General features: G+C 67.7%; 37 protein-coding genes and 1 pseudogene. 17 read left to right on the top strand and 21 right to left on the bottom strand.

The window, feature by feature from the left end; all coding sequences use genetic code 11:
• A partial coding sequence (locus J9611_RS10520; RefSeq protein ID WP_211879971.1) for a peroxidase family protein occupies window positions 1-5,879 on the bottom strand: 5,879 nt, incomplete at its 3' end.
• 332 nt (window positions 5,880-6,211) lie between these two features.
• Between J9611_RS10520 and J9611_RS10515 the strand changes: the two genes are divergently transcribed.
• Window positions 6,212-8,563, top strand: coding sequence for an FdhF/YdeP family oxidoreductase (locus tag J9611_RS10515; RefSeq protein ID WP_211879969.1), 2,352 nt, complete (start codon window positions 6,212-6,214; stop codon window positions 8,561-8,563).
• 156 nt (window positions 8,564-8,719) lie between these two features.
• On the opposite strand, the gene J9611_RS10510 is transcribed toward J9611_RS10515, so the two are convergent.
• Window positions 8,720-9,037, bottom strand: coding sequence for a DUF6457 domain-containing protein (locus J9611_RS10510; RefSeq protein WP_211879968.1), 318 nt, complete (start codon window positions 9,035-9,037; stop codon window positions 8,720-8,722).
• Entirely contained in the window at window positions 9,034-10,023 is a 990-nt protein-coding gene (locus J9611_RS10505; protein WP_211879966.1) for an AraC-like ligand-binding domain-containing protein, read from the bottom strand. Before J9611_RS10505 ends, J9611_RS10510 begins: the two co-directional genes overlap by 4 nt.
• Before the next feature lie 195 nt (window positions 10,024-10,218).
• Between J9611_RS10505 and J9611_RS10500 the strand changes: the two genes are divergently transcribed.
• The 8 genes from J9611_RS10500 (at window position 10,219) to J9611_RS10465 (ending at window position 17,936) form a co-directional block, all read left to right on the top strand.
• A complete protein-coding gene (locus tag J9611_RS10500; RefSeq protein WP_211879964.1) occupies window positions 10,219-11,463 on the top strand; it encodes an acyl-CoA dehydrogenase family protein in 1,245 nt (414 codons plus the stop codon).
• Window positions 11,460-12,029: a flavin reductase family protein gene (locus tag J9611_RS10495; protein ID WP_211879962.1), complete on the top strand. Its 570-nt coding sequence runs from the start codon at window positions 11,460-11,462 to the stop codon at window positions 12,027-12,029. Before J9611_RS10500 ends, J9611_RS10495 begins: the two co-directional genes overlap by 4 nt.
• Window positions 12,030-12,101: 72 nt before the next feature.
• Window positions 12,102-13,061 (top strand): alpha/beta hydrolase, encoded by a 960-nt coding sequence (locus J9611_RS10490; RefSeq protein ID WP_246527640.1) that lies wholly within the window; start codon window positions 12,102-12,104, stop codon window positions 13,059-13,061.
• 2 nt (window positions 13,062-13,063) lie between these two features.
• Window positions 13,064-13,315 (top strand): hypothetical protein, encoded by a 252-nt coding sequence (locus J9611_RS10485; RefSeq protein WP_211879961.1) that lies wholly within the window; start codon window positions 13,064-13,066, stop codon window positions 13,313-13,315.
• A gap of 58 nt (window positions 13,316-13,373) precedes the next feature.
• The gene (locus tag J9611_RS10480) at window positions 13,374-15,170 is read left to right on the top strand and encodes an FAD-dependent oxidoreductase (RefSeq protein ID WP_211879959.1); all 1,797 of its coding nucleotides are present in this window, start codon (window positions 13,374-13,376) and stop codon (window positions 15,168-15,170) included.
• 2 nt (window positions 15,171-15,172) lie between these two features.
• Window positions 15,173-16,249, top strand: coding sequence for a maleylacetate reductase (locus J9611_RS10475; protein ID WP_211879957.1), 1,077 nt, complete (start codon window positions 15,173-15,175; stop codon window positions 16,247-16,249).
• A gap of 47 nt (window positions 16,250-16,296) precedes the next feature.
• Window positions 16,297-17,226: a hydroxyquinol 1,2-dioxygenase gene (locus tag J9611_RS10470; protein WP_211879955.1), complete on the top strand. Its 930-nt coding sequence runs from the start codon at window positions 16,297-16,299 to the stop codon at window positions 17,224-17,226.
• Between the two features lie 11 nt (window positions 17,227-17,237).
• Complete coding sequence (locus J9611_RS10465; RefSeq protein ID WP_211879953.1) at window positions 17,238-17,936, top strand: molybdate ABC transporter substrate-binding protein; 699 nt, start codon at window positions 17,238-17,240, stop codon at window positions 17,934-17,936.
• Between the two features lie 32 nt (window positions 17,937-17,968).
• Here J9611_RS10465 and J9611_RS10460 read toward each other — a convergent pair whose 3' ends face one another.
• Window positions 17,969-18,676 (bottom strand): glycine betaine ABC transporter substrate-binding protein, encoded by a 708-nt coding sequence (locus J9611_RS10460; RefSeq protein WP_307857073.1) that lies wholly within the window; start codon window positions 18,674-18,676, stop codon window positions 17,969-17,971.
• A gap of 393 nt (window positions 18,677-19,069) precedes the next feature.
• On the opposite strand from J9611_RS10460, the gene J9611_RS10455 reads away from it, so the two are divergent.
• Window positions 19,070-22,105 carry an AfsR/SARP family transcriptional regulator gene (locus J9611_RS10455; protein ID WP_211879950.1) on the top strand — a complete coding sequence of 1,012 codons (3,036 nt, stop codon included), beginning with the start codon at window positions 19,070-19,072 and terminating at the stop codon, window positions 22,103-22,105.
• On the opposite strand, the gene J9611_RS10450 is transcribed toward J9611_RS10455, so the two are convergent.
• The 8 genes from J9611_RS10450 to J9611_RS10415 form a co-directional block, all read right to left on the bottom strand.
• Window positions 22,029-22,952, bottom strand: coding sequence for an NADase-type glycan-binding domain-containing protein (locus J9611_RS10450; protein WP_211879948.1), 924 nt, complete (start codon window positions 22,950-22,952; stop codon window positions 22,029-22,031). The two genes, J9611_RS10455 and J9611_RS10450, sit on opposite strands and share 77 nt — an antisense overlap.
• Before the next feature lie 283 nt (window positions 22,953-23,235).
• Entirely contained in the window at window positions 23,236-23,805 is a 570-nt protein-coding gene (locus J9611_RS10445; protein WP_211879946.1) for a phage tail protein, read from the bottom strand.
• A 1-nt stretch (window position 23,806) separates the two neighbouring features.
• Entirely contained in the window at window positions 23,807-25,756 is a 1,950-nt protein-coding gene (locus tag J9611_RS10440; RefSeq protein ID WP_211879944.1) for a putative baseplate assembly protein, read from the bottom strand.
• Window positions 25,756-26,169, bottom strand: a complete 414-nt coding sequence (locus tag J9611_RS10435) for a GPW/gp25 family protein (RefSeq protein WP_211879942.1) — start codon at window positions 26,167-26,169, stop codon at window positions 25,756-25,758. Before J9611_RS10435 ends, J9611_RS10440 begins: the two co-directional genes overlap by 1 nt.
• Window positions 26,170-26,214: 45 nt before the next feature.
• Window positions 26,215-28,038, bottom strand: coding sequence for a VgrG-related protein (locus tag J9611_RS10430; RefSeq protein ID WP_211879940.1), 1,824 nt, complete (start codon window positions 28,036-28,038; stop codon window positions 26,215-26,217).
• Window positions 28,025-28,879: a CIS tube protein gene (locus tag J9611_RS10425; protein ID WP_211879938.1), complete on the bottom strand. Its 855-nt coding sequence runs from the start codon at window positions 28,877-28,879 to the stop codon at window positions 28,025-28,027. Before J9611_RS10425 ends, J9611_RS10430 begins: the two co-directional genes overlap by 14 nt.
• 9 nt (window positions 28,880-28,888) lie before the next feature.
• Window positions 28,889-29,326, bottom strand: a complete 438-nt coding sequence (locus J9611_RS10420) for a phage tail protein (RefSeq protein ID WP_211879936.1) — start codon at window positions 29,324-29,326, stop codon at window positions 28,889-28,891.
• 8 nt (window positions 29,327-29,334) lie between these two features.
• Complete coding sequence (locus tag J9611_RS10415; RefSeq protein ID WP_211879934.1) at window positions 29,335-29,766, bottom strand: hypothetical protein; 432 nt, start codon at window positions 29,764-29,766, stop codon at window positions 29,335-29,337.
• A gap of 1,041 nt (window positions 29,767-30,807) precedes the next feature.
• On the opposite strand from J9611_RS10415, the gene J9611_RS10410 reads away from it, so the two are divergent.
• Window positions 30,808-30,951 carry a hypothetical protein gene (locus tag J9611_RS10410; RefSeq protein WP_211879932.1) on the top strand — a complete coding sequence of 48 codons (144 nt, stop codon included), beginning with the start codon at window positions 30,808-30,810 and terminating at the stop codon, window positions 30,949-30,951.
• Window positions 30,952-31,630: 679 nt separating this feature from the next.
• Complete coding sequence (locus tag J9611_RS10405; RefSeq protein WP_211879930.1) at window positions 31,631-31,981, top strand: hypothetical protein; 351 nt, start codon at window positions 31,631-31,633, stop codon at window positions 31,979-31,981.
• Window positions 31,982-32,280: 299 nt separating this feature from the next.
• Here the strand turns inward: J9611_RS10405 and J9611_RS10400 are convergent, their stop codons facing one another.
• From J9611_RS10400 to J9611_RS10360, 9 genes are all read right to left on the bottom strand, one after another.
• Window positions 32,281-32,439, bottom strand: coding sequence for a DUF6760 family protein (locus tag J9611_RS10400; RefSeq protein WP_211879928.1), 159 nt, complete (start codon window positions 32,437-32,439; stop codon window positions 32,281-32,283).
• Window positions 32,436-32,900 carry a hypothetical protein gene (locus tag J9611_RS10395; protein WP_211879926.1) on the bottom strand — a complete coding sequence of 155 codons (465 nt, stop codon included), beginning with the start codon at window positions 32,898-32,900 and terminating at the stop codon, window positions 32,436-32,438. The genes J9611_RS10400 and J9611_RS10395 overlap by 4 nt, the downstream gene beginning before the upstream one ends.
• Entirely contained in the window at window positions 32,900-33,343 is a 444-nt protein-coding gene (locus J9611_RS10390) for a phage tail protein (protein ID WP_211879924.1), read from the bottom strand. The genes J9611_RS10395 and J9611_RS10390 overlap by 1 nt, the downstream gene beginning before the upstream one ends.
• Before the next feature lie 24 nt (window positions 33,344-33,367).
• Window positions 33,368-34,855 carry a phage tail sheath family protein gene (locus tag J9611_RS10385; RefSeq protein WP_307857072.1) on the bottom strand — a complete coding sequence of 496 codons (1,488 nt, stop codon included), beginning with the start codon at window positions 34,853-34,855 and terminating at the stop codon, window positions 33,368-33,370.
• 182 nt (window positions 34,856-35,037) lie between these two features.
• Window positions 35,038-38,091, bottom strand: coding sequence for a phage tail protein (locus tag J9611_RS10380; RefSeq protein WP_211879920.1), 3,054 nt, complete (start codon window positions 38,089-38,091; stop codon window positions 35,038-35,040).
• A gap of 300 nt (window positions 38,092-38,391) precedes the next feature.
• The gene (locus J9611_RS10375) at window positions 38,392-39,168 is read right to left on the bottom strand and encodes an eCIS core domain-containing protein (protein WP_211879918.1); all 777 of its coding nucleotides are present in this window, start codon (window positions 39,166-39,168) and stop codon (window positions 38,392-38,394) included.
• A 116-nt stretch (window positions 39,169-39,284) separates the two neighbouring features.
• Window positions 39,285-41,372: an ATP-binding protein gene (locus tag J9611_RS10370; RefSeq protein WP_211879916.1), complete on the bottom strand. Its 2,088-nt coding sequence runs from the start codon at window positions 41,370-41,372 to the stop codon at window positions 39,285-39,287.
• Window positions 41,373-41,399: 27 nt separating this feature from the next.
• Window positions 41,400-42,056, bottom strand: coding sequence for a Pvc16 family protein (locus tag J9611_RS10365; RefSeq protein WP_211879914.1), 657 nt, complete (start codon window positions 42,054-42,056; stop codon window positions 41,400-41,402).
• A 179-nt stretch (window positions 42,057-42,235) separates the two neighbouring features.
• Window positions 42,236-42,859 carry a response regulator transcription factor gene (locus J9611_RS10360; RefSeq protein ID WP_211879912.1) on the bottom strand — a complete coding sequence of 208 codons (624 nt, stop codon included), beginning with the start codon at window positions 42,857-42,859 and terminating at the stop codon, window positions 42,236-42,238.
• A gap of 247 nt (window positions 42,860-43,106) precedes the next feature.
• Here J9611_RS10360 and J9611_RS10355 point away from each other — a divergent pair, with 247 nt between their 5' ends.
• The 5 genes and pseudogenes from J9611_RS10355 to J9611_RS10335 all read left to right on the top strand — a co-directional run bounded on the left by J9611_RS10355 (window position 43,107) and on the right by J9611_RS10335 (window position 46,358).
• Window positions 43,107-43,922, top strand: a complete 816-nt coding sequence (locus J9611_RS10355) for a COG1470 family protein (RefSeq protein ID WP_211879910.1) — start codon at window positions 43,107-43,109, stop codon at window positions 43,920-43,922.
• A gap of 9 nt (window positions 43,923-43,931) precedes the next feature.
• Entirely contained in the window at window positions 43,932-44,249 is a 318-nt protein-coding gene (locus J9611_RS10350) for a PAAR domain-containing protein (RefSeq protein WP_211879908.1), read from the top strand.
• Window positions 44,250-44,441: 192 nt separating this feature from the next.
• Entirely contained in the window at window positions 44,442-44,780 is a 339-nt protein-coding gene (locus J9611_RS10345) for a hypothetical protein (RefSeq protein ID WP_211879907.1), read from the top strand.
• A 458-nt stretch (window positions 44,781-45,238) separates the two neighbouring features.
• Window positions 45,239-45,598, top strand: a pseudogene (locus J9611_RS22735) (hypothetical protein); the annotation flags it as partial.
• A gap of 139 nt (window positions 45,599-45,737) precedes the next feature.
• Window positions 45,738-46,358 (top strand): L-threonylcarbamoyladenylate synthase, encoded by a 621-nt coding sequence (locus J9611_RS10335; protein WP_211879905.1) that lies wholly within the window; start codon window positions 45,738-45,740, stop codon window positions 46,356-46,358.
• Window positions 46,359-46,502 lie beyond the last annotated feature (144 nt).

Genomic DNA, 46,502 nt, shown 5'->3' with positions numbered 1-46,502 from the left:
AGCCGGAGCTGGAAGTTGGTTCCCGTGACTCCCCTCACCGCTTCGCTGAGCGTTGCCGTCAGGTTGGCGGTCTGGCTTACGGAGAAGGCACCCGCTGCCGGGGTCGTCGGCAGCTTTACCGTGGGAGCCACGGTGTCTCTCGTGGGAGTCACCGGGTTGGAGGCCGCGGACAGCGGGCCGGGACCGTTCGCGTTCACGGCGCGCACCTGGAGGGTGAACGTCGTCCCGATGGTCAGGCCGGTAACGGTGCCGCTGGTTGCGGTCGCCGGGATTCCGGTCACCGTGGTGGCAGCGCCCGTGGCCGGGGTCGCGACGATCTCGAAGCTCGCGATCGCCGGGCTCACATTGGCAGGGGCCGTGAAGTTCACGGTCGCCGAACCTGTCGTGGCAGTCGCCGAACCTGTCGTGGCAGTCGCTGCGCCGATCGCCGGGGCTCCGGGGAGTACCACTGCCGGAGTCACCGGGTTGGAGGCCGCGGACAGCGGGCCGGGACCGTTCGCGTTCACGGCGCGCACCTGGAGGGTGAACGTCGTCCCGTTGGTCAGGCCGGTAACGGTGCCGCTGGTTGCGGTCGCCGGGATTCCGGTCACCGTGATGGCAGCGCCCGTGGCCGGGGTCGCGACGATCTCGAAGCTCGCGATCGCCGGGCTCACATTGGCAGGGGCCGTGAAGTTCACGGTCGCCGAACCTGTCGTGGCAGTCGCCGAACCTGTCGTGGCAGTCGCTGCGCCGATCGCCGGGGCTCCGGGGAGTACCACTGCCGGAGTCACCGGGTTGGAGGCCGCGGACAGCGGGCCGGGACCGTTCGCGTTCACGGCGCGCACCTGGAGGGTGAACGTCGTCCCGTTGGTCAGGCCGGTAACGGTGCCGCTGGTTGCGGTCGCCGGGATTCCGGTCGCCGTGATGGGAGTGCCCGTGGCCGGAGTCGCGACGATCTCGAAGCTCGTGATCGCCGGGCTCACATTGGCAGGGGCCGTGAAGCTCACGGTCGCCGAACCTGCCGCGGCAGTCGCTGCGCCGATCGCCGGGGCTCCGGGGAGTACCACTGCCGGAGTCACCGGGTTGGAGGCCGCGGACAGCGGGCCGGGACCGTTCGCGTTCACGGCGCGCACCTGGAGGGTGAACGTCGTCCCGTTGGTCAGGCCGGTAACGGTGCCGCTGGTTGCGGTCGCCGGGATTCCGGTCGCCGTGATGGGAGTGCCCGTGGCCGGAGTCGCGACGATCTCGAAGCTCGTGATCGCCGGGCTCACATTGGCAGGGGCCGTGAAGCTCACGGTCGCCGAACCTGCCGCGGCAGTCGCTGCGCCGATCGCCGGGGCTCCGGGGAGTACCACTGCCGGAGTCACCGGGTTGGAGGCCGCGGACAGCGGGCCGGGACCGTTCGCGTTCACGGCGCGCACCTGGAGGGTGAACGTCGTCCCGTTTGTCAGGCCGGTAACGGTACCGCTGGTTGCGGTCGCCGGGATTCCGGTCACCGTGATGGCAGCGCCCGTGGCCGGAGTCGCGACGATCTCGAAGCTCGTGATCGCCGGGCTCACATTGGCAGGGGCCGTGAAGCTCACGGTCGCCGAACCTGCCGCGGCAGTCGCTGCGCCGATCGCCGGTGCCGCCGGTACCGGTGCCACCGCGGACGCGACGGACACTGTCTGGTCCGAGAACTGGAGCATCTCGATGTTGCGCAGGGTATCGATTCCGTCACTGACCTTCTGGGCCGCTACATTGGCGCCGGTCTGGGTGACCTTCACCGAGGCCAGCGTGGTGCCCGTGGCGGGGACGGACTCGATCGTGTAGTTCGACAGCGGGCCGGAGAAGACCGCGGTGTCGACTGACGCCGTGTCCGTCCCGGCAGGCGGGCTCAGAATCTCACGGACGGACACCAGGTTGCCGGGGTCGACAAGTCCTGCGAAGACCGCCTGCTGCAGGGTCATGCCTGCTGTTCCCGGCCCGAAGTCGCCGCTGGTGGCCTTGTTCTCCATCAGGTCGGTGGTGCCGGTCTCGGTTGCCGGGTCGGCCGGGTTGGTGCGGACACTGATCCGCACCTGAAGGTACCTGTCGCCGTCGATGATGTCGTCAGCGCCACGACCTTCGATCGTGTCGCTGCCGGGGCCGCCGAGGAGGATGTTGCCATCGCCCCAGATCGGACCGTTCGTCGGGCAGGCCTTCATCGCCGAGGCCGCGATTACCGGAGCCGGATCGCCGGTCAGCGGCGGAAGCAGCGCAGCCAGTCCGCTGATGCGGTCCAGGCCTGCCTGGTCGAGCACGTCGCAGCCGCTGAACCCGGCGCCACCTACGGCACTGGGGACGGTGTTGGTGCCGCGAATGACGTCATTGAACCCGGAACCGGAGTCAGCTTCGGTCTCCTGCCAGCGGTCGCGGTTGACGACCACCTGCAGCGGCACGCCGTTCAGTTGCTGGTTGATGTTCATGTCATCGTCGGCTGGGACAGTGTTGTACTGGTGGATGGCCCAGTCGAACCCGGCGGCGCCGGCGAACCGGTCGATCGCCGCGTTGGCGGACATGATGTCGTCGCCGCCCTCGGCGTCGTAATCGTTTTCTCCCACCTGGCCGATCATGATGTCGTTGCCCGGCTTGGTCTGGGCAGGATCATCGAAGAACGGCGCGCCGTGGTCACCTTGGAGCAGGTCCTGGCCGGAGCCTCCCTCGATCCAGTCGTCGCCTCCGTCGCCGAATACGACATCCGCGCCGTCACCGGCCCGGATAAAGTCGTTGCCCGGACCGCCGAAGGTGGTGTTGTCGTTGCCTCCGCCGCTGGTGAAGTCCTGGCCATCGCCACCCATGATGGCGTCATTGCCGATCCCTCCGTCGAGCGCATCGTTGCCGGGGCCGCCTTTCAAGGTATCGTTGCCGGCCAGGTCGGTGATGATGTCGTTGCCGTCGCCGCCGAGCATGACGTCGTCGCCGCCGTTGCCGTCGATGACGTCATTGCCTGCGCCGCCCCAGAAGGTGTCGTTGTCGTTGCCGCCGAAGATCCGGTCGACACCGGGTGTGCCGTTGTAGACGGACTGCCCGTTGATGCCCACAGGGTTGACGCTGTTGACTTGGCGGTACTGGATGGTCCCGTCAGGCTTGCGCAGGAGCAGCGCTGTCTCGTCGCACGCGGTCGTCGGATCGTTGGCGACTGTTGACCCGAAGGCGGTGAAGCCGGCGGGCGTTCCATTGAGGTTGGAGAGCTGGAACTTGCAGTCGGCCGTGGCGAACGCGTCGGCCTTCAGCGTGTTCGTGCCGTCCGTGTTGCGCTGGATCAGCTCTGCGAACGAGTTGCTCTCGAGCTGGCTGCGCAGGTTCATGCCGGGGGTGCGGGCCAGGTAGTACAGCCGGTCCCCGTTCTGCAGATCGGTCAGCTGGTTCTCGAAGACGTAGTTGAAGGTGCTGCCCAGCAGGCCGCCGAACAGGTTCGTGATCTCCGCGAGCCCGCCGACCCAGAGGTCGACGTCGTCGAGGCCCGTGACGGTCACACCGTCGGCCGTGTTCGCATACGCTCCGGTGCCGAACATGAAGTCGGCGGCATCTGCCGGCGGGACGTCGGTGGGTGCCGGGTTTACGATGGCCCTGGCCGCATCCCGCTTGCCGGCCAGGGTCGTCTGGCTGGTGATGGACGGGTGCTTGCCGTACGCCGCGACGAAGTTGATCAGCGACTCAGGGTGCTTGAGGTGCTGACCGAAGTCCGACCAGCTTGTGTAGGGTGCGAGCTGGCCATCGTTGGTTGCCGCATGGATCTGCCTGCGGACGTTGTTCAACGGCGGGACGCCCGCGTCACGGGCACGCGTCATGTTGAGCGTGGGCAGGTCCAGGGGCAGCCCCAGGAGGTTGTTGCGCAGCGTCTCGGTGACGAACTCGTCGAGCTCGTTACCCACCTGGTCCGAGGAGCCCATGACGACGCTGCCGGCGGCCTGCGCCGGAGTGAGCGGTATGGCGGAACCGCTGTTGAAGTACTCGGGCGGGTTCAGGAACGCCTTGAGCAGCGGGATCGAATTGTCCGACCCGTTCTCGTTGGTGCGGGCGACCGTGTCGTCCAGCATCGAGTGCCCGAAGCGGTACACGGCGTGGGCGAACTCGGCGTGGATCGCGGGGTTGATGTCGGAGTGGTAGACGTGGAAGGGCTGGATTGCGGGCTGGACCTTGCGGGCGAACTCCTCGAACACCAGGTGCTGGTACTCCATCTCGGTGACGAAGCGGGCAGCCTGGAACAGGCGCTCCCCGTTCCAGCCGTCAGGCGTGCCTGCAGTGAGCTTCCACTCAGCCAGGGCCGCCACACCGGTGGCCGACGTGTCGCCGTTCAGCGTGTTCTTGATGTCGTCGATCAGGCGGTCGTGCTCGGAGTGGAAGACCTGGTGGATCGTGGTCAGGGCGATGTTCTCGTTGACCCGGCCGTCACCGGCGATGAAGTGCGCGTTGAGCATCTCGTCGTCGTACGTGCCCGCGGGCTGGTTGGCGAAGTCCGCGGACGGCGTATTGTCTGCATCAGGTACCGGCGCAACCGGCGGAGTGGCAGGGTTGTGATCCGTGTCCTGGGGCGACGGGTCCGCGTTGTGCGCGATGTCCGTCAGGAAAGGCGTGTCGAAGTGGAGCACGTCCGCCGGGACCGGCACGGTCTCGTCTACCGTTGTCGTCAACGGGTCGTCGAGTTGTCCCTCGACCAGGCCCGTCGCCGTTACATACTGCGGCAGGCCGCGCGCTGGGCCGGGAATGAACTTGCCGTACGGGTCGGTGGCCAGCATCGGGATGTTGGTCACGTCCGTGTCGACGAGCTTGAGCCCGAGCAGGTCATGGGCCTGGTTCTTGACCGAGGCCCAGGTGGCCATGCCCGTGGTCCCGTCCGGGGAGTTGAGGTAGGTAAGACCAGCCCCGAGACCGCCGAGGAGCTTGCCGGTCGAGACCGGCTTGCCGGCGGGGTTGTTCACGTACTCGCGCACGAACACCTGGTGCGATGCGTGCGAGGTGTACGTCTGGCTCTGGTCCACCCAGGGCGAGTCCGTGTTGTTGGCGTTCTGGATGTCGTCGGCGGTGCCCAGGACGCCGTCGGGACCGGGCTGGTTCTGCGCCCGTGTCAGCACCATGAACCGCTGGTTCACCGGCAGGTCGTCGGCATTGCCGAGGATGTGGTCCGGTCCGGCGATCAGCGGGTCGTCATCGTGGAGCGGAACGAAGACCGTGCCGCCGCTCTTGACGGTCTGGTCGACCCCATGGTCGAAGAACTGGCCGAAGAAGGTGAACAGGGAGTTGTAGGGCGGCGAGAGACCCACATCCGTGGTGACGTTCGGGATGAACAGGGTCTGGTGCGACGGCACGCAGCCGGCGGGGATCCCGGGTGTGGTGCCCACCGGGTCCGTGGTGCACGCGTCCAGGCCAGGGGCGCGCTGAGTCCTGACCGGGAACTTGGCGGCCGCCACGGCAGCCGGGTTGGTGGAGGTCTGGTCGACGATCAGGTTGCTGATCTCGCGCGGCTGCGAGTCGAACACCGATCCGCTCTTCTGCGCATAGGACGTCGGGGCGGGCGGGCCGAAGCCAGGAGGTGTGGTCTCGGCGGCCCTAAAGACGGGAGTGGTGAAGCGCGGGAAGGGCTGGTCTGCCGCACCGAATTTCTCCCGACCCGGAATCAGGTTGTTGCACGAGCCGTCCACCGTCCGCAGACCGTACGAGGTGAGGGCATCGGGGATCTGGTCGGGACCGGGGCCGACCAGCGTGTCACACGGGTGGGCCGGCGACAGGGTTGCGGCGTGGTGTTCAGCGATCTTGATCTGCTTGAGGATGAACGCGAGGTCGGATGGGGCCACGGTGAAGCCCTGACCGACCGGGGCCACGATGGCGTTGGCACCGACCACGGATGTGGTGAGTCCGACGAAACTGAGCAGGGCCATTGCGGTCCCTGCTGCGACTATGCGGGTTGGTTTGCCAAAGACTAATCTTTGGCCCTCCACCCTTGAGGATTAAAACACATTCATTGCACACCTGCCTCTTAGAGTGAGTGATGGTGCCAGAGTGCAGGTGGTGACCCCCGGAAAACTTGGAATTACCCTCGAAAAAACTTGGAATGACCTGCACGGGCTGTCCCCACCAGGGTTCAGCGGTGGCGGATTGCTTGCGGCAGTCCGGGCAAGCTGGTAGGCCTGTAACAGGCCTGCAAGCAGGGCGCATAGCGGCAGAGCGGCGCCATCGGGTCCCGGTGGTGTTTTCAGAAGGGAAGTTCACGGTGACCCGCAAGAATCCTCGGATCGAGGAAGTTGACGAACAGGATATCGAGGCCGGAGACGGACCGAAGAGCTGGGCAGCCGGCATCCCCGGGGTCCTGCATTCGATGATGCCCGCCGTCGAGCACATGGGGCTGGACCGAACGCGCAGGACGGTGCTGAAGATGAACCAGAAGGACGGGTTCGACTGCCCCAGCTGCGCGTGGCCGGACCCGCACCACCGCAAGGCGTTCGAGTTCTGTGAGAACGGCGCCAAGGCCGTCACCTGGGAGGCGACCCCCGTGGTGATCGCCTCCCACTTCTGGGCGGAGCATTCCGTCAGCGAGCTGCGGAGCCGCTCCGAGTACTGGCTGGGCATGCAGGGCCGGCTCACGGAGCCCGTCCACAAACCTGCCGGCGAGGACCACTACAGGCCGGTCAGCTGGGACGAGGCGATCCGGATCATCGGCACCAAGCTCAAGAGCCTGGACTCCCCCGACCACGCGGCCTTCTACACCAGCGGCCGGACCTCGAATGAGGCCGCCTTCCTGTACCAGCTCTTCGTCCGCGGCTACGGCACCAACAACCTGCCGGACTGCTCCAACATGTGCCACGAATCCTCCGGCTGGGCCATGGGGCAGACCATCGGCATCGGCAAGGCCACCGTCAGCTTCGACGACTATGCCATGGCGGACCTGATCATCATCATGGGCCAGAACCCGGGCACCAACCATCCCCGCATGCTCACCGAGCTTGAGGCGTGCAAGGAAAACGGCGGCCGGATTGTGGCCGTCAACCCGTTGCCCGAGGCCGGGCTGCGGCGGTACAAGAACCCGCAGAAGGTCAAGGGGATCGTCGGCCACGGCACGCAGATAGCGGACCAGTTCCTGCAGATCCGGATCGGTGGAGACATGGCGCTGCTGCAGGCGGTCTCCAAGCGCGTGCTCGACGCCGAGGCCAGGAACCCGGGGACCGTGCTGGACCACGCCTTCCTGGCGGAGCACTGCGAAGGGCTCGAAGAACTCACCAAGCACCTGGCCGAACTCGACGAACGGGCCGTGCTGGAGGCCACGGGCCTGCGCACCGAGGATATCGACGAGCTCGCGGACCGCTATCTGAAGGCGGAAAGGGTCATCATCACCTGGGCCATGGGGCTGACCCAGCAGAAGAAGGCCGTGGCCACCATCAAGGAGATCATCAACCTGCTCCTGCTGCGCGGCAACATCGGCAAACCGGGCGCCGGCGCCTCCCCGATCCGCGGGCACAGCAACGTCCAGGGCGACCGCACCATGGGCATCTGGGAGCAGATGCCGCAGTCCTTCATGGAGGCCCTCGGCAACGAATTCGGCTTCGAGCCGCCCCGCGAACACGGCACGGACGCCGTCGAGACGATCAACAGAATGCGCGACGGCGGCATCAAGGTCTTCATGGCCCTCGGCGGCAACCTCGTGGCGGCCATCTCGGACACGCACGCCGCCGAGGCCGCCATGGAACAGACCGAGATGACGGTACAGATCTCCACCAAGCTCAACAGGTCCCACACGGTGACCGGCGCGGAGGCGCTGATCCTTCCGACCATGGGCCGCACCGAGATCGATATCCAGGAGTCCGGGCCCCAGTTCGTGTCGGTGGAGGACACCGTCTGCGCGGTCCATCCCTCCTGGGGCAGCGTCGAGCCCGTCTCGCACACCCTCCTCTCGGAGCCGGCCATCGTGAGCCTGCTCGGAAAGGAAGTCGTCGGCAATAGGATCAACGCCGACTGGGACGGCTTCGAAAAAAACTACGACCTCATCCGCGACCACATCTCACGCGTTGTGGCCGGCTGCGAAGACTACAACGAACGGATCCGGCAGGAGGGCGGCTTCATCCTGGCCAACGGGCCGCGGGATTCCCGCACGTTTCCGACACCCACCGGCAAGGCCGTCCTCACGGTGAACGAGCTCGAGCATATCGAGCGGCCGGTAGGGACGCTGATCCTGCAGAGCATCCGCTCCCACGACCAGTTCAACACCACCATCTACGGGCACGACGACCGCTACCGGGGCATCAAGAAGGGCCGCCACGTCGTGTTCGTCAACCCGGAGGACATCGCCGAGCTTGGCCTCGCCGACGGGCAGTACGTGGACATCCGCGGCGAGTACCAGGATGGCGTGGAGCGCATGGTCCGCAAGTTCCGCCTGGTCTCCTACCCCACCGCCCGCGGCTGTGCGGCCGCCTACTACCCGGAATCCAACGTCCTGGTCCCGCTGAACCATACGGCCGAAGGCAGCAACACCCCGGTTTCCAAGGCGGTCATCGTCCGTCTCGAGCCGAGCCCGGACCAGACACCGGACGCTGCCGAGCGGGTGACGCCCGGGGCGGCCCAGGCGCGGTAGGTATCCGACGCTCCGCGGGACATGCCCAGCCTTGCCCGCGGCCACTGGACATAATGCCACCATGTCCATCCCCGGCCCCGTGGGGAGGGCATGTCCCCCGGGGCAGAGAATCTGTTCCGGCGGCGCTTGTCCGCGGGTCGTTGCTGGGCCTGGACCCTACTGCGCCGTCTTGGTCCAGCCCTTTTCGTCCGGGCCGCCCGACTCGCCGTGCCGGCACAGTCCAATGACCTTCTCGGCAGCGGCGTGCACGGCCTCCTGTGAGCCTTTCCGGCCATGGGTGGACGCAGCGCCCGCCGCGTACCCGACAATGAACGCGCTGATGGCTCCGGCGTTGGGGCTCACGGCCTCCGCAGACTCGTTCGCGACGTCGACGATCTTCTCGTGGTCGACGTCCAGATCGAGGATCTGCAGGGCCTGGATCAGGCGGGCGCTCCAGTGCCGCAGCGAGCTGTCTTCCTCCCGGGATAACGTCATGGCTTCTCCTTCTTGTGGGGTCCGTGAACTGCCGGTCTACCCTCTTTCAGCGCCGCGGCCCGGTATTCCGCGGGTGCCTGGCCCATCGCTTCTTTGAAGAGCTGGCTGAAATAGGACTGGTTCTTGAACCCGTTGCGGTGGCTCACGACGCTGACAGGGCTGTCGGCCAGGCGGGGGTCGCGCAAGTCCCGGGCGCAGCGGTCCAGCCTGCGGGTGCGCATCCAGGATCCTACGGTCTCGCCGGATTCGGCAAAGATGGCGTGCAGATAGCGGACCGAGACGAAGTTCGCCGCGGCGATGCGGCCGGGCGTGAGGTCCGGGTCGTGAAGCTGCGCGTCGATGTACGCGGCGATGCTTTCGAAGCGGACGCGCTTCTGCCCCGCCGGTTCGGCGCTGACGGTGGCGGCCAGCTCATGGCGCATCATCGTGGACGTCAGGTCCACCGCGTTGTGGAGCGTCAGCATCTGCAGCTCAGGTGAGAGAGTGTCCACCACCGAGTTCAGGCCGCCCAGGAGCCCGGCCATCGCCGGCCCCAGCCCCGAACGGCTGTCCAGCCGTTCCGCGACCAGGTCCGCGATCTGGAGGGTCGACAGCGTGACCAGGGACTGCGGAAATTTCAGGAACAGGATGTTGAATCCCGTCGGAACAACGATCTCGACGGGCCGCGCGGTCTGGTAGAAGCCGAAGTCCCCCGGCCCCAGCTGCGCCTGCCGGCCGTCCTGGATGATGTATCCCTCGCCGCTGAGGACGTGGCAGAGGACGAGCGATCCCGCGTCCTCTGCCACGCGCTCCGCCCCGCGGCGTGCTGCATGCCCGGACGCCTCGATCTCCGCCAGATGGATGCCGCCCTGGCTGCGGTTCCGTATCCGGGCTGTGAAGGACTCGGGCTGGTCGGTTTCCATGTCCAGCGCCAGGAGGGCCGACGAGACCATGGCACCCCAAGACCCCGGGTCCTTGGCCTGCTCGGCGAAAACCCGTGGCGCCATTGCCCGATTATTCAGGATTTTGCTCATTCAACGTCTCTTCTGCGGTCCGGGCCGCAATGCGTGTGACTACCAGCCTGAATCACACCTGCGAATGTGTTCGCTGTCACAACATTGGTGTGCACTCCATCGTATCCAAGGTGAGCCGGATCACGCATACATTGCAATGACAGCACCGTAACAAGCCAGGAGCAATAAATGTCCCAGACACTTTTGGAATCGACCGCTTTGGAATCGACAGGCCGCCTGCACGTCAGCGACGACGTCCCGGCATTGCTGGTCCGCATCGACGAAATCACCCCGCTGCTGAAGTCGCAGGCGGATGAGAACGAGGAACTCGGGCGCCTCACGGACACGGCTGTCCAGGCCCTCCACAACTCCGGCGTCTTCCGCCTTGGCATCCCCCGCGAGCTCGGCGGCTACGAGGCATCCCCCCGCCAGGTCATCGAGGTCATCGAGAAGCTATCCTGCGCCGACGCTTCCACCGGCTGGGCCGTGATGGCCCTGCAGATGATCACCGGCACCACCGCCGCCTACCAGGGCAAGGACGCCACGGATGAGCTGTTCGCCAACGGCGGCTACCACCTGATGGCCGGCCAGGGCACCCGGATGGGCCAGGCAAAGAAGGTCGACGGCGGCTACCTCCTGACCGGGTCATGGAGCTTCGCCTCCGGCCTGCCGCACGCCAGCCACATCCACACGGCCGCCGTCGTGCTGGAGACCGGCCAGCCCCTGGTCTTCACGCTGCCCAAGGAACAGGCCACCATCGTGGACAACTGGGACGTCATGGGCCTCAAGGCCTCCGGCAGTATCGACTACAGCTGCGAAGACCTGTTCGTGCCCGAGTCCTACACCTACGACGTCACCACCAAGGAGAGCGTCTATGGCGGCGCCCTCTACCGGATGGGGCTGGCCAACATGTCCGGCATCAACCACGCCGGCTGGGCGCTCGGCGTCGGACGCCGGATGCTCGATGAGATGAAGGCGCTCGCCCAGAAGAAGTCCGGGGCCCCGGGCGCCAGCGTCGACACCGACCAGTTCGCCGCCGAATACGCCAAGGCCGAGGCCACTCTTCGCTCGGCCCGGGCCTTCGTGTTCGAGGTCTGGAGGGACAACGAGGCCACCCTGGACAGCGACGAACTGCTCTCCGCCGAACAGGAAACGCTGACCCGCCTCGCACTGAACAACGCCACCTGGTCCGCCCACGAAGTCTGCATGACTGTCTACAAATGGGCGGCGACGGCGGCCCTCCGGCACGGGGACCTGCAGCGCTTCTTCCGCGACATGCACGCCGGGACGCAGCACATGACGTCCGGCCCGGTCGTGCTCCAGGCCTGCGGCCGGATGCTCTCGGGCCTGGCCAAGGACGCCGAATGGGTCTTCTTTTCCCTCGCTGAAGAAGCGCCGGCTGAAAAGGCATCGGCCACGGAGGCCGGGAAATGAGCGCCGCAAACGCAGCTGTTTCCATCCCGTCCCCCGCCAGAGTCGCCAGCGTCGGCTCCGGGGATATGCTCTCCGCCGACGACTTCAAGGCCGCCTTCCGCAACCACCCGGCCGGCGTCGCCGTGATCACCGCGGATGCCGGGGACGGCCCCGTGGGGCTGACCGCCACGTCCGTCATCTCCGTCTCGGCAAGCCCGGCACTGCTGGTCTTTTCCCTCTCCGCCTTCTCCTCGACGGCCCCCTCTCTGGCCCGGGCCGAAACCCTTGTGGTCCACCTGCTGGGCGCGGACCAGATGGGACTGGCCAAGACGTTCTCCACGAGCGGGATCGACCGCTTCGCGGATACGTCCAGCTGGTCCCGGCTGGTGACCGGCGAGCCGGTCCTGCACGACGCCCCGACCTGGCTGCGCGGCCGGATCGTGGACCGGATGCAGGCCGGCGACTCCACTGTGGTGGCCGTCCAGGTGCTGCAGGCCTCGGTGGCGGAACCGGCATCCGAGGCCAGCCCTCTGGTCTACCACAACCGTGCCTGGCACCGGCTCAGCGGGCTATCCGCGATCAGCTGACAGGCCGCCGTCGTACGTTCTGTTCAAAACCACTACTCAGCACACCGCCGACATCTCAAAGAGGAGAATCCAATGGCACTTGACGAAGCAACTACCGCGTTCCTGACCGAAATGGCACAGGCCGCCGGACCGGATGCCAAACCCCTGTGGGAACTGTCCGCCGCGGAAGCCCGGATCGCCGGCAGCGGGCTGAAGGACCTCTACGGCCCCGGCCCTGAGGTGCACAACATCGAAGACCACACCCTGGCCGGCTACGACGGCGGGCAGTTCCACGTCCGGGTCCTCGTCCCCAATACGAAGCCGAACGCCGTGCTCGTCTACCTGCACGGCGGCGGCTGGGTCCTGGAAGACATCGAAGGCTACGAAACCCTCGGCCGCCAGCTGGCCACAAAGTCCGGTGCCGCCGTCGTCCTGGTCAACTACAGGAAAGCGCCCGAGTACCCGTTCCCGACGCCGGTCGAGGACGCCTGGACGGCCCTGCAGTGGGCTGCCGACAATGCCGAACGGATCGCAGGGGCCCGCGTGCCGCTCTTTGTCGCCGGTGACAGCGCGGGCGGAAACCTCGCCGCCGTCACGGCCATCCGCGCCCGGGACAATGGCGGTCCGGAGCTCGCCGGCCAGGTGCTGCTCTACCCGGCGACGGACTCGGACTTCACCCGCGCTTCCTATCTCGCACCGGAAAACCAGTCCTTCCTCACCACAGAGTTCATGCACTGGTTCTGGAACCACTACGTCCCGGAGCCTGGCGCACGCACCAATCCCGAGGCGTCGCCGCTCCGGGCGGAGTCGCTCGCGGAACTTCCGCCCGCCCTGGTGATCACGGCCGAGCACGACGTGCTCCGCGACGAAGGCGAGGCATATGCCGCGCGCCTCGAAGAGTCCGGCGTCGACGTCGAACACCACCGCTGGCCAGGGCAGATGCACGCATTCTTCTCCATGGTCAACGTCCTGCCGGCCAGCGCCGAGGTCATGGACCTCTTCGCCGACGCCCTCCGCACCCGGGCCGGCTCCGCCGCCAGCACTGCGCGCTGACCATGTTCGCCAGCATCAGGATCAGGACGCGTTCAGCGGCTGGGAACGCCATCCGGGGCTGCACCGCTTCAATCAGTGCAGCCCCGCGCCGCACGGCGTCGAACGGCACGCCGCCGGACAGCACGCCGCCGGACAGCACGCCGCCGGACAATACAGGGCCCGCCACCTGGCCGTCCCGGCCGGAGGCCATCTCCGCCTCCGCGTGGGAAGGCCTCTACGACAGCAGCGGCCAGGGCAGCTCAGCGCACGAATAGGGTTCCCGGTTCACTCAGCTCCACACCTCCGGCCTGCGGGCCGTACCGAAGGAAAACAATGGTTATTTTCAATGACGGGGTCGCCGAGACGGCGCTCCCGGACGCAAGCATCGTCCACACGGAAGTCCTGATCGTCGGGTCCGGGCCGGCTGGTTCCTCGGCCGCACTGTTCCTGTCCAGCCTGGGTATCCCGAACATCATGATCACCAAGTACCGTTGGACGGCCAACACGCCCCGGGCCCACATCACCAACCAACGCACCATGGAGATCTTCCGCGACCTGGGGATCGAGGACCAGGTCCTGGCCGACGCCACCCCGCACGGGATGATCGGCGATACCGTGTTCTGCACGTCCATCGCCGGCGAGGAGATCGGGCGGATCCTTAGCTGGGGAACCCACCCCGCACGCCACGCGGACTACGAGCTGGCGTCCCCGTCCCTGAACTGCGACATTCCGCAGACATACCTCGAGCCGATCCTGGTCAAGAACGCCACCGTGCGTGGCACGCAGACGCAGTTCTCCACCGAATACCTCTCGCACAGCCAGGACGACGACGGCGTGAGCGTGCGCGTGTTGAACCGGCTCACCGGCCATGAATACACCATCCGGGCCAAGTACCTGATCGGCGCCGACGGGGCCCGGTCCAAGGTCGCCGCGGACATCGGGCTGCCGTACGAGGGGCAGATGGACATTGCCGGGTCGATGAACATCACCTTCAAGGCGGACATCGCCGGACTTGTGGGCCACCGGCCCTCGGTGCTGTACTGGGTGGTCCAGCCAGGATCGAACATCGGCGGCATCGGGGCGGGCCTGGTGCGCATGGTGCGGCCCTGGAACGAGTGGCTGATCGTCTGGGGCTTCGACATCAACGAAAAGCCGCCCACGGTGACCGATGAGTCCGCGGCGCAGATTGTGCGGAACCTGGTCGGCGTTCCGGACCTCGACGTGGAGATCACGGGCACGTCCCTGTGGGGCAACAATGAGCAGTACGCCACGCGGCTGCAGGCCGGGCGCGTGTTCTGTGCCGGCGACGCCGTGCACAAGCACCCGCCGAGCAACGGGCTCGGCTCCAACACCTCCATCCAGGATTCCTACAACCTGGCCTGGAAGATCGCCGCGGTCCTCAAGGGCCAGGCCGGCGAGGAGCTGCTGGAAACCTACACCGCGGAGCGGGCCCCAGTGGCGAGGCAGATCGTGACCCGGGCGAACAAGTCCGGCCGGGAATTCGGCCAGCTCTTCGAGGCGCTCGGGATCGACAAGGCCGAGACCGCCGAGGAGATGCACGCCCTGATCGAGTCCCGCAAGGACAACACCGCCGAAGGCGCAGCCAAGCGTCAGGCCATCCAGGCGGCCATGGAAATCAAGAACTACGAGTTCAACGCCCACGGCGTGGAACTCGGCCAGCACTACGACTCCTCCGCCGTCGTCGGCGACGGGACCGGCAAGCCCGCGCCGGTCCGGGATCCCGAACTTTATTACGAAGCAACGACACATCCCGGCGGCCGGCTCCCGCATGCCTGGGTGGGCGACAGCAGCCGCAAACTCTCCACCCACGACCTCGCCCCCTACGGGCAGTTCACCGTCATTACGGGCCCCACGGGCGCGGACTGGGCCCCGGCCGCGCAGAAGGTCAGCGACCGGCTCGGCGTCGCCGTCGGTTCCGTGGTGATTGGCCCGGGACAGGACGTCACCGACCTGTACTTCGACTGGGCGAAACTGCGTGGCGTGGCGGAAGATGGTGCCGTGCTGGTCCGTCCGGACAAGCACGTCGGCTGGCGCGCCGACCGCTTGCCGCACGATCCGGAAGGCGCCCTCTACGGGGCCGTCGCCGCAATCCTGAACCGGGAGAACTGACGATGAGCCTTTCCTTTGACCATGTGACCCTGGGCCAGCGTGTCCTGTTCGGCACCGGTGCCGCCGCTGAGAACCTCGCCGCGGAGGTCGCCCGGCTGGGCGCGTCCCGGGTGATGGTGATCGCCTCGGACTTCGAGACACCCACGGCCCAGGCCGCCGCGGCCGGCATCGAGGTCGCGCTCTGGCACCACGACGTCGTGATGCACGTCCCCATCGAAACGGCGGAGAAGGCCCGCGCCGCCGCGGCCGGGCACGGCATCGACCTGCTTGTGTGCGTCGGCGGAGGCTCGACGACGGGCCTCGCCAAGGCGATAGCGATGACCTCCCGCCTGCCGATCATCGCCGTGCCCACCACCTACGCCGGCTCCGAGGCCACCAACGTGTGGGGCCTGACCGAAGCATCCCGGAAAACCACCGGAGTGGACGACGCCGTCCTGCCCGTCACGGTGATCTACGACGCGGCACTGACGCTGTCCCTGCCGGTGGACATGTCCGTCGCCTCCGGGCTGAACGGCATGGCGCACTGCATCGACTCGCTGTGGGCCCCCCGGGCGGACCCGATCAACGCCGCCCTCGCCGCCGAAGGCATCCGCGCCCTCAGCCAGGGACTGCCGCTCATCGCCGCCGACCCGTCCGGGGCCGGGGGACGCGAACAGGCCCTCTACGGCGCCTACCTGTCCGCCGTGGCGTTCGCCTCTGCCGGGTCCGGGCTGCACCACAAGATCTGCCATGTCCTGGGCGGCACGTTCAACCTGCCCCATGCCCAGACCCACGCCACAGTGCTGCCCTACGTCCTGGCCTTCAACGCCCCCGCAGCGCCCGACGCCGAGGCCCGCATCGCCGCAGCGTTCGGCGCCGCCGGCGCGCTGACGGGACTGCAGGAGCTCCGCAAACGCCTGGACGCCCCCAAGGCACTGTCAGATTATGGCTTCACCGCGGACGGGATCGCCGAGGCCGTCGCCGTCGTGCTCCCCGCCGTCCCGGCGTCCAACCCGCGCCCCGTCACTACCGAAAACCTCACCGCTCTGCTCCGCGCGGCCCTGACCGGCGAAGACCCCCGGGTCCTCCTGGACCTCTGACCCCGACCCAAACCCCTCGCACCCGCCCCGATTTCCAGGAGGACACCATGCCCGGAACCACCCAAGCCAACCAGCCGCACCCCAGCATTAGCCCCGAGCAGGCCGCCGTCGAACAGCAGCTCGTGGACACCGTCGTCGCGTCCTTCGACAAAACGGAAGACCCCCGCCTGAAGCAGCTCATGCAGGCCCTGACGCGGCACCTGCACAACTTCGTCCGCGAAGTCCGGCTCACCGAGGACGAATGGACTGCAGGGATTGAATTCCTCACCGCGTCCGGGCACATCACCGACGACAAACGCCAGGAATTCATCCTGCTCTCGGACGTCCTGGGCCTGTCCATGCAGACCATCGCCATCAACAACCCGGCCTACACCGGCGCCGCCGCCGCCACCGAGGCCACCGTCTTCGGCCCCTTCTTCGTCGCCGACGCCCCCGAGATCCCCCTCGGCGGGGACATCGCCGGCGGCGCGGCAGGCCGGCCCTGCTGGGTCGAGGGCACCGTCACCGACACCGAAGGCCGCCCAGTCCCCGGTGCCCGGATCGAGGTCTGGGAGGCCGACGAAGACGGCTTCTACGACGTCCAGTACACGGACCAGCGTGTGGCCGGACGGGCCCACCTGTTCGCCGACGAAAACGGGAAGTACTCATTCTGGGGACTCACGCCCACCCCGTATCCGATCCCGCACGACGGACCGGTCGGCAAGATGCTGGAGTCTGTTGGCCGTTCCCCGGTCCGCGCCTCCCACCTGCATTTCATGGTCACCGCCGACGGCCTGCGGACCCTCGTGACGCACATCTTCGTGGAAGGCGATCCGCAGATCGAGATCGGCGACTCAGTCTTCGGCGTCAAGGACTCCCTCATCAAGGACTTCACCGAACAGCCCGCCGGCACCCCCACCCCCGACGGCCGCGACCTCGGCGGCCAGGCCTGGGCCCGCACCCGCTTCGACGTCATCCTCGCCCCCGCCCGGAACTGAGACCCGAGACCATGACCGAACACCCCGCCCTGACCCTGTTCTGCGCCGTCGCCCTCCGGGGCGCCGTGGAACATGCCCTCCTGCCCGCCTTCACCCGCGACACGGGAATCGCCGTTGAGGCCCGCTTCGCCCCGACCAGCGCGCTGGTCCAGGAGATCGACGCCGGTGCCCGTCCCGACGTCGTCCTCGGCATCACCGCCGCCCTCGAGCGCTTCGCCGCCGCCGGAATCCTCGACGCCGGGAGCCTGACACCGCTGGCGCAGGCCGGCATCGGCGTCGCCGTTCCCCCCGGCGCCGCCCTCCCGGACATTGCCACCGTGGAGGCGCTCACCGCGGCGCTGACCGCGGCCCGTTCCGTGGCCTACTCACGGAACGGGCCCAGCGGCATCTACTTCGTGAAGCTGCTCCAGGAACTCGGGATCGCTGGACAGGTCACCGAAAGCGCCACCGTTGTCGATACAGGATTCACCGCGTTGGCGCTGCTCGATGGCAGGGCAGACCTGGCCATCCAGCAAATGAGCGAACTCCTGTCCGTCCCGGAAGCCGAAATCGCCGGCCCGCTCCCCGACAAAATCCAGCACTACACGGCGTTCTCCGCCGGAACCGCACCAGGCACCGGCAGGCACGACGCCGGGGCGCTGGTAGCGTTCCTGGCCGGGGAGCCGGCCAAGGCCGCCTATGCCGCCGCCGGGCTCGAGCCGGCCGGCTGAGGGGCTGCGCGCCGGGCTATGAGGACCGGATTTTATGGTGCCCCGGTGAGGAAGCCCTGCTCCTTCATCCATTCGAAGGCGACATCCGCCGGCTCCTGACCGTCGACGTCGACCTTCAAGTTCAGGTTGCGCATCGTCTGATCCGTCAGCAGCGGGGAAATCTGCGCGAAAATCCCTTCAAGCTCGGGGCGGGCGGCCAGGGTCTTGGAATAGAACACTGGCGCCACGTTGTAGGCAGGGAAGAACTTCTTGTCATCGGTGAGCACGGTCAGGCCCAACGCGTCGATCCTGCCGTCCGTGGCGAATACCTCGCCGAGGGTGCACACACCGTTGTCCGTGGCACTGTAGACGGCGCCGACGTCGTATAGCCCGATGTTGCGCTCCGGCACGCCGGAATCGGAGCCGCGGTCCAGGCCGTAGTGCTTGAGCATCGGGCCGAAGCCGTCGGGCCTGGAGTTGAACTCCGGCTCGACGCAGAACGTCCGCTGGTCAACCGGCAGCTTGGCGATGTCGGACAACGTGCTCAGCCCGTACTTGGCGGCCGTCTCGTTCGTTACGGCGAGGGCATAGGTGTTGTTCAGCGGGGCCTTGGCGCCCCAGGTCAGGCCGTTGCCCAGGTCCTCGTCATGGACTGCCTGCCACTGCGCGTTCTGCTCAGGGATCCCTGACGGGTGCCCCATGAAGGACAGCCATGCGGTACCGGTGTACTCCCTATTTCCGGGCCGCCTGGTGCCGGCCATCGTTACAAATAACGATACAAATATCGTGGAGAACCGTGCGGTCGAGGCAACGTCCCGGCGTGATATCACAGGAGCCCGTCGCCAGACTGCCGCGGACGAGGGCCAACGACGTTCTACCTCTTGAGGGTTGCGGGTGACCACAAAGCATGCCGGATAGGTATCGTTCGAGGTCCCTTCGGGCCAGAAAACAGCGTGAGACATGTCCCGGTCCGCCCGTGTCCCGCGGGTGCCGGGGCCCTGAATGGTCCGTCTCACCGGCCCGCCGAATTTTCGCGGAAAGCGGCCAAATACTCGATACGCTGGACGAATGCGCCCTACACTATAAGCCACGCTGGGACCCAATCCTTCCGGGGGAAGCAGGACGGTATGCCAGGCACACAGCATGGAAATTGCATGAAGGGGCCGGAAGTCACAGGCCTCGTGCGGCCCCGCCTGATCCCTGACTTTGACGGCACCTCCACCGCGCGGCTCGGGCTGGTGATCGCACCGCCCGGGACCGGCAAAACGACTCTCCTGGCGCAATGGGCGGCGCAACGGTCCAGCACCGTGGCGTGGTACCGGTCGAGTCCGCGTGACGCAAAGCCGGGCCGGATGCTCGCCCGCTTTGCCGCCGCGCTCGCCATGGCTGTCGACGACGAATCCCCCCGCTCCTTCCCCGACCTGGAGCTGTTGGCCGGGCGGCTGGAAAGGCCGCTCGTCTTCGTCGTGGATGACCTGCATGCGCTGGCGCATACTTGCGCGGAGTCCGAGCTGGAGCGTCTTCTTGCACTCAACTCGCCTCAGGTGCATTTCCTCGTGGGCAGCCGCCGCCCGCCGCTGTTTAATCTGGCCAGGTCCGAACTGCCTGCTGCCGTCACGGTTTCCGGTGACGACTTGCGCTTTCGCGCCGCTGAGGTTGATCAGCTCTTCCGGAACACGTACAAGCAGCCCCTGAGTTCCGCCGGCACCCTGAACCTGACGCTAAGGACGGATGGCTGGGCGGCCGCGCTGCACCTCTTTCACCTTGCGACAAAGAACCGATCCTCCGTGGAACGGCGCCGGGCAGCTGAGTCCCTCGGCCCGGCGTCGCGGTATGTCCAGGACTACCTGACACACCATTTCCTGACTGGAGTCTCCGAGGACATGGAAGTGCTGCTTCGCCGCAGCTGCCTTTTCGACGTGCTGACACCGTCCCGCTGCGACGCGCTCCTGGAAGGCGGTGACAGCCGGCAGTTGCTGCTCCGGCTTGAGCAGCTCGGCGTCATTTCGAGCGAGGACGACGGCGCAACGTTGCGGGCCCCTGAGGTGCTGCGGCAGTACTTCGCCGCCACGCTTGACGACACGCAGCACAGCTGCCCGGACGGCACCCGTGGGCAGGCCGCGGGGATCCTTGAACAGGAGGGGGCCTTCGGCGCCGCCCTGCGGGTGCTTGCCGACGGCAAGGACTGGGACCACGTGCGCAGCCTTCTGCAACGGGCGGGAAAAAATGCCGTGCAGCCTGGCGCTTGCGAATGGGCTGCCCTGGTTCCCGGGCCGCTGCTGCGGGAGGACGCCGGCTGTACGGTGGCCAGGTCGCGGCAGCTGCTCGATGACGGATGCGCCGCAGCCGCCTACAGAACCGCCGCGGGGGTCCCTGCGCTGACCAGTGACCCCGGCTGGCTCGCACTGGCGCGGGACCTTCATCAGAGCGCCGCCGTGTGGGCCGGGGACGCGCCTGCCACGGGTCCGGGACCGGCGGGCAGCCTGCGGGAAGCGACCCACGGGAACCCTGGCGGGGTGGCCCGGTCGAGGGGTGCCCCCCGGCGGCCCCAGGAATTCCTGGCCGACGGGTTATCCCGTCTCCTTGCCGGCGATCAACGCTCATCCCTCCTGGCGCTGCGGCGGTGTGCCGGGCGGCTGGACGACGAACCGGGGGCTGCACTGGCGGCGCAGCTTGCGCTGGCTGTCTTTGGACCGGAATCGGACCCCGACGGTCCTGCCGCGGAACTGGACGCCGTGCAGCGGCAGGCTCAACGGCGCGGCTTTACCTGGCTGGCCCGCCTGGCACGGGGTGTCCAGGCCGCACTCCCCGGCACCCCGGGCTGCCAGGACGCCGTCCGGACCATCATTGACAGCTGCGAGCAGCGGGGTGACGAGTGGGGCGCGGCATTGGTCGCCGCTTCCGCGGCTCTCCTGCGGTTGCGCGCCGGACGCCCGGACACCCGGGGTTTTGACGCCATCGCGGTACGCTTCCGCAGACTTGATGCGGGCGCCCTGGAAGCCTGGGCACAGTCGGCGCAGGCCCTCGTCAGTGCAACCCTGGGCCTGCCGGGAGCCGCCGAGGAGGCGCGGACTGCGGAGGCCTTCGCCCGGGCCGCAGGAGTTCCCGGTGCGCTTGCAGTCGCTTATGCGGCCATGGCCCTGCAGCGGCCGGAACACTACCGGGAACTGATGCATGCGGCCCGTGAGACCGGCACGTCTGCGGGGTTGGTCTGCCGTCCGTGGACGTGGATGGCAATGGAACCGCATATCCGGGCAATCCAGCACACCCCGAAACCAGGTCCGGGGACGGGACCCGCGGAATCCGCCGGCCGGGACCGGGGCGGCCGTGTCGGCCGTGTCGTTGAGGCAGTGCCCGGTGCGACGCTTCCGTCCCTCCAGGTGGGCTGTTTCGGCGGGTTCGCACTGCGCAGCGACGGTATCGGCGTGGACCTGTCCAAGGTGCGGCCGCAGGCCAGGACAGTGCTCCGGATTCTTTCGGTGAACGCCGGCCGCCCGGTGCACCGGGAACGGCTTGCGGGGATACTGTGGGCAGATCTGGATACCGCCTCGGCGCTGCACGCCCTGCAGGTGAGCGTGTCCAGTCTGCGGGGGGCCCTCCAGCCCGAGGGACAGGCCGAGGGCCAGCAGCTCCTCGTTCGGCAGGGCGAGGCCTATGCCCTGGTGCTCGGCCACGGCTCGGCCTTCGACCTTGCGGATTTTGACCAGACCCTGCATGATGCCTCGCTGGCACGGTCGGCGGGAGACCACCTGGCCGCCGCCGAAGAACTCCGCCGCGCCGTCCAGCTGTACACCGGTGAGGTGCTCCCGGAAGACGGTCCGGCGGAGTGGGTGACCGACACGCGTGAAAGGTACCGCCTGCGAGCCGCAGAAGCTGCGGCGTCGCTGGCCGGCCTGGAGCTTGTCCTGGGAAACCCTGCCGATGCCACCGCGGCCGCCACCCGGAGTGTCGAGATTGACCCGTGGCGGGACGAATCCTGGCGGACCCTGGTCGAGACGTTCCGCCGCCTCGGGGATCCGGCCGCCGCGGAACGCGCGCAGCGGCGCTACGAACTCATCCTGAACTCCCTGGGCGTTCCGGGGGCCTACGGACTTCCAGGCACGGAGGGCGATGTCACCGCCGGCCGGCGAACTGGACCTCCGCGACGGCCACGGGTGCCTCCGGCGGACCCTTCGATTCCAGGATACTGATCTTCACGGCGGAGACCTGGTCCGCGCCGATGTAGATGCTTTGAGGGGTGGACACGTCCTTCAGGTCAACGGTCCGGGAGGCCTGCCCCCCGTCCGGGCGTATCACCGTGATCTGCACCCTGACCGGCCAGCGTTCCTTGGCGAAGACTTCCGGCACATTCGACGCACCGCCGCTGATGACCACATATGTCAATCGGAACGGCTTGTCGAAACCCGCCTCAAGCTCAGCACCGACATTTCCGGGGACGGCCGCAGCCCAGGAGCGGTCCGAGGTGTGGTCTATGGCCAGTTCCGGACCCCGGCCCGGCGCCTGACTCGTCGCCTTCATGCTCTGGGCGAGGACTTCCGCATCCAGGAGTTCGTCCTGGACGCGTACCACTGCCGCCGCGATCACATCCCGGCCGAGGTAGGCGACGCCGCCAAAAAGCCCCGACACCGCGAGGAATGAAACCGCGCCCGTGGGGAAGCGCCGCTGGTTCCGCCGCTTGGGTCTGGTTCCTGCCGGCAGTGCCGGCCGTTGCCGGCGGCTAAGGAGCCGTCGCCACCAGGGCGGGTTGGGCACCACGGCGGCTTCCGTGAGACTGGCCGCGCAACGCCGGCAGAAGTTGCGGTCCGGCTTGTTGCCCGCCCCGCACCGGCCGCAGATCAGCTCGCCCGGAAGCGGCCGCGGTTCATCCTGCGGCGGAGCCTGGCGTGGAGCCGGAACAGCCCGCTGGCCGGGTTTGACCTCGGCCGGGCCGGCGCCGGGGAGGACCCTGGGGCCCGCTGCTTCCTTGATCCCCGTGCTTTCGGCTGCATCCCCTCCGGCGCGGCCCGCCAGATGGGCCCCGCGCGCCGGGCGGTTCACCCGGCCCGAGTCCCAACTGTCCCCGGGCGGGGTACTTGGCGCGGTACCTGACGGGACACCGGGCGCGGTATCCGGTGCATGGCCCCGCGGCACGGGAACTATGGGCAGCGGCGCCGTTGTCACGGCGGGACCGGGTCCCGGCCCGGCCGCCAGGGTCGGGCGTTTTTCCTCCCTTCCGGCGGGCGCCCGCTGCCAGACGAGATAGGCTCCGCAATTGCTGCAGAAGCTCTCGCCGTCGTTATTGCGGGCACTGCAATCTCCACAAATCAGCACGGTGGGCTCCTCAGGAATCGTCAGCGCCAGGGACCACTCCGGGCACTATTTCCAGGGTGTGGGGAACATGGGCCGGCTTCACGGCATTGATGATTCCCTCCAGGCGGCGGAGGTTGACGTCCTCCCGGGCGGCGGCGTACACCCGGATGTGCAGCGTCGCGGCGGCCCGGCCCGGGAGTTCGGCACCTGCGGTCGAGGACCATGCGGCGCCGCCGCTGTCTTCAACCTGAACGTCCACGACCCCTCCGACGGCGAGCCTGACGGCGTCGGCCACCCCCGGGACGGTGCCGCGGCGCCGGTGGATCGTTGCCGCGTGGGCAACCACGTCGCGGCGCCGTGCCGGGGACCACGACTCGTCCAGCCGCACGCCCACCCACTCGGCCAGCAAGTTGAGGAAATCGTCGGGGGCCAGCCGGGGATCAAGGTAGGAGCCGAGTCCGTCCAGCGTCGTGAATACCGGGGCCAGGGCGTCGTCGAACGCCATCAGGAACCGCTGCAGGAAAGCGTCTTCCTGCAGCACGGCCGGCAGCCGGGCGGCCAGGGGTACCGCGCTGGCCAGTCCCGGAACCATGCCACGCATCTCAGGCCCCTTCCGTCACGCGGACCTGATGTTCAAAGGAAAACACCAGTGCATTCCGTTCCAGTTCGATCCGTTGCAGCGGCTCCCCGCGCCGTCCGGTGATGGGATCGGCAGCGAACACCAGCACTTCGTCGACGATTTCGGTTCCGGCCAGCCTCTGAAGCACCGCATGAACCTCGCCTGCATGCACGGGACGGCCGAACGGCCATCCGTCGCCGTCCGGGCCGCCGCGGATCGGATCAAAATACTCGTAGAGCGCGCGCAGGGCATCGCGCTTCAGCGTCTCACGCGAGACCCTGGGGCGTGCGGTGAGGTGGGCGACGACGGTCACACCGCGGTAGTAGGGTGGCTCCACCAGGACCCGGGCGCCCACCGGCCGGCGTTCGTCAAGATACGACGCAACCTCGGAGAGAGTCTCCTCGTCCGGCACCAGGTCCTCGAACGTCAGCCGCTGCTCTTTGTCCGGGACGGCAGCAGGAACCACCAGCACCCTCACGCCGCCGGCTTCGTCCGGCCCGGTGGCCGGAATGCACCGTACCCGGGCAATGTCCGGCGCGGCGCGTTTGGCCAACTGCTCGTAGTCCTCGGCGGTGATCGCCCTGTCCCTGGTCCGCAATGCCAGCGGTCCCCGTTCCTTGGCCTGTTCGATGGTTTCCGGCGCTACCCCGCCGTGGGCGGCGCGGCGGTTCTCTACGCTGTTGACGAAGGGAATGCTGGACCGCAGCACTGAGAGTGCCCGGGCAGCGACGTTTCCCTTGGGGCCCCCACCCGTGCGGTACTGCGGGACCCGGACGGGGGCCCCGGCCGGCGGCACGGCCCCGTAGTAGCGCAAGGACCCGTCGGGCTCGCGCACGGCGGGTGGAAAGTTGACGATGCCCGCCGTACGGTCGATCGCAATGACCCGGTCATCCGGGCCGCATCCCGCGAACGAGTCCACTTCGGTCCAGGAATTCCAGCCGGAGCCGGAGGCGATTTCCACCACGAACGCCTCGCCGCCGGGCACCACGGGACGGCGGCCCAATTCGAACGACTGTCCCGGGACGCCTTCGGACAAACCGATGACCTCGTCTGCTATCGTCTCGGCGTGGACGGCCGGAACCGAGCCGCCGATCGTGAAGGCGCTCGCGGAATGCACGGTGGGGGAAGCACTGTAGGGCGGGTAACCGGAGGCCGGGTCCACCACGCGGCAGCGCAGCCAGCCCGCCCGGACTCCGCCCAGCAGCGAGGCCGTGTGGGTGTGCGGCACATGGATGACGACGTCGCCGGACCGGTTCAGTCCGCCGGTCCCGTCGCGGTCCAGATCGCAGGAGGCCCACCCTGCGCCGTCCCATGCCTCCCACACCAGCGGCGGGTTGCGCGGGTTTACTCCCACGCCCCTGACCTCGCACTCAAGGCGCAGGACCACCGCGCAGGAGGGCGCCTGATCGTTCAAGCCCAGGAGCAGCACATCCCCTGGCACCGGCGGCGTACCGAAGCAGGCGAAGCTCCCGTCCCCGTGCAGGACCTCGCTGTGGGGCACCGGGACCCCGCCGCCGGCCTGCGTCATGACGTGGGCGAGCCGGCGGGGCGGCACGGTCAGCTCCCGCGTCGTGGCGAAGACCACCGCCTCGTCCTCCTCGGTGCGCCGGGTCGAGGCCTCCGTTCCCTGCGGAATGACGACCGCGTCGGGCTGCGGAGCGGACAACCAGATCAGGAGCTCGACGGAGGCGGCCGTCGGCGGATGCAGCGTGACGCCGAGCAGGTCCAGGAACGCGACGTACAGGCGGTCCGGTACCCGGTTGAGCCGGTAGAAGAGCTGGTCAACCATGAACGCGAACGTTTCGATCAGGGTTACGCCCGGATCGGAGACGTTGTGGTCGGTCCACTCCGGGCAATAGTGCGCGACCATGCGTTTGGCGTCGTCGACAAGGTCCTGGAACCGGCGGTCATCGAGGTTGGGTGATGGGAGCATCAGGAAGCGGCCTCCTCGCCGCTGTGCGGAATGACGTAGAAGGGGAAGACAAGGTTCCGGGGGTCGTTGGTTCCCCTGATGGTGTATTGCACATCGATCAGCAGCACCCCGTCGTCGGCCCCGTCGAAGTGGACCAGCACGTTCTCGACGTCGATCCGGGGTTCCCAGCGGTCGAGCGCCACCCGGACTGTGTAGGCTATGTCGCCGGCTGTGGCCGCGTCCGCAGGCGCGAAAACATAGTCGTGCACGGCGCAACCGAATTCCGGGCGCATCGGCCGCTCCCCCGGGGAGGTCGCCAGGATCAGGTGGATGCTCTCCTCGATCTCGCGCTGGTCATGAACCAGCGCGATGCTGCCCGTCCGGTCGGTGCGCAGCGGGAACGCCCAGCCGGCGCCAATGAATTCCTGTCCCACGTCACTGCCTCCTATCGCCGCGCGGACTGCCCATTGCGTCCGGGCTCAGTTGATCCGGACCAGACCGCCCTTGACGGTGGTCGTGGCGCCGCCGGACAGTTCAGCCGTCGCGTCGCCGGCTACCTTGACGTTCGGCGCCGTGAGTTCGGCTGAACCGCTGCCCGTGATCTTCACGGTGGCGCCCGTCAGCTCCAGGCCGGCGGCCGCTTCCACTGTCACTTTTTTGCCCTTGATGACGACCTCTCCCGTCGACGTTGTGACCGAAACATCCTTCTTGGCCGTGATGTTGACGGGTCCTTCGGACAGGATCTCGATTCCGGCGTCCGGTTTCTGTCGGAGCGAGATCTTCTGCTTGCCGCCGTGGGTGCTCACGGTGACTTGTTCGCCGCCGGGCGATTCCAGGAACTCCACCAGCATCCCGGTGCGGGAAACGAAGGCGCGGCGTTGGACGGCGCCGTCAGTGGAGCCGACGTGGTCCGCCCAGGGTTTGTCCGGTTTGTCCTTGCCGTTGAAGAGGCCGCCCAGGACAAACGGCTGCTGGAAGCTGCCGTGGCCGAAGGCGACCAGGACCTCGTCCCCGACCTCAGGGAGGACGACGGCGCCACGCGAGGCGCCTGCACCCGCCTGGACGGTGCGCGCCCACCAGCTCTCGTAGTTGTCGGAGAGGACCGGAAACTTCACCTTGACCCGGCCCTGGTTCTCCGGGTCCTTCGCGGCGGTCACCACGGCGTTGACGACGCCGGGCACGCCGGCAGCCCTGCTGTTCGCACCGGCCGCAACTCCGTAAAGGGAACGCTCGGACTCATGGCTCACGGCGAACGTCGTGAGGTAACCGCTGTCGGGGCTGAAATCGTGCCGGGAGGAGCTCAGCGTGTAGCTTCCGTCGAACGGCTTCCCGGCCCCTTTCAGGGACACCGCGGCCCCGGCCCGCAGTTTGGGATTTCCGCGGGCCACTCCCTCCAGTTCGGCAAACGCCCCGCTCAGGCGGGAGGCGAGGGCAGCCGCGGTGGCCTCGCACTGTGCCGCCTGGTCAAAGGCCGTGGCCGGGGCGACGTAGCGGGGGCTGTCGAACTTCCTGGCGAGCGCCGCCGGATTCACCTCGGGCAGTTTGGCGCTGCGGGTCTTTGCCGGGGCGACGGAGACAATGGCCCGTTTCGCCGCGACGTCCCAGCCCCTGACCTCCACGTCGGGGACCTGGTCGGCGGAGGTGACCGTGCCCCGCAAGGACACGAGGTTCACCCCGCGTTGGATCACCAGGGGCTCGTTTCTCGCCCCGCCGGCATCCGGCGGTGCTGTCGCCGCATCCGTGGACGCGGTGAAGTGCAGCGCACCGCCGGACACGGAAAGGACCACGCCTGCCTCGACGGCCAGCCGGTGCAGGAAGTCCCAGTCGCTGATGCCGTCCTGGGCCACATGCTGCAGCACGGGGCCTTTGGCGTCGATCGTGCCAGCCTTGATTCCGGCGCGCCGGGCCACCTTGCGGACGATGTCCGCGGCGGTGCTCTGCAGGTAGGCCTCGACCCGGCGTCCGCGGAACAGGCGGTGGGAATGGTCCAGGCCCCGGACGATCGTGTACAGGCCGTCGTGGTCCAGTTCCGTTTCGAGGGCAGTGACCTCGCCGGACAGCAGGGGCACCGGGCCTCCGGGACCGCTCTGCTGGACGAGCAGCTTGACGGGCACTCCGATGCTGATCCCCGCCTTGTCCAGCACGGTGGAGTACTCATCGCTGAAGCGGAGCAGGAACAGGTCCGGAACGTTGCTGCTGTCATCGACGTAGCCTGACACAAGCCGTGCGGCGATGTCCGGGGGAAGCGGCTGCCCGGCGACTTCCACCAACAGCATGTTGCTGAATTCTTCACCGTGCGCCACGGAGCACCTCGCGCCCCTCGGTCGCGCCAACCTGCAGGGCTACCGACGGAAGCTCGGCCGCGGCGGGCAGCAGAACGGAGGTGCCGGGCCGCAGCCGCATCGGATCATCTATCCGGTTGGCTGCCGCAACCGCCCGCCACAGGGAAGCGTTTCCGTATTCGTTGTAGGCGATGCCGGCGAGGGTGTCCCCTTCAACCAGGACATGCACGCGTCGGGGCACCAGGCCGCCGGACGTCGGGTTCTGCTTCGGCGGATCCCCTGCTATCTCTTCCAGCGCTACCGTGCAGGTGGCGCGCACGGGAAGTCCTGCAGCAGTGAAGAGGGTGTATTTGACTTGCACGCTGGCTATATAGGACAGCGCCCCGGTCAGCTTCCCCCAGCGGAACAGCACCCACGGCGGCGACCCCTTGTTTAGCTTTAGGGACGCCGGGGTGGGAGTGCAGCAGGAAAACAACTTCTCCACCCGTTTAAGCACGTCATCGTCCTGCTTCGCGGATGCGTCAAAGAACATCTCCAGGGAGAGCTTGGAAGGCATCGGCCCGTTGTACTGCGGCGGCCCCGCCTTCTTGTTGCCCTTGGCAGTGTGCCGGCTCCAGGACGCCGCCTTGCCCAGGGTCAGCTCCTTCGGGTTGAACTGGAATTTGATGCGTCCGATCGGTGGGCCGGCCTTGTCCAGCGAGCCGTCCTTGGACGGTTCGCGGAGTTCCAGGTACGCGTGCGACAGCTTGAGTGCTTCTTCGCCTCCCTGATGGGGAGAGCGGCCGGCAGAGATGGCGGCGGCCGCCGCCGGATTGGCATCTTCCGCGTCCGTCGCCCCTGCAGCCAGTGCGTTGATCGTCATGTTCGGCTCCTACTGTCCCGTTTTCGAGACAAACCCGTGGTGGGCGATCTCCAGCGACTCCATGATGACCTTCGGCTGGTCCGGATTCAGTGACGGACCCTTCCAGCGCACCGGGACGACGTCGTAGAGTTCCCAGCCGGCAATCTTCCTGCCGTTGGCGGTCATGACCTCGATGATGCCGGTGCACCGCGTGTATCCCGTCGCGATGCCGGCAAACCATTTGGCGATCTTTTCTGTGTCCTTCCCCAGGGGCCTGGTCAGGGTGATGTTGGGGTACTTGAGACGCGTGGGCAGCTGCCAGATGAAGGCGTTGTTGCCGCCCTCCTCCCGGGATTCGATCACCACCTCACAGCCCAGCCCTTCGCAGGTGGTGAACGTCCCCAGCTGTATGTTGTCCAGCGACACGGTGTACCGGACACTGACCGCCGTATCCACATCCTCCAGCATGATTTTCCTCAGTTCGCGTCGGTCCGCAGACCGCGGCGCTCGCGGTCCAGCAGCATTTCGGCCTTGATACGGCGGATCAGCGGCCCGGCGAGCCGCTTGGCGAGATCTTCAAGCTGATCGGGAGTCGCCGGTGGTGCGGCGCCCGGAGCCGCCGCTCCCCTGGCTGCCGCTCCCTGCGGCGCTGGTCCGTCCTGCGCTGGTCCGGTTCCGGCGGGAGCAGGTTCCGTGCCGTCCTGAACCGACGGGCCGCCATCGGCCGGCTCCGGGACGGCGGTTGACTGTGCGGGCGGCCCTGGGGCAGCCGCTGAATAATCCGGCGCGGAGATCGCGGCCTCCCGCTGAAGGGCACCATCGGCTTCGGCCCGTTCCGGCGACGCCCCTGCGAGGCTCAGGACAACGGGATGCGCAGCCTCCGGGAAGGACCAGCCGGGCCCGGACACCGCAGGAAACCCTGGGCTCGGTGGGAACCCTGGAAGGGCCGGCCCTGGATCGAATCCTGATCTCGGCACTGCCTGTGCCGGAGTCGATGCGGCGGGCCCCGGCGCGGTGACCGATGATGCACTCCAGCGTTGGAGGCTGCCTGCCCGCGGTCCGCCGGATTGGAGCCCAGGGCCGCTCGGGCCGGAACCCGTTTCAGCCGGCCGCCAGGAACCGGCCACGGCCCTTGGCGCTGCGCCGTCTGCTGACCCTGCCGCCTCCACTGAAAGCGTGCGCTGGATGACCCTTCCGACGGCGGCACTCGATTCCGGTGAGGCGTCCGGGGCCGCGTCGAAGGAGGCGCCGGTTCCCGCCCCGGATGCGGCCTCGGAGCCGGTTCCGGGGCCGACTTCATCGTCGATTCCGACGGGCGTTGCGACTGATCCTGGAGTCGAAATTGGCGCTGGGGCTGCAAGGACTCGAGAGACGTCGGCGTACGCTGCCTGCCCGGCCGTGGCCGCGGCGGGCGCCGGGAAGGACGGCCGCGCCGCCGCCGGCAGCACCGGCATCGCCGTCAGCCGCTGCCAGGTGTCCGGTGTCGTGCCTGCCGTGGCAGTCCGGACAACCCGCAGGACAACCGGACTGACGACTTTGGGGATTGCTGGGGCCAACGGGCCAGCCGCCGAACGGGAGGCTCGCTGGATCTGGAGCGCGGCAGGCGGAATCGACAGGCCGCCGGGTCCCGGATTTTCCCCGCCGCTTTGGCTACTCGCCCTTTGACCGCTGTCCGTCGTACCGCTTAGGGGGGTGCTGCGCCGGGGCCCGGGACCGCCCAGGCCGCCGGCTTGCTCCATCCAGGCAGCACCTGACGCCGCGTCGGCCCAAGCACCGTCCCCGGAGTCTGGTTGAACCGGGCCTGAAGCCGCTATGTTCCTTTGAACGGGAGGGTTTCCCGCCGACGGAGCTTGGCTTGTGGAAGCGGGAAGCACGAGTGAGGGGGACGGTGCGGCTTCTGCGGCGGCCGGCTCAATTGCTGGCTCGGTGTCCGGTCGTGCCGCAAGGGTGTGCCGGGCGTTCTCCGCCCCGGAACCGGCGATCCCGGGATACTCAGGGAGCACCTCGGAGACTTCGCCACCAGGATAGTGGACATCAGGAGCCACGACATCGTGATCGTGGTCGAAATCCTCAACTTCGTGCCGTCCGCTTGAGGCCAGGACGGACCGGGAAACCACCGGCATACCGGGTACGCTGCCTTCGCCGGCGGACCGTGAGGGACGGACCCCACCGGAACCGCCGTGGCCTGGCTGGCCGGCTGGTGCGGCAGGAACAGCAGCCGAGAGCAGCGGGGCCGATCCATCCTCCGAAGGCGGGGAAGGCGTGGCTTCCGCGGGCCCGGTGACAGCCGCATCGAAGGGCTCCTCGATCCCGGCATCCGGGGACGGGGCGGGATCAGGGTGCGGCGGATCCGCCCCCCCCGCGGAAGTGGTCGCCTGACCGTCGGCTGCCTCCTGGGCGGCACCCGCTCCGACGCCCGGAATGGCTCCCGCGTCAGGAAGGACCGTATCGGCGGGAAGGACTGTGTCGACGGGAAGGACTGTGTCGACGGGAAGGACTGTGTCGACGGCGTCACGATCGCCGTCATCAGCCACAGGGACAGTCGCCGGCGGGGCGGCAGATTCGCGGGTTGACGCCCGCTGCACCGGCAAGGGGAAGGGCCCGGGAGAAGTCCAGGGGAAGGGTTCCACTGACGCGGCTGGTTCCGAAAAGGACAGGGGCATGCCGAGCCCCAGCTTTGACGTGGGAGGCACATGCCGGAAGGACGGCGAAGAGGCCGTCGGCCCGGACGATGCCCGCTGCACTGCCGGTGCCGACGGCAGCGGAACATAAGTGGCACCTTCGTCGGAGGTGCTGCCGTCGGTGTGCCTGATCCGGTTCGGCGGGGACGCTTCCGCTGCCGGGGCCGGCCCGGAGGCTTCTGCTGCCGGGGCCGGCGCGGAAACAGCCGGCTCCGGGGACGGTTCCGAAGACTTCAGCGGCGACGCATCGACGTACAGCACCTGGAAAGCGTCCGGCTCCGCCGCGAGCAGGGGGCCGCGGTCCCGGGAGCCGCCGTCCAGAGCGCCGCCGTCGGCCACTGCGCGTTGCGTCGCCGGCACGCCGCCATACCTGTCCGGCGTCGGACGGACCCGGGGCGCCGGAGGCGGCAGCAATGCCATCTCCACCGATGCCGCCGAGTAGCCGCCGTCGCCCGGGACGGGGCCGCCGCCGTCGACGTCGATGACGCCCGGTGGCGCCTGTGCGCTGACCAGGTGGGCCATGGGGCCGGTGAAGGACGGATCGCCCCAGGAGGAGAGCGCACCGGCGAAACGTCCGGGATCCGAGGTCAGCTGAACGCTTCCCATGGTGCGTTGCAGCGGCGGCAGGAAGGCCCAGCCGGCCGGCGGAACCCGGACCTCGACGGCGGAGGTTGCCGGCCCGGGGGGTGCCTGATCCGTCCGGGGCTCGGACGTCCCGCGTTGCCAGGGCCACCGCATGAGTCACCGCTCCTGGGAGAGGCGCGTATTGATTGCCGAGATTTCACGGACATAGCGAAGCCGCTGCCCGTGTTCCAGATCCAGGATGTCGTCGAGGGGCCAGTGGAAGTGATAGGCCACGTAGGACACCTCCTCATAGATCCGGTCCGGCGCGTACGTCATGATTCCCCCAGGCGGCCACCGGCGAGGTCGGCGGTGAAGCGGTGGGAGCATTCTGGGCACGTTACCGCGATCCGGGTATAGCCCTCGGCGTTGATCCGCCGGTAGAAGTCCTGAAGGAAGGCAACGTCGGATGCGAACATGTTTTCCACCACGGCAGAGGTGACAGACCCCAGCGTGCCGAGCGAGGTGATCACCCTGCCGAGCAGGACCACCGTCGTGTAGGCGGCATTCTCCTGGACCCGTGCGTCATAGAGCGGCAGCAGTTCGTCCCGCGCTGTCGCCAGCCGCATGACGCCGGATTTGTGGACCGTCCCGTCCTGGTCGACGTAGCCGCGGGGGAGCTCAAAGTTGAACTCGGTCCGGAGCGGCTGACGCCCGTTCCCGGGCCTCCGGTCGGCCGGAGCGCCGGGGGAATCCGCCTCCGGGTCCGGCAGCACCACCGCGCCATGGGTCCGCTGCATCACGAGATAGTGGCTTCGTCATAGCAGATAACGAATTTCTCCGTGGCCTGCTCCGCGGCGCCGGCCTTCAGGGAATTCAGTTCGACGCTCTTCACCCAGCAATTGACGAAGTTGTAGGTCTTCAGCGTGTCCCCCTTGTAGTCAAGCAGCGCGACGGCGGCAGTCTTGCGCGCCCCGGCGACGTCGCCCGCCATGACTGTCTTGAGCCAGTCAGTTACGGTTTTACTCTCGGTCAGTCCCCTGGTGACCGTCAGCTCCCCCGCTTTCGGCCGGCCGATGAGCTGGCGGACGATATATTTGCCGTCCTTGGTCTGCTGCTTCAGCTCGATCTTGTCGACCTCGGACTTGAGGCCGCTCACTTCGATCACCCTCGGCACTTCAATGCCGTCAATCGTGACCGTGAACGCGTTGGCCGGTGAGTTGTCAAAATTGCCGAGGGCCATGGTCTTGCTCCTTTTGAACTGGGATTACTCGCTCACGAGGCTGGTGCCGCCGGAGAATTGGGACAGCTGGAAAATGACGAACTCGGCCGGCTTCACCGGAGCCACACCTACCTGGCAGACCACCTGGCCGGCGTCGATGCCCTCGGCCGGGTTGGTCTCCGAGTCGCACTTGACGAAGAAAGCCTGCTCGGGTGTGAGCCCGAAGAGGGCCCCCTTGCGCCATTCGTTGGTCAGGAAGGCACTGATGGTGCGGCGGATGCGCGCCCACAGGGCGGGGTCGTTCGGTTCGAAGACCGCCCACTGGGTGCCCTGCAGGATGGACTCCTCCAGGTAGTTGAAGAGGCGGCGGACGTTCAGGTAACGCCATTCGGCGTCGCTGGACATGGTGCGCGCTCCCCAGACGCGGATTCCGCGGCCGGGGAAGGTGCGGATGCAGTTGACGCCGATGGGGTTCAGCAGTTCCTGTTCCGTCTTGGTGATCTGGGTCTGCAGGCTCGTGACGCCACGGATGACCTCGTTGGCGGGCGCCTTGTGGACACCGCGGGTGTCATCGTTGCGGGCCCAGACGCCGGCCATATGGCCCGACGGCGGGATGAACCGGTTCGTTCCGGTGCTGGGGTCGAACGCCTTCACCCACGGCCAGTAGAGGGCGGCGAATTTGGAGTCGTAGCCGCCGCCGTCCATGCGCCAGTTCTTGATCTGCTGGGCGTTGAGGTTGGGCGGCGGGTCGATGATGGCGATGCGGTCCCCCATCAGCTCACAGTGGGCGATGGCGGCGAGCTGGACTGCCTTGACCGTTTCCAGGTCGATCGATCCCTGTTCGTAGGCGGCCATCAGGTCCGGCACCGCGACCATGGTCACCTCGTCGACTGCCTCCAGGCCGCTGAACCCGGTGCGGTCGGCGGCATCGCCGACGTAGTCGTCCACGTTCAGCTCTTCGGTGGTCGGCGGTTCGGGCTCCGGCTCCGGTGCGACGAGCTGGACCGTGCCCTTGTCGGGTTTGACGAGGGCGCCCCCGGTGGCGACTTCCTCGATGGTCACGATCTTCGACTCGGCGCTGACCTTGGTGGCAACGTTGTTGTTGCCGCGCTTGGTGGTGACGTTGTCCCAGACCTCGGGCGGCTTGCCCTCCACCGTGATGACAATCTTGAACTGGTCCTCAGGCGCGTTTTCCCCGCCGGGATCGGCAATTTCCACCGTTACAGGCTTGGGGTTTGCCGCACTGGACTTGGTCGTCAGACGGTATCCGCCGAGTTCCGCCGTCGGGGAGCCCGTCACTGCCTTCGGCTGCTGCTTGGGTTTGTCCTCCCGTGCCCCGTCGGCTCCGATGCGCACCACGTAGCAGTTCCCTCCCCCGTTGAGGAAGTAGCCGTAGACGGCGTGGGCAAGATACGAGCCTGGGACGAAGTCGCCGAAGGTTTCGGAGAACTGGGTCCAGTTGGACACGAGAGTTGGTTCGTTATCCGGGCCCTTGGAGGCAAGCCCGACGAAGGCGGCGACTGCTGTGCCCACCCCCTCGATTGGACGAGTGCCCGCTTCGACCTCGTTTACGTACACACCTGGCGAAAGATAGCTTGGCATTTTGTCTCCTCGTTGAACCCAAAACGTGGTTCAAGGGTCCCGCGGGGAGCAGTCGGCGTCACGGCTATCTGGATGCGCTGACGGGAAGGATGGGGTGCACGAAGGGGCACGAGTTACTTTCGCTTCAGGTTACGGAGCACTCCATACTTCGCGAAGATCTTTTCAGCAATGAGCATCTGCTGCTCGGCTGCGTTCGTGATCGCCCCGGCGTTCGGTTTCATGGATTCGGACAATCCGCGCTCCTTGCGACCCGGACCGTTTTTCGCATGGTCACGCTCTACGGCGGCGATAGTGCGCTTGATGGCACCTTTGGCCAGAAGTGCGTAGGCGCGCTGCATACTGTATGCGTCCTGGCCTGCACCTACGCCGGATCTTGCACGTCCCTTCACGGATTTCGACAAGGTCAAGTCGCCTGAGACCTCGCTGGGCTGGAGCCGTTTGAAGTCCTTCTGCTCCCGGGCGCCGCGCCAAAGGAGAATCGTGGTCATGCTGTCGTATTCCGCGACTGACGACTCAGGAAAGCCTTGAGACATCAGCACTGCGCTGACGTAGCCATCGGGAATGACGTGCTCCGACCACAGATACGCTCCTCGAGCGGGCTGCGAGCTGTGCGGCGCTATGTTTCCAACCAGTGTGGCTGCCTTTTTCTCGTCTGCGGGAAGGTTCGTGCCATGCGTGGTTTCCGGGTTGACCCGGCCGTGAATGGCCCACTTGTCACCTTGGGTGGTTGGCTCGAGGACTTCCATCCGGTAACGAAGCCTGATGACTCCGAGTAAGGGAATTAGCAGACGCTCGCCGAACGTTTTCCCGGCCAATCTGTTCGCGGCCTTGACTCCAGCCGCCACGCCCTTGTCGAGCCGCGACTGCTTCTCCTTCTCGATCTGCTCGGGCGTCTTCTCCTTGATCCCGAGCTTCTTTTTCGCCTTGCCCAGCAATTCCTTGCCTTTAGCCTTGAGTTTGCCGCCCACCTTCTTGGCGAAGCTCATGAACTTCTTGCCATACTTGATCGCCTTGGTGACCACCCAGTCCACAACAGCATTTATCGGCTTTTGCAGGGTCTCGAGGATCTTCTTGATCTTGCCGGAAATGCCCCCGAGCCCGAGCAGCGAGGCCAGGAATCCGATCAATACCGGCAACATCCTGGCAAGCGTCTTCTCGATGTAGCCCGCCACTGCACCCACCCCGCCAGCTGCAATGGATTCCACGGAGTCGAGGACGGAGTCGACAAATGCCTTGATCTGCTCGGCTTTCTCCACGAAAAACCTGACGACGTCGTAGATCATCTTGCAGGCTTTGACGAATGCCGAGGCGGGGTTGAGCAGGGAAATCAGCCATACGATGCCCGCTTTGATGATCTCTATGGAGACCATTTCTTTGATCTGGCTCATCACCATCTCTTTGATGTCCCCGACCTTTTTAACGACCCACTTCCACAATCCGCCGATGCCTTCAGTGATCAGAATCCTGATCACCTCAAAGCCTTTCTCCAGCTTACCCATGACGGGCTCGCCGATTTTGGCAACGATCCGTGCCCGGATGTTTGCCCATGTCATCCCGAAGATGGACATCAGAAGCTGGACGATGCCCTTGAGGTCAAACTTCTCCGGCAGTTCAATCCCCCCTTCGGACAGAGCACCCAGGAGCCACCCCTGCAGGCCCTTCTTGAGGTGTTCGACGATGTTTTCGCCAAACTTCACAATCCCGCCTTTGACGGCATTGACGAAGTTACCGAGGAAACCGATGGGATCCTTGATGATCTTTCCGACGGCGTTGGCTGCCCGGGCAAGGACGGTCAGCAGCATGTCCTTGAGCTGCAGGACTGTCTTGATCGCCCCGCCGACGGCGTCCTTTGCCTTGTCCCACCACCCCTTGTTCTCGTCCTGCATGACCGTGACCTCTTCGTCGACGGCTGTCCGGGATTCGATGTACTTCGCCGCGAGGTCCTCAACCAGGGCGTCCTTTTTAGAGTCGACGTCGTTTTCCAGTTGGTCGAACTGGTCGGCAAACTGCGATGCCGCCGCCTGCGCGACCTTCTGCAGGTTCTTCGGCTTGGAATCCACGTAGGCCTTGATCTCGGCACGGCCCTTCGCGATCCGGTCTTTGGCTGCGGTGAGCTGGGCGCCGATCGTGTCCGCAACACGGCCGATCAATGCGGCCATGTCGCTCTCATATTTCAGCCGGGCGGCGGCGTACTCCTGGTCTGCTTCCTTGGGCAGGTTGAAGATCTTGTCCTTGGCCCAGAGCAAGTCACCGCCCAGCCCCGAGTAGCGGCGGTTCTTGTAGTCGGCTATCCGCTTTTTCACGTCGGCGGTGAAGGCGTCGTGCACATTCTTTTCGCCTTCGGAGAACTCCTTGGAAACGGTCCCGTCAAGGGCCCCCAGAATGGCAATGACATCTTTCTTGGTTGCATCGAAGATGGCTTTGACCTCGCCTGCCACCTTCGCGCGTTCTGCCTCGTCCTTGGACTTCGCCGCACCCTTGCCGGCGGCGGCTTTGCCCAGCGCGCCCTGCTTCGCGGAGAGCATCCCTCCAAGCCCGGCGGCACCAGCGCCCTGCGCCGCCTGCTTGGCCGAACCGAGCTGGGCGGCTTCCTTTTCCCTGAAGGCCGCGGGTGCTGACGCTGAGTGCTCTTCACCTTGTTTCTTTGCCGCCAGGGCCCCGACGAAGGCCGGCTCATTGGAGCTGGCCAACTGCTGTTCCGAGACGTCCGCCTCGGCCATCGCCGCCTCGGTGTCGCGCTTGCCGCCACTGAGGTCCGTCTGGGCGGCAGGAGCCGGAGCCGGCATGCCCGCCGCAGCATCAACGCGGGCAGACGCAGGCTGGGGCTCGGGAGCCAGGGGCGTCACCGGCTTGTCCACGGCCTTCGATTGGTCCGGCACGGAGGCCGTTTTGTCGGCAATGTCCTTCGCGGAGGCCGCCTTACCATCGGTGACCTTACCGGCCACCTGGTTCTTGATCGCTTCCGCTTTCCCCGAGTTGCCGAACCCCTCCGCCTCTTCCAGGGTCTTGGGCGCCTGGGCGGCGATTGCGGCCTTTACGGCAGCAATGAAGCCGGCCTTGTCGAAGCCGGCGGGTTTGGCCCCGGCCATCGTTGCGGCCTGGGCTTCCTTGGCCTGGGCTTCCTTGTCCCCCGCCGGCGGCACCGCGGCATTCTTGGCCTTTTCCACTTCGGCCCGGGGTGAAGGATGCTGGCGGAGTGCCTTGCCCTGCGACGCGACCTTAGTGGTGACGGCAAGGAAACGCGGATCACTGCTGGGGGCCAGGCCTGTGGGCCTGACCGGGCCAGGACTCTCGGCCAGCCGTTGGACGTAAGCTGCCACGGCGGCGTTACCGGCGTTGCGCTGCATCATCTGGAGCACGGCGGGTGACCCTCGCGCCTGGCGCGAGGCCGTCTGCCCGGCGCGTTGCGCCGGAACCTTGCCGGGCCCGCCCTGGAAGGTCGTCGCCATGAACCGCACCGGCCGGGATCAGCCCGGCTCTTCCTCTTCCGCCTCGTCCCGCTGGACAGCGCCGTCCGCGATGAAGGAACCCTGCGCCGTTTCCTTCTCCTCTTCCTCCTCCGCGCGCTGGACCGGGGCGCGCTCCACAAAAGTCCCCTGGGCGGTGTCCTCGTCGGCGTCGCGCTGGACGACGGCGGCGCCGGCCGCGAAGCGCTGCGCCGGAGCGCCGGGTGCGGACATGGCCCGCTCCGCCGTCGCCGCGGCCTCGCGTTCGAACCGGTCGGACGGATCGCTGACCCGCACGCCGGTTCCCGTCGCGGTCCCGTCCACCGGGCCGCTCCGCTGCTGGACCACATGGGTGAGTTCGTGCGCGAGCATCGTCCGGCCGCCGTCCGAGCCGGGGTCGTACTTGTCCCGCTGGAAGACGATGTTCGAGCCGACCGTGTAGGCATGCGCGTTCACGGAGGCCGCGGAGTTGTGCGCCGCTTCCCCCGTGTGGACGCGGACGTCCGAGAAGCTGTGGCCCAGCCGGTCCTCCATGTCGGCGCGCACCGGCTCCTCGAGCGGCTGCCCGCCTCCGGAGGAGACGACGTCGAGCACGGGTGAGCGTTCCTCCTCCGCCAGGCCACGGAGACCACTGTTGCCCACCGCGCGCTGCAGCGCCAGCATCCCGCGGGATCCGACGACGTCGGTCCGGCCGGCTGCGGCCGCCCGCCCCAGCACCGCAGGGTCGGCGGCTTCGGCCCTGGCCGGTTTGGTCCGCAAGCTCTCGACGTCGGACTGGTCATGGTCGTGGCTGTGCATGGTGCACCCCTTTCATCAGACCTACACCGACGATGCGCCCCGCAATGCCGCCCCACAAGCGCCGCCCCGGCGTCCAAGCGGGCAGCCGCGCCTGCCCGAACGGGCAGCGGGCCGGCTTACCTGTCGGACCTCCGCGGCGTGGCAAGCATTCCCCAGTACGGTCCGAACTCGCTCTCCAGTGTCAGCCGTCCCAGCTTGCGGTACTCGCGCTGCACGGCGGTGACCAGGTGCGCCATGGTCACCGTCCCCCCGTCGTCCGCCGCAAGATACGCGCCGGTCACGGCGGCGGAACGGATGGCACCGCCGGCCAGCTCGAAGGCCTGCCCCAGGAAGGCCAGATCGATGTCCGGTGCGCGTTGCAGCGTCCGTCCAAGGCACCGGTCCCACAGCACGCTGCGGTGCGCGGCATCAGGCAGCGGGAAGTCCACGACGACGTCCAGCCGGCGGGTGAACGCCTCGTCGATGTTGGCCCGCAGGTTCGTCGCGAGGATGGCGAGGCCGTCGAAGGTCTCCATCCGCTGCAGCAGGTAGGCGCTTTCAATGTTGGCGTAGCGGTCGTGGGCGTCCTTGACCTCGGAGCGGCGCCCGAAGACGGCGTCGGCCTCGTCAAAGAGCAGCACGCCGTTGACGCCGGCCGCCGCCGTGAAGATCCGTTCGAGGTTCTTCTCCGTTTCGCCCACGTATTTGTCGACGACGGTGGCCAGGTCCACCACGTAAAGGTCCAGTCCCAGCTCCCGGGCCACCACTTCCGCGGACATCGTCTTGCCGGTTCCCGAATCCCCCGCGAACAGGGCCGCCACGCCGTGCCCGCGGCCGGCTCCGGGCCGCATGGCCCAGTCCCCGAGGACCTTCTCCCGGTGCCTGGCCCGCAACGCCACCTCCTGCAGGGCCAGCAGCACGGCATCGGGAAGGACCAGGTCATCCCAGCCCACCACCGGTTCCACCCGGCGGGCCAGGCGGTCAAGCGCCGAACCGTTTTCGGCGCGCGCCCCGGCGCCGAGATGCGACGCGGTGATGCGGCCGTCGGCGGTCAGGGTGGCCTGCACCTGCGCGGATCCGGCGGCCCGGGCAACCTGCTCCGGGCGCAGCCGGAAGGCCGAGGTCGCTGCCTGGACGTCCACCCCGTTGAGCGGTCCAAGCGCTTCCCGCCACAGGGAGGACCGTTCGGCTGTTGTGCTGACGGGGACCTCCACCAGCAGCGGCGCACGGGTGGCCCATGCCGGATCCCAACTGGCATCCCCGATGAGCAGCACGGGCTGCGGTTCGGCATGCAGTGCCTCCAGCACCGCGGGGCGGTCCGCCACGGCGGCGAGGGGGCCTGCCACCAGTCCCGCGCTCCGGAGCCTGGCTTCCCGCACGGCGAGTTCCACGAGCTGGAGCGGTTCACGCTCGGCGGCCAGGCGGGTCAGGTCGAGAAGCACAGCTTCGCAGCCCCGGGACCGCAGTGCACCCATGGCCAGCACACGGCCTGACCCCGTGGCAGGCTCCCGCAGATAGGCCAGCAGGACCCCCGCGCCGAGTGCCCGGGCCAGCGGTGCGGCGTCTCCCCAGCTGACGGCCGGAGGCTCGGCCAGGACGGCCTGGAGGGCCGGCTCCGGCGTATCGTCGCCGAGAAGGTGCCCGACGACGCGGTCCGGCACCCGCAGTGCGCGTCCGGGCAGCGGGCGGTCGGGATCCTCAACGACCAGCAGGCCGCCCGTAATCAGCGGGCCGGACAGCAGCCGTGCCCTGCCGTCCGCCGCGGACAGGGGCGTGCCGCAGAGCGCCAGCGCGACGGCCGCCGAGGGACGGTGCCGGGTGACGTCGTCGTTCAGGTAGCCGAAGAGCTGTTCGAAGCGCGGGTCCAGGTCGGCCGCGAGCGCCACCAGCAGCAGATCGATGTCGAGGGGCAAAAGCCTGAAGGCGGAGGCCAGCTCCCGGAGCCGAAGCCGGTGCCCATCGGCCTGGGCCGCGTCCGCGAGCTGTTCGCAGTGCAGCTGGCGCGGCGAGGTCCCGCCGGGGTCCGCTTCGGGCCCGTCCCCGTCGGGGGACGGGGACGCTTCCCCGAGCAGACGGTCGACGGCCTCGTCACTGAGGTACAGCCCACGGAACGGGTCATCAGGCTGCGGATCTTCGGCCCGTCGGGCCGCCACCAGGAGACGGATGCGCTCCTCCACCACTCCGACGCGGCCAAGCAGGTGCGCGAGGCTGGGGTTCCCCGTCACCCCGTCATCCTTGCTGTCATCGAACAGTCACCGGGGCCGCCGACGGCGCGGGCCACGGACCGAGGCTGGCGGAGCGGTGTGCTGGCGGCGGCCCAGGTCGGCGCCGCCACCGATGAGATCGGACATGTCCACCTGGGTGCCCTTGGATGCCGGCGGGCCGGCCTGGTAAACAATTCCGGTGTCGACCGGAGCGATGACCACGATGTCGAGCGACGGCTTGAGTTCCCCTCCCAGGGCGGACCACACATCGGCGAACGCACGGTCCTCGGGCGGGGGAAGCCCCACCGTCAGGGGCACCACGAGGCCGGTCTCGGCGAGCGGCCCGACCACCAGGTCATCCGGCAGTGCGTCATGTTTAAGGAAGCAGCGCAGCAACTGGTCAAGCAGGCGGTGCTCGTCTTCCGGGCGCTGGGTCCACGCCGTGACGAGGTACGACAGCTTGAAATGGCGCGGAGCGGGCCGGCGTGTCCGGACGTACCCGTCATCTCCGCGCTGCTCGGACAGCCCGCGTTCCCTCCGCCGGACGTCCTCACGGATGTCATAAAGGTACAGGTTGACGGTGGGGGCGTTGCGCCGGGCGGCCCAGTCCTTGGTGGGCGCGTCGAAGACCACGTCCACCTCGGAGCCGCCCAGCGCTTCGTTCCTGACCAGAATGCGCAAGGCGTCGTCGATCTGTGCTATCACGCTTATCCCCTCCCAATGAGGTTGGGCCCATCCTGGCCGTTGCACCGGTCTCCCCCGCGCCGTCGGGCCCGCGGCGGGCCCCACGGCACATACAGTCCACAGTGGTGCCCGGTGGCGCCGTCGGGCAGCCGGGGCGGGCACACGTTCGGGAAGCGGATCCGGACTCTTGGGGCAACGGCCTAAATCAACCCCTCCCGCAGTGCATAAGCAACGGCGTGGGAGCGGTTGCGGAGCTGGAGACGTGTCGTGACATCGTGGACGACGTTTTTCACCGTCCGCTCCGAGTACGCCAGCTGGTGCGCGATCTCGGACGTGTCCAGCCCGTCCGCCAGCAGCCGCAAAACCTCCACCTCGCGCGGGGCCAGACCGGTGAACATGATTCCGCGCGGACCCAGGACGTGCCGCTGCAGTTTGCCGACCTGGTCCAGGAGGCGTCCGAGCAGATCCGGAGGGACGCTGCCTTCACCGGAAGCGGCGGCGATGATGACAGCTACCAGGCGGTCGGGTGTCGCTTCGCTGCGACGGACCAGGCCGACGACGCCGGTTTCAACAGCCTTGACCAGGTCGCCGTCGTCGAGATGGCCCGCCACGAGGACGGCGCGGGACAAGCCGCGCCGCTGCACGATGCGGAGCAGCGTCAGCGCGTCTTCGTCCACCGAGTCCGTAACGACGACGACGACCCGCGCCTGCTCGGCGTCGGCCGCCCTGACCACGCGGACTTCAGGGCGCGCCCGCAACTCGCTGGCGACGCCGGCCTCGGAAATCGGGTCACGGGCGTGGACCCGGACAGTTATTGGTTCCATGAATCCTCCAATCTAGGCTTCGGGACTCACCTGGAGGGCGGCACGGGTCTGCCGTGTCTGCTGTCCCGCTGCGACGAACATAGCGGACGGTGCTCTTCGTGCAGTCAACACAGGCTCAACGGGCAGCAGCGGTGCCCGGAAGTCCGGCCGCGCGGCGTGCTGCGCCCCTGCGTGTCCGCCCTAGCCTCGGAGTAACGACGAGCGCCGTGCGTCCGTGGACGCGGCGCAGTTCCGCGAGGAGGGGGCCATGAGCACCACTGCAACGCTGGACTCGCGCGTCGTCAGCCTCGAGGCCGGCGCCGAGGCGTCCGTCCCGCTGCATATCCGCAACGACGGCGAAATCGTCGAGGAGTACAGGCTCCGGGTGGTGGGCCCGGGCGGCTCATGGACGGAAGTCGTGCCTGGATTCGTGTCGCTCTATCCGGGACAGGACGCCACCGCCTCGGTGGAGTTCCGGCCCCCGCGGTCCGCCGCCGTCCCGGCCGGGGAGTTCCCCTACGGGGTTCAGGTGCTCCCGACCGAACATCCGGAAGACGCGGTAGTTCCCGAAGGCGTTCTCCATCTTCTGCCGTTCTACGCGACGACGGCTGAGCTGATGCCCCGGACGTCGCGGGGACCGCTCGGCGCCTATCATCGGGTGGCCGTGGACAACCGCGGAAATGTGCCCATCACCGTGACCTTCACGGGTTCCGATCCGGGCGAACTGCTGGACATATCCTCACGGGAGCCGGCACTTACAGTGGAGCGGGGAACCGTACAATTTGCCCGTGTACGGGTGCGCGCGCTCAGAACGATCTGGCACGGCAGTTCCGCGACGCACCCGTTCGAGGTGGTTGCCCAACCGATGGACGGACCTCCTGTGGTGTTGGATGGAACCCACCTGCAGCAGCCTGTACTGCCGTCATGGATCTTCAAGGCCGTCCTCCTCCTTGTGCTTTTCGCCCTCGCCCTGGCGGCCGTTTGGTTCCTGGTGCTCAGGCCTGCAGCGGGATCCACGGCCCAGGCGGGGCTGCAGGAGTCCGCAGCCCAAGCCAGCAGCGTCCCCGCACTGCCCCGGCCGTAGGCGCCCCAGATGCCTGCCGGGCCTGCCCTTCGTGCCGGAGACACAGCGCTGTGCCCGCTGTTCGACGGCCCCAAACCGCATGGCGGCGGGCCCGTCACCCCGGCTGCAGCCGTGGTGACGGTTCTCATCGGCGGGATGCCGGCCGCAGTTGCCAATTCCATGCCCGGTGGCATCGTCTGCGTCTCGCCTGCACCGAACGGAATCGCAAGCGGCAGCCTGACCGTGATGGTCGGCGGTTTTCCTGCCGCCCGGGTGGGTGACCTGAGCCTCCACGGAACACCCATTGCCCCGGGCCCGGGATGCCCCACCGTCATCATCGGCGGATGACTGACTGTCGGCAATCCGGCGCGCCGGAGCTACATATCAGCTGAAGTCCGGTCTTACCTCCGGTGGGGATTGTCCCTCCCTTCCGGCGTTCCACCGGGCGCTCATGGCTGCGGAGCGGAGGCGGACAGGGACGCGCATGGCGACTCAGTCGGCGACTGGATCGCCCCTGGTGTCACTGTCGGCGTCGGCGTCGTGCCTGGGGAGGTACACGACTCCGCCTGCAGTTCGGCGGGAGACACGCAGGCCGACGGCGTCGCGGCCGGTCCCGCCGGCGACGCGCTGGCCGAGGCACACGCCACGCAGGCCGACGGCGTCGAGGCCGGTCCCGCCGGCGACGCACTGGCCGAGGCACACGCCACGCAGGCCGACGGCGTCGAGGCCGGTCCCGCCGGCGACGCACTGGCCGAGGCACACGCCGGCCTCGGCGGCTCGGAAGGCCCGCTGGGTGATGCAGTGGACGGAGTGGGCGTCAAGGTGGGCGCCGCACTGGATGGAGTGGGCGTCATGGTTGGCGCCGGGCTGGACGCCTGAGGCCCCCCGGCGGCCGCCGCGCTGGATTCCTGAGGCGCCACGGTAGGCGCCGGGCTGGACGCCTGAGGCCCCCCGGCGGGCGCCGCGCTGGACGCCTGAGGCGCCACGATAGGCGCGCTTGCCGGAGCCGACGGAATACGGGAACTCTCCGGCAGCAGCCCGACAGGTGATCCGCAGGCCGCAACCCCGAGTTGGAGCAGGAGGACCACACCAATGCAAGCAGTGCCTCGACGAGTAACCATATTGCGTCCTGCTCCGCTCGAAAACGGTCCGTCAGATGCGATTCCTGGACAGTCCCGGCCCGACCCACTACGAATCCAGCGTGAGGGCCTCGCCCGACTGGAGCACGTCGCGTTGGGGCAGACTTTGGGACTGTCCTTGGGGCAGAGGACTGTGGAGTTACCCTGATATATACCCCGACGTCAGCTCGACGGCAAGCATCACTTCACGCCAACCATTTGAGTCCGCGGGACCGGGACCGTGGTGGACGCCATTCCGCCACGACCACCGCCCTCGGCCAGGAAATCAACGGGGGCGCCCGGCCCGACGTCGTCATCGGCATCACCGCGGCGCTGGAGGGCCTGGGCAGGGCCAGCGTCATCGCCGAGCGGATCAACGAACGGGCCACGGTCGTCGACACCGGCTTCACCGCACTGGCACTTCTCGACGGGCGTGCCGACCTCGCACTCCAGCAGATGAGCGAACTCCTGCTTGTCCCGGAGGCCAAGATCGCGGGTCCGCTTCCGGAAGCCGTCCAGCACTACACTGCATTCTCCGCAGCTACGGCCTCCGCGGCGGGCAGCGACGGAGATGCAGCCCCGCTGCTCAAGTTCCTGGGCGGTGAACAAGCGCGGGCTGCCTACACGGCCGCCGGACTGCAGCCCTCCTACGCTTACGGGTCCCCCGGGCGCCCGCCAGCCGACGGCGGTCAGACCGCCGTCGGCGTAAGCTCGTGCCATGGCGAGATACTTCGATGTGCACCCGGACAATCCCCAAGCGCGCTCCATCCAGCAGGTGGTGGAAATTGTGCGTTCAGGCGGCCTGATCGCCTATCCCACCGACTCCTGTTACGCCCTCGGTGCGCAGCCGGGCAACAAGGACGCCCTGGACCGGATCCGCACCATCCGTCACCTTGACGACAAGCACCACTTCACGCTGGTCTGCAAGGACTTCGCGCAGCTGGGGCAGTTCGTGCAGATCGACAATGATGTGTTCCGCAGCATCAAGGCGGTGACCCCTGGCAGCTACACCTTCATCCTGCCGGCCACCAAGGAAGTGCCGCGCCGGCTGCTGCACCCGAAGAAGAAGACGGTCGGCGTCCGCATTCCGGACAACCACGTGGTGCAGGCGCTGCTTGCCGAACTGGGCGAACCGCTGCTGTCCAGCACGCTGCTGTTGCCGGACGAGGAAGAGCCGCTCACTCAGGGCTGGGAAATCAAGGAACGGCTTGACCACGTGGTGGACGCCGTGATTGATTCCGGCGACTGCGGAGCGGAGCCGACGACCGTCATCGACTTTTCCAGCGGCGTCGCCGAGGTCGTCCGTCGCGGAATGGGCGACCCCTCCCGGTTCGAATAGGGCCCGCTGCCGGTTCGGCTGCGCGCTCCTAGGACTGCGCTGAACAATTTGGGTGGTTTAAGGCGCGCCTGCTGGACTTCGCGCAGTGGTCCTTAAGACTGGGTGTATGCAAGGAATTGAGGCGGCCCAGCGCGGATATTTGGA

Source organism: Pseudarthrobacter albicanus (genome assembly GCF_018224015.1).
Taxonomy (GTDB): domain Bacteria; phylum Actinomycetota; class Actinomycetes; order Actinomycetales; family Micrococcaceae; genus Arthrobacter; species Arthrobacter albicanus.
Note: the sequence above shows the minus strand (reverse complement) of the source record. Positions and strands in the feature narration are given on the sequence as shown.

Bases quoted from the DNA above. Each gene is read 5' to 3' on its own strand.
- J9611_RS10510 (WP_211879968.1), bottom strand. From the start codon at position 9,037: ATGACGTTATCCCGGGAGGAAGACAGCTCGCTGCGGCACTGGAGCGCC.
- J9611_RS10505 (WP_211879966.1), bottom strand. From the start codon at position 10,023: ATGGCGCCACGGGTTTTCGCCGAGCAGGCCAAGGACCCGGGGTCTTGG.
- J9611_RS10500 (WP_211879964.1), top strand. From the start codon at position 10,219: ATGTCCCAGACACTTTTGGAATCGACCGCTTTGGAATCGACAGGCCGC.
- J9611_RS10495 (WP_211879962.1), top strand. From the start codon at position 11,460: ATGAGCGCCGCAAACGCAGCTGTTTCCATCCCGTCCCCCGCCAGAGTC.
- J9611_RS10490 (WP_246527640.1), top strand. From the start codon at position 12,102: ATGGCACTTGACGAAGCAACTACCGCGTTCCTGACCGAAATGGCACAG.
- J9611_RS10485 (WP_211879961.1), top strand. From the start codon at position 13,064: ATGTTCGCCAGCATCAGGATCAGGACGCGTTCAGCGGCTGGGAACGCC.
- J9611_RS10480 (WP_211879959.1), top strand. From the start codon at position 13,374: ATGGTTATTTTCAATGACGGGGTCGCCGAGACGGCGCTCCCGGACGCA.
- J9611_RS10475 (WP_211879957.1), top strand. From the start codon at position 15,173: ATGAGCCTTTCCTTTGACCATGTGACCCTGGGCCAGCGTGTCCTGTTC.
- J9611_RS10470 (WP_211879955.1), top strand. From the start codon at position 16,297: ATGCCCGGAACCACCCAAGCCAACCAGCCGCACCCCAGCATTAGCCCC.
- J9611_RS10465 (WP_211879953.1), top strand. From the start codon at position 17,238: ATGACCGAACACCCCGCCCTGACCCTGTTCTGCGCCGTCGCCCTCCGG.
- J9611_RS10460 (WP_307857073.1), bottom strand. From the start codon at position 18,676: ATGGCCGGCACCAGGCGGCCCGGAAATAGGGAGTACACCGGTACCGCA.
- J9611_RS10455 (WP_211879950.1), top strand. From the start codon at position 19,070: ATGAAGGGGCCGGAAGTCACAGGCCTCGTGCGGCCCCGCCTGATCCCT.
- J9611_RS10445 (WP_211879946.1), bottom strand. From the start codon at position 23,805: ATGCGTGGCATGGTTCCGGGACTGGCCAGCGCGGTACCCCTGGCCGCC.
- J9611_RS10440 (WP_211879944.1), bottom strand. From the start codon at position 25,756: ATGCTCCCATCACCCAACCTCGATGACCGCCGGTTCCAGGACCTTGTC.
- J9611_RS10425 (WP_211879938.1), bottom strand. From the start codon at position 28,879: ATGACGATCAACGCACTGGCTGCAGGGGCGACGGACGCGGAAGATGCC.
- J9611_RS10420 (WP_211879936.1), bottom strand. From the start codon at position 29,326: ATGCTGGAGGATGTGGATACGGCGGTCAGTGTCCGGTACACCGTGTCG.
- J9611_RS10400 (WP_211879928.1), bottom strand. From the start codon at position 32,439: ATGACGTACGCGCCGGACCGGATCTATGAGGAGGTGTCCTACGTGGCC.
- J9611_RS10395 (WP_211879926.1), bottom strand. From the start codon at position 32,900: ATGCAGCGGACCCATGGCGCGGTGGTGCTGCCGGACCCGGAGGCGGAT.
- J9611_RS10390 (WP_211879924.1), bottom strand. From the start codon at position 33,343: ATGGCCCTCGGCAATTTTGACAACTCACCGGCCAACGCGTTCACGGTC.
- J9611_RS10375 (WP_211879918.1), bottom strand. From the start codon at position 39,168: ATGCACAGCCACGACCATGACCAGTCCGACGTCGAGAGCTTGCGGACC.
- J9611_RS10360 (WP_211879912.1), bottom strand. From the start codon at position 42,859: ATGGAACCAATAACTGTCCGGGTCCACGCCCGTGACCCGATTTCCGAG.
- J9611_RS10355 (WP_211879910.1), top strand. From the start codon at position 43,107: ATGAGCACCACTGCAACGCTGGACTCGCGCGTCGTCAGCCTCGAGGCC.
- J9611_RS10350 (WP_211879908.1), top strand. From the start codon at position 43,932: ATGCCTGCCGGGCCTGCCCTTCGTGCCGGAGACACAGCGCTGTGCCCG.
- J9611_RS10335 (WP_211879905.1), top strand. From the start codon at position 45,738: ATGGCGAGATACTTCGATGTGCACCCGGACAATCCCCAAGCGCGCTCC.